Origin of the sequence: Leptospira biflexa serovar Patoc strain 'Patoc 1 (Paris)' (assembly GCF_000017685.1) — a bacterium.
GTDB classification, from domain to species: domain Bacteria; phylum Spirochaetota; class Leptospiria; order Leptospirales; family Leptospiraceae; genus Leptospira_A; species Leptospira_A biflexa.
Window position 1 is genome coordinate 230,687 of the sequence record NC_010843.1, and the last position, 46,969, is coordinate 277,655.

The window sequence follows — 46,969 nt, forward strand, 5'->3', positions numbered from 1 at the left end:
TTTTTTTTTCTACTACAAGAACCAAATTGAGAAAGAACTCAAGGGAAAAACATGAAAAATATTTTGGTAATTGAGGACGATCCGGACATCGGGAACCTAATCCGGAAATCTCTCGATTCAGCTCACTACACCACCTCCGTTTTTGAAAATGGCGAAGATGGATTGAAATTTTATAAGTCCAATCATCCTGATTTGGTGATCCTAGACCTATCTCTTCCAGACATTGACGGAATGGAAATTTGCAGAAGCATTCGGAAATCGGACGAAAGTACACCGATTTTTATTTTATCAGCGCGAACTGAAGAAATTGATCGGATCATGGGACTCGAGTTAGGTGCTGATGATTATATCACCAAACCATTTTCTGTTCGTGAACTCAAAACACGAGTGGATGTCTTCTTTCGTAGATGGGATAAAAAAATTGGAATCAAACCCAATGTGGGCCAAGCAGGCGAAATCATCCGTGGTGCCTTAAAAATTGATTCCATTCGTCGTCGTGTCACCTTAAACGAAAACATCATCAACATCTCCCGAAAAGAATTCGACATTTTACAACTGCTCGCGGGTTCTCCAGGAAAAGTTTTTTCTCGTGAAATGATTTTGGAATCTGTTTGGGGTGTGGAATGGGATGGGTTTGAAAGGATGATCGACAGCCATATCAAACGAATTCGTTCCAAACTGGAAAAAAATTCAGCACAACCAGAATGGATTGAAACCATTTGGGGCATTGGGTATCGTTTCACTGATAATTTTGAAAACATAGTCGTACCAGACTAACGAACGTTATGGAAGAAGTGAAAAAAAGTAAGTCCCTCATCGACGAAATTAAGTTGTATGAGAAAAAAGCCAAGGAAATTGAACAGAGAGCCAAGGAGAAGTATATGGAACAAGTAAGTGACATCAAACAAAAGTTAGGGAAAGCAAGTGAAGAAGCATCCATCCGTGCAAAGGAAGTGATCGACAATGTGGGAAGTTACGTAAAAGAAAACCCACAAAAAGCAGCTGTGATCGGATTTGGTGTCGGACTTGGTCTTGGACTGGCTCTCGGCTTAATTTTTAAGAAGAAATAATTGGACGAAAGACACACAAAACAACGCAAAAAAGGTGGCTTAAAAACCGCCTTCGAAGATTTGATCGCCAAACTCGTGTCTTATGCAGAAGTCATGGTGATTTATCTGCAAAAGAACATACAGTTTTATATTCAAAACTTTGTTCGAAAGAGTGTATGGGTTTTTACAGCTCTCACTCTTATTTTCCTAGGACTTATGTACACTTCGTACGGCATTTTCTTAAGTATCCAAAAATTTATCGCCGCTGGCGACCCCATCCTTGCGAGTTTCGGAACAGGAATTGGATTTTTATTTTTCGCCATCCTCTTTTTATCATTTGTGTTCCGTAAGTAACGAATATGGTATTCAATCCCTTCCAAGACCACAATCGTTACCTAGACAAAGATCCAAAGGACATGAGCCTCTCAGAACTTCGGATGTTACTCAAAATCAAACGTATGGACTTACAGCTCGGATGGAATGAATTCGAAGGCAAAATCAAATTTTGGCAACGAGTGTTTCGTTCCCTACGGGAATCAGGAATCTTAGACAAAGCCAAAGATGGGATCCAAAGTTATTTGCAAAAAGACTCTCCAAAAGAATAAGGATTTCCCTTTCCAAAACCGATCCTAATAAAAACGGAAAAGGACGTGCGATGGCATCGGAAGAAATTTTAGTATTTACCACAATTAGCGACCGCGACATGGCAGAAGAACATATCTCTGAAATGTTAGAACAAGGCATCATCATTTCCGGCACCATCTTCCCTGAAGTGGAACTCGTTTACTTATGGGAAGGCAAAATCACGGTTGATACCGAAAACAAAATACTCCTAAAAACGACCGCCGACAAGTATGATGCCATCGAAACCTATATCCAAAAACGCCATCCCTACATTGCACCGGAAATCATCCGAATGGATGTGAGTTTTGGTAGCCCCGCCTACAAAGCGTTTGTTGCCGACAAAATCAAAAAAAATTCGTAAAAAATAGCCAAACGATTTGATTCCTCTCATTCAAATCTAAAGTTGGGCGCCTCGAAAGGTCTTTAGACCAAACATAGATTCATAACACCGATCGGGTAACTTCGGGGTGCGCATTCGCTCCCGTCCTAGTCGGCGCTCGCCTCCTAGGACCAAGCCCTCCGTTCCCCTGGCGCAGACAAAAAATGTGTTGCCAAATGACTACGTAAATTCTATTAGTCAAATGGCTACACATCATGGATTTACGACGAGATGTATTTCAGGCAATTGCAGACCCCACAAGGCGGGCCATCCTCCTCCTTTTGGCCACCCAGTCCATGACAGCAGGTGCCATTGCTTCCCAATTTGATTCCAAACGTCCTACCATTTCCAAACACCTACTCATCTTAACAGAATGTGAACTGTTACATCGGGAACCCATTGGACGTGAGATGTATTACCACCTAAACCCAAACAAAATGAAAGAAATTGCAAACTTCATTGCTCCTTTCCAAAAACTTTGGGACGACCGCTTCAACAATCTCGAATCCGTGATGAAAGATTATAAACGAAAGGCATAGAAGGATTAAAGAAAACTCCAATCGAACACAGAAATCGTTAAAATATGATCCAAAAGGAATTTAAAATGGAACTCAAAACAAAAGTGATCGCAGAAGACGGCAAACAAGAGTTAACCATCGAACGTGAATTTGATTTACCTGTCGCACTCGTGTACCAAGCGCACACAGAACCGGAACTCATTGAACAATGGATGGGAAACAAAGTCCTACAATTTGAAAAACGAAACCATGGCAGTTACCTTTTTGAAACCAAATCCCCAGAAGGAGTGGTTCTCTTTCGAGCGAATGGAGTGTTACTCAATCTTGTGGAAAACCAAAGTTTTGTGCGCACCTTTGAGATGGAAAACACAGGTTTTGCAATCCAACTTGAATTTTTTAGCTTTGAATCAATATCCAAAGAGAAATCCAAACTGAAGATGCATATCATCTATCAGTCCGTGGTACAAAGAGACCAAATTTTGAAAATGCCTTTTGCCCAAGGGATCAATATGGCTCACAACCGATTGGAAACAATCGCAAAACAGTCTATGGAATAAATATAAACATTTGTTAAATGATATGAAGCAAAAGCTTAAAAAAACGAATCCCAAAACTGCTGATTCTTTTTTCAATGAGGCAAAATCCTGGAAAAAAGAATTCCAAGTCCTGCGATCCATTGCTCTCGAGAGCAATTTCCAAGAAGAAATCAAATGGGGGCAACCATGTTATACATTCAATGGCCAAAATGTATTTTTATTACATGGATTCAAAGAATACTGTGCCATTCTATTTTTTAAGGGAGCTTTGCTAAGTGATCCTAAAAACATTCTCATCCAACAAACTAAAAACGTACAGTCCGCTAGACAAATCCGATTCCAATCCACTTCAGAAATTACAAAATTAAAATCCACGATCAAAGCCTTTATTAAAGAAGCGATCCAAGTGGAAAAGATTGGGAAAAAAGTTATCATGAAGAAAACTTCTGAGTTTGAAATCCCAGAAGAGTTTTTACGAAAACTGGAACAAAATCCAAAATTACAGACCGCTTTTTCAGAGTTAACTCCTGGAAGGCAAAGAGGATACCTACTCTACTTTTCTTCTGCCAAACGAAAAGAGACAAGGGAAGAACGTATCACAAAACAAATCCCCAATATCTTAATTGGGAAAGGTTTAAACGATTAAAAGAATTTTATATGATCATATTTTTGTATTGATATCGGTTGGGATACACAAATCAAAAAATCGAAGTTAGATACATACATTTAGGAGAATAATATGTCAGAGAAAACAAAAAAAATACTCTATTGGTTCTTTACCTTGTGGTTGTCCCTCGGTATGGTATCAACAGCCATTGTCCAACTCATCAAACTTCCAGAAGAAGTGAAAAAAATAAACCAATTGGGTTACCCTACTTACTTTCTTACGATGTTAGGTGTTTGGAAACTCTTGGGAGTGGTTGCAGTTCTCGTTCCAAAATTTGGATTACTCAAAGAATGGGCGTATGCAGGTTTTTTCTTTGCCATGTCAGGGGCGGCCATCTCACACATCAGTTTTGGTCATCCCATCATGGAAATATTACCATCTGTCTTACTCTTAAGCCTAACAGTGATTTCCTGGTATTTGCGCCCAGAGAACCGAAAAACGAAGGGATAAGAACCAAACCATCGTTTGCCATTGCCAAGGGAAACGATGGACTTCCATGGATCAGTTCCCAGATGCCAATTGCGAACATACAAGGGAATGGTTGTTGAGTGGCATCTGAATCTATACCGATTCCGAGATTGACTAAGAAATCAATCATAAAGTCTAGAACGATGATTGTATCTTAAGCCGACGTGATTTGAGAATTTTTTCGATTCTCTTGAAATTCCTTGAACCAGTGCCAACATCCATAAAAAGCGATGAGAAGGAAGACCCCATATTCAATGGTCACAAACGGAATCTGTTTGAGTGAGTAGAGAACGATACAAACTACATCCACAAGTACCCACAAAAACCAAGATTCCAATTTCCTTTGGGCAAGTAAAAAATTGGCAATGATGCTTGCCACTGTTGTGAATGCATCCCAGTACAAATAGTCTGCTGGTTTTAAAAATACCTCAGGAAACCAAATTGGTAATTGTTTTGTGAAGGACCCAAGCCCAAAGGTTCCAAACACAATCAGTCCAACGAGGATTAAATTTTTTTCTTTGCCAAGAGATACAATTTTGGTAAAGGCTCCCGTACGTTTTCTCCAAATGATCCAACCATAAATGCTCGATCCAAAAAAATAGATTTGTAATAACATATCAGAATACAATTGGATTTGGAAAAACAAAAAGAAAAAACAAATCGAGTTAAAGATTCCAATGGGCCAAGTGAGAATATGATTCCTGGAAGCCAAATACACACAGATTAGGCCCGATGTGGTTCCTAAAAACTCGAGTAAAGAAAGCGGATACCCAAACAATGGAAAGATTGTATATTCTAACGAAAGGTATTGTTTCAAAAGAAGGAAATCTGTCATCAATCTCTAGTCTCTAAATTTAATTTTCATCAATCGATTCCAAACTGTCGAAATGGTTTTAAACTTGACTTCGAAATTTATAAATTTTGTGAATCGGGGTAACATCTCTAGTGTACGCCTTTCAATCGATCCGAAAAAAATCTTCTTTAAACCCTTTTTCCCCAAGCCATTTGCTTTGCAAAAGATTGTATCCTACGATTTCGAAGTCTCTTGAAATCCATTTCCTATACTTTTTTTTGGTTCTGGAAAAGGCGTAAGGATCCACAAAAGACATTTCCTTTTTCATTACCGCATAATCTTCGTTTGTTGGCACTGTAAAATATAAATAATTACAATACTTTGCCATCTTTTCTAATACAGAAGGGATTTGGGCATCGGGTAAGTACTGGATGACGGAATTACAAATCCCAAGTTCCACAGGAGCTTTTTCCAATTTCGGTAAAACAAAAGTTTCAAGAGATTCATGGTAAATGTGAAATTTGTCGGAACGTTTGACCCAATCTTTTTTTTTCAAATCATCGAAGGCTTCGTTTGAGGCATCCACTGCGTATACTTTTACTGGCGAAAAGACCTTCACCATTTCACGAAGTAAAATCCCCTTTCCAAATCCAAAATCGGCAATTTGATACACGGGGATTTCCATGAGTTGAAAAAGTGATTTTAAATACTCTGCATGTTGTTTGGCATTGTAGGAACCATCGACATCGAGTCCATTCCCATAAATTTCAGACCAATATTCTTTTCCAAACTCTTTGCCGTTTTTACCAAAACCAACTTGTTTTTGTTTCAAAAAACCTTTCATTAAAATTGAACTCCCAAACTTTGGAGTTCTCGAATCATCTCTTTGATGTACTTTGGCTCTTTAGTCAATTGGTCTACTTCTTTTTGGTAGGCTTTTGTCACCATTTGGTTGTCTAACTTCACTCGTTTTAAATACACATCCAAAGTCTCTTTTGTGATTTTACTCGAAGGGAAATCTGCCATCAGTGGATGAGTAAAAAATCGTTGTTTGATCGAATCTTCTAATTCTCTAATTTTAGATTTAATGATCCCTACAAATCGTTTGATTGATGTGTCATGGAAGGAAACATTCGTTTGTTGGTTCGGGATCAGTTCATCCACTTGTAATTTGATCTCTAATATTTCTGCAATGTTTAGATTGTCTCTGGCTCCAGAGAGTTTTGTCATGAGTTTGGCTTTTTTTTCACGCAAAACTGGATCTTGTTCTTTGTCAGGATGGATGAGTTTTGCCAAATTTTTAAATAATGAATTGATATCTGTACTTAACAATCGTTCTGCTTCCAATTGTTTTTTTTCTTTCTCCATTTGTGCTTTTGATTTTGATTTCTCTTTGAATCCTGATTGGGATTTTCTAAAATATTCAGATCTATATTCTTCATATTTTTCGCGGAAATCTCTATATTTCTCTTCGTGAACTTCCCTTTCCTCATCTGAATCAAATTGTGTACGATTAAAATCATCCAAATCGATATCGACACCAAATGTTTGTTTGATTCTCGATTCCATTTGATTCTTATAACGGATCCGTTCCATCTTTTCAAATTTGGTTTCTAACTGGTCACGAAAGGGAGAGTAAAACTCCGAATCTTCTGCCAATGCATCATTACACATATCCAGTAAATACCTGCGTAAAAATTCCCTTTGCATCTTTCCAAACGATAATTTTTCTTCGAGAAGTATGGAACACATCAGTTCAAATCGTTCGCGTTCCAACTGTTTTTGTTTGTTTAATTCCGGTAAAACGACATTTAAGTATGTATCATTGACCAATTGGAAGAGTGGCTCGATTTCTTTTGTTCGTTCAATGGTTTCTTTGTGTTTGCGAAGGGCATCGTTGAATTCTTTTTGTGCCTTGGTTTGGTTGGAAGATTCACCGGACCAAATCAGCGTTTCCTCGTTCATTTGTGAAGGAACATCTGTATTTGTTTTTTTGGCTTTGGTTACTTTCCGAAGTTTTGGTTTTGGAGTTGGCATGGAGAAACTGGACTTGCCAGATAAAACATCTGGCAAGTGCTTTCGAAAATTTTGGTTCTTACGCTTTCATCAAGTTCAAGGCAGCACCTGCTTTGAACCATTCGATTTGTTGTGCATTGTAAGTATGGTTCACTTGGATCTCATCTTTTTTCCCATCTTTATGATTGAGAACAAGAGTGAGAGCTTTTCCTTCTTGAAAACTTGTGAGGCCATTGATGTCGATCAAATCATCTTCTTGGATTTTATCGTAGTCATCTTTGTTGGCAAATGTTAACGCAAGCATCCCTTGTTTTTTGAGGTTTGTTTCGTGGATACGAGCGAAAGACTTCACAAGTACGGCACGCACTCCCAAATGCCTTGGTTCCATAGCGGCGTGTTCTCTAGAAGAACCTTCCCCATAGTTTTCATCCCCAACCACAATCGATCCAATGCCTTGTGCTTTGTAGGCTCTTTGGGTTTGTGGCACGGGTTCATAATTCCCAGTGATTTGGTTTTTAACTTCATTGGTTTTGCCATTGAAAAAGTTGGTCGCACCAATGAGTAGGTTATTGGAGATATTGTCCAAGTGGCCACGGAATTTTAACCAAGGACCCGCCATCGAGATATGGTCTGTTGTACATTTCCCTTTTGCCTTGATGAGAAGTTTGAGGCCTTTTAGGTCCGTTCCTTCCCAGGCTTTGAATGGAGCAAGGAGTTGCAGTCTTGTGGAACTTGGATCCACAATCACTTGTACACCTGATCCATCTGCCGCAGGAGCAACATAACCCGCATCTTCTACCGCAAAACCTTTATTAGGAAGTTCTTCCCCAGTAGGTGGGTCGAGTTTTACCTTTTCCCCTTTTTCGTTGGTGAGAGTGTCTGTGAGAGGATTGAATCCTAAATCTCCTGCAATGGCAAGTGCCGTTGTGATCTCTGGAGAAGCAACAAACGCGTATGTGTTTGGGTTTCCGTCTTGTCGTGCTTGGAAGTTACGATTGAAAGAGTGAACAATCGTGTTCTTTTCCTTTTTATCGGCACCCACACGAGACCACATCCCAATACAAGGCCCGCAAGCATTCGAGAATACTTTAGCGCCAATTTGGTGGAAGGTGTCAATGAATCCGTCACGTTCGATCGTATAACGAACAAGTTCCGATCCTGGTGTGATCGTAAATTCTGCTTTGGTTTTCAGGCCTTTAGCAGAGACTTGTTTGGCAAGAGATGCCGCACGTGAGATGTCTTCATAAGATGAGTTTGTGCAAGATCCAATGAGGCCCACTTCTACTTTTGTTGGCCAACCATTCTTTGCCGCTTCTTCTTTCATCTTAGAAATCGGAGTGGCTAAGTCTGGTGTGAACGGTCCATTTACGTATGGTTCAAGAGTGTCTAAATCAATTTCAATCACTTGGTCAAAGTACTTGGATGGATCTGCATATACTTCTGGGTCAGCAGTTAAGTGAGCTTTGTATTTGTTGGCAAGGTCTGCCACATCACTTCTGTTTGTCGAACGTAGATAACGTTCCATGGAAGCATCGTATCCAAATGTGGATGTTGTGGCACCAATTTCAGCACCCATATTACAAATTGTACCTTTTCCTGTACAAGAAAGGGCTTCGGCACCTGGACCAAAGTATTCTACAATCGCACCCGTTCCCCCTTTGACAGTGAGGATCCCTGCGACTTTCAAAATGACGTCTTTTGCAGATGTCCAGCCATTGAGTTTTCCTGTGAGTTTGACACCGATGGCTTTTGGCCATTTGAGTTCCCAAGGGAGACCCGCCATCACATCACAAGCGTCAGCTCCACCCACACCAATGGCCACCATTCCGAGTCCACCAGCGTTGACAGTGTGTGAGTCCGTTCCAATCATCATCCCACCAGGGAATGCATAGTTTTCTAGGACCACTTGGTGGATGATCCCAGCCCCTGGTTTCCAGAATCCGATTCCGTATTTATTTGAGACGGAAGATAAAAAATCATAAACTTCTTTGTTTTCAGTGACTGCGATGCCAAGGTCTTTCCCTGATTCTTCTTTTGCTGTGATCAAGTGGTCACAGTGAACGGTGGAAGGCACAGCTACTTTTTTTCTGCCTGCTTGCATGAACTGCAATAGTGCCATTTGGGCCGTTGCATCTTGCATGGCCACTCGGTCTGGCGCAAAGTCAACATAGTCAGCACCACGTCCAAAACTTTTGGATGGGTTTCCGTCCCATAGGTGGTTGTATAAAATCTTTTCTGTGAGAGTGAGGGGTCGACCCACAATCTTCCTGGCTTGTGCGATGGCCGCTTCCATTTTGGAATAACGAGCCGCGATCATTTCTATATCAAATGCCATCTGAACCTCTTATACCTATCAGACCGTAGGAAAAAAGGGAATCAATCGAAAATTAAACTACAGAACTTAAAATCAGTAAAATTGGTTCTTTTGTTGAAGTGGGCAGGAAATCAACCGTCAATACGGACATACACTTCATCGGCTTTTAGGATGAGCCCCGTTTTGATTTCGATGAGTCTTGTATTGACAAAAACACCGTCTTGGTAAGGGGTCACAATCCCTGTGATGATGACTCCTACTTTTAGAACCTCACCTATTTTACGCAAGGTGGCAGTGTCTGTTGGTGAATCCAAACTCAGACCCGCTTCCTTTAAAACCTTTTGGTTGGCCAGTCGATCTAAGATGAGGAATCGATCCTTTTTGACAAGTTCCGTGGTAAGTTTTTCGGCAAGGATTTCGCCGTATGGACTTTTTTTCCCTTCATTGTCTAAAAAGGTCAAAACAACAAGTCTTTCGGGTTGGAAATAAAACCCCTTCTCTGATAAAGAAATCGCCAATTGTTCTAAGGGAGGGACTGTTGGTTTTTTGGGTTTGGATTCTCTTTCTTCTCCCAAGTAACAAGCGCTAAAGACACCCAAAACAAGTGCAAGAATGAATCCTTTAAAATGCAAGTTCCATCCCAAGTGATGTAACATATTCATAAAACGATTTTCCATTGAATGTATTCCCTACCATATATCCACCTGGAACTCCATATAAAACCCCGTCTTTATAAAATTGATTTTGGAAGTTAAGAAAAAATGTAGTTTTTTGATTTCCTGGAGGTTTGCCACGGAAGGAAGCAGAAAAGGTCTCAGGAGACCGACCGTTTTGGTCTCTTACCCGAAGTAAGGGATCATTAAAAACGTTAAAAATTTGGTTCCCTAAGTACAGGGAATAGTTCTTGGAAGAACCTAAAAAGAAAATCAATCCAAGGGAGGCAATATCCTGCGCAGGGACAAATCCAATTTGCCCATTCGAAGCACTTGGCCTTTGGTTCACATAATTGTATTTTACATTCAATTGGATTTGATCACTACCGAAAAAAAAAGAAAACTTACCACCTTCTGCTCCATAGGAAGCAACAGGATTTTCTGTTTTAATATTATAAATGGAGGTTTGCACTTTTAAAAAAGGAGAAGCAGAAAAATTACCTTGGTATTCATAAAGTAATTTTGGATCGTATAACGTCCGCTTGTTTGCCTCTATTTGGCGAAAGATCATATTCGCAGAAGGATGATTGGAAGTTGTCAAAATAGATTGTGATAAAGCAGGTTCTCCACTCAGTTTTGCATCCAATACAGAAAAATTGGCTGGAGAAACATCGGATTCAAATCTCAAAAAAGAGTAAGAAAAATTACTACGTTTAATCCCTCGTTTCGAAGGGGAATTGTCCCCCACTAGTGAAAAAAAAACAAAGGCATCCTTAGGTGTTTCTGAAAATTCAGAACGTTTTGAACGTTCAATCGCATGATTCGCTTCAATGGAAAAATTTAAAGTTTTTTTTTCAGCTAACTGAGGTTTTGCTGTCATTTCTAATTTTTTGACTTGGTTTTCTTGGATGGGTGCCAATGCCACCACAGCAAGAAGACCGAATCCAGAAATCAGTGATACAAAAACAGATGCTTGTGGGGAGTTCATAAAGAAACTGTAGAAACATATTTCCTAATCTAAAACACATGTAAACCTATTTTTAAAATAAGAACATAGAATCACCATAGGAATAAAAACGAAACTGGTTCTGTAATGCATACTGATACGCATTCATCACGAGTCGACTATTGGCAAAGGCACTCACAAGTAATAACAAACTCGATTTTGGTAAATGGAAGTTTGTGATCAGTCCATGTACGGATTCAATATTGTCCCCTGGCGACAAAAATATGTCAGTTTGACCCAGGCCTACCTTAAATTTCTGTTGTTGAGAATCAAATACAGTTTCAAGCACTCGGAGCGAAGTCGTTCCGACAGCAATGATCCTACGTCCTTCTTTTTTTGCAGAGTTCAATTGGCTTGCAGACTCATCGGTGATTTCATACCTTTCTTTATGTAGGGTTTTAGTCTGCCATTGTTCGGTGGTTAAGGGACGAAATGTCCCATAACCAACTTGTAAGTTGACTGGTACAAATTGAATCCCAAGCTGGATGAGTTCTAATTTTAACGAATCCGTAAAATGTAGTCCCGCAGTGGGTGCTGCGACGGAACCTGATTTTTTGGCAAAGATGGTTTGGTAACGGAATTTATCATCTTCGATCGCCTTTCGTTTTAAGTAAGGAGGGATGGGGATGGTTCCAAAAACTTCAAAGTCTAAATCCGTAATCGTGCGTTCTGATCTGAGAAGGGATAGTTCGTTGTCCTTGCTTTCATACACAAAAGGGAATTCTTTAAACCCCACTGGCCATAAATTTTCACCTAATCTCAGTTTGGCCCTATTTTTCAATATACAAGACCAGATGTTTGCATTGTCTTCTAAAGTATCTAAAAAAATCGCTTCATGAATCCGCCCGGATTCCACTTGTAAGTACACCCTACGATAGGATACTTTGGTTTCGTTATAAACAAGAACATCACCAGGCTTTAACCAGTTGCGTATGTCCCGAAAAAAAGGTGCTTCCTTAAATGTCTCATTGGCTCTGTCAACGAGGAGTAGTCTCGATTCATCTCTGTTTTTCGCGGGAAAACGAGCAATTTGTTCTTCTGGTAAATGAAAATCAAATTCGTTTAAAAAATCCATCTTGGGATCACCTTAGGAAAACCTTGTCAATTAACCAGAAATATTGGGAATGGTAGGAGAACTATGTGGAAATTTTTAGAGCCGATAGAAAGACATGGGAAATGGATCCTTGCTGTTCTTTTTTTATTCCTTTTGGTTACCTCTGTCACACGTGCCCACCAAAAATCTGATTTTTTGGACTATTACCATGCCAGTGAACGTTGGTCCACAGGGGAAAATTTATACAGATTCGATGTTGCTTTTGAACTCCAATCCAAAATCAAATCTGCTGAGGATTTATTCCTTCCAGAAAACCTACCCCTTCTCCTTTCCCTACAAAATGAAACAGCGACTTATATTTACCCTCCATTGTTCTCATTTTTACTCATACCCATCACATTTTTATCGGAAAATAATGCCGCCTTATTGTTTGAACTCATCAGTTGGATTTCTTTACTTGCGATCTTTTATCTACTCTTCCAAAACAAAGAACTCAATTTAGAAAAACAAAAGTACAAATACATATTGTTAATCACAACGATGGTAATTAATTTTCGATTCATCGAAAGCCATATCCAAAATAACCAAGTAGGAATTTTTCTCATCTTACTTGTGTTAGCATCTATTTTGATTAAAAATGATTTTGTGGGTGGAATTTTGTTAGCTCTTGCAGTTTGCATCAAAATCACACCTCTTGTTTTTCTTTTCGCCTTCGTTTATGAAAAAAAGTTTAGTAGAATCGTTTGGTTTTTTGTGGGACTTTTTCTTTGGAATGCACTCCCACTCACATACAATTGGGAATACACAATCCAAATGTCCAATGAATGGATTTCGCAAATTTTAGGGAACGCTCTGAACAATCCACTTTTACGGTCTTGGAAAAACAACCAATCGCTCCCCTCTACACTCGCAAAGTATTTTGTTTCAGGTGCTGACTTTATCAACCAACCGACATATGGATTACCATTTTTTAATGTATCTCTTTTTACTTTAAAAATCGTTCAAATTATATTCGTTTTGGCATTTGGGATACCACTGCTTCTTTTATGGCGCAAACCGAACCAAAAATGGTCGATCATCTCTTTATTATTTTTAATTTCTGCACTTTTTAGTGGGATCAGTTGGATCCATAGTTTTATCATTTGTTTGGTTCCAGTTTATTTCATATTAAACAAAGTGATTTCAGAAACAAAAATGACTCGATCCGCTTATGTTTTACTTTTCATTTTAAGTTTGCCCATTCTCAGTCATCGTACCTTTATCGGCCAAAAGTTAGAATCCTTTCTTTCAATGTATTCCATTCTCTTTTATTCTACAAGTTTGTTGTATTTTTATATCGTTAGGTTTGCACTTCATGAAAACAATCATCGGAATTGATGTCAGACCACTTGCGTATGGAATCACTGGGAACTCTCGTTATCTTGCGGAAGTTCTGAAAGTTATTTTACCAAAACACAAAGACAAAAAATTTTATTTTTTAAGTAACAAACCAATTCACCCAGTATTCAATGATTTACTTCTGCCAAACGTACATTTGGTGGTAGAATCAAAACCAATCCCTGGACCAATCTATTTAAATTTGATTTTACCAAAAAGACTCAAACAAAACAAAATCGAAGTTTTTTGGGGTACCATTCAAATGTTACCGTTTTTTAAACTACCAATCCCCAGTTACGTGAACTATCACGATCTCAATTTTATATCTGCCCCAGAAACCATGGCAAAATGGAATTATTGGCAACACAAATTATTATCACCAGTTACATTGAAAAATGCAGACAAAATCTTTTGTTTATCCAAAAATACAAAAGAAGAAATCATCCAGTTTCGACCAAATTTCAAAAACAAATGTATCGTTGTATACCCAGGTGTTTCTAAAACAAAAACAAATTTGTCTAAGGTAAAAATCAAATTTCCAAAAGATTTTTTCCTAACAGTAGGAACCCTAGAACCAAGAAAAAATATCAACCGATTGGTAGATGCTTTTTTACATTTTAAAGCAGATCATCCTAAAGACAAACATTCCCTTCTCATCATGGGGAGAAAAGGTTGGGGCGAAGAAGGAGAAATTCTGTATCAAAAGTTAAACGATCCAAAGACCCAAACTTTCGGAATTCAATTCATCGATACACCTGACGAAAACACATTGGCGCTTGCATTCCAATCATGTAAGGCATTCTTTTTTCCATCTTTACACGAAGGGTTTGGTTTGCCATTGCTTGAAGCAATGCTCGAGGGCAAAAGATGTGTTGCATCCGACATCCCAGTATTCAAAGAAATTTTATCTGATCAATGTGATGTTTTCGTAGCACCAAAAGATACGGAATCATGGACCAAAGCCTTTCAGACATTATCAGGACCCAAAAAAGAAAGAGTGCCAAAATTCCCAACTAAATTGTGGACCTGGCAAGAAACCGCGAAAAAGATAGAAGAGGTACTATTTATATGAAAACCATTGATCGTTTGCTCTCAAAGTGGAAAGAATACAAATCTAAAAAAGAAACTGCCTATTTTGGAACGTCTCTTTATGATGAGTTGCATTCAAATCCACTCCCCTCACTTGTTTTAATCATTGGGGCGACTTCATTCTTTTATCTTAGTTTACCGTATATTCACTTACTAGGGAATTTTTTCTTTTGGTTTGTGGGTGTATTGGAAATTACCAAAGTTCTAAAAATCCCTTTTTTGGATGAACTTCGTTATTACCATTACCTTTCCGCTTTTGTTTATTTTTATATTTCCATTTCCCTACTAATCGATGTTAGCCAACTGTTATCAAAATGGAATATTCGCACTGTATTTGTAAAAAATGAACTTTGGCAAATCAAACACTCATGGCTTGGGAAAAAACTCAATCAACATTCTTTGGAAGCAGAAGGACTCTCCCTTTCTTATGAGCATGGTGGGCTTAGCGATTATATTGGCCTCAATCGTTTGGTTTGGGAAAAAGATGGAAAAATACTAATTGTTTCTCCTTATTTTTTTCCAAATAGAAAAAACAAAACCATCGTCAATCGAATGTTAAAACGATAAGAAGGTAGACTTTTTTTGAAAAAACTTTTCATCTTCCTTCTTCTTTTAGGTTTATTTTTATTCCATCTTAGGTATCTATCACGTGCCTTTGATTGGGATTCTTGTGTTTATGCACTGAACATACAAAAAGATCGAATTGAATCTGCTTTTTTTAACCCTCATCATCTTGGATTTGAATCTTCAGGACTATTGTATTGGAAAATGGTTCGTACTTTCTATCAAACCACAGATATTATGTTTTTTCTGCGTTTGCGTATATTGAGTTTTTCACTTTTCTTTTTGGGACTTTTTATTTGGATCTACTACAAACTTTATAAAGATTTTGTCTTAGCCGTTGTACTTGCTCTCGTCATCCAAGTAAGCCAAGCATTTTGGTTTTATAGCTTACACAATGACACACCACTCATTCATTCCTGTCTTATGGCATTGTTGTTTTTGCTAACCATTTATTATCTGCGAAAGGGTCTGAATGCAAAACAGCTGGCCATCTTGTGGTTCATCCAACTTTTTTCGATTTATTTCCATCAGTCGAATGTGATACATTTTGGAATGGTACCAATGGCAATATTTTTATCGCCAAATCGAAGTTTAGGTACAAAACTTAGAGTCATATTCGTCTATTTGGCTTGCTTAGGACTTGTCACGATCTTTTCTTATTTGTTCGTTGGATTTGTGATCCTAAAAAGAGGCCTTGGACCTATCGACGAAAAACATTTTTCATTCTGGATGTTTTTGTATGCGGCCATCAATCGTTGGGGAACAAGCCTTGGTGAAGAAAAAAATTACGTATTGTACTTTTATCGAGGCATTGGTGATGCTTTTTTAGTCTTTCAAAATGTAATCCCCAAATTTCGAGTGAACCTTTTTGATTTCCAAAACCCAAAACACCTACCATATAATTTAAATCTTTTGTTCTGGATTTTTAGTTTATGTTTAGGAATTTTGAATTTTCGTACCATGTGGGCAAAATACAAACAAGAAATATTGGTTCTGACATTTTGGTTGGTACCGTCCATCGTCTTCTATACATGGTGGGAAGGTTATTTTTTTGAATTCTGGGTTGGGACAACCATTGGACTTTGGATTCTCAATTCCTTTATCCTCAACTCATACCGAAACGATTTACTTCCAAAGTTTTCAAACTCAATCTTACATACAACTTATACCTTAGTTTTTATCTTTTATTTCCTTACCAATTTTACATTTTCCACTCTACCTAGATCGATAGGTCCCAAATTCGGTTATACTGAGGGAATCCAAGGCCCCGTTGAAAAATTAGCAGAAGAAACAATCTACAGATAGGACACGCAAGATGTTATTTAACTCATTTGAATTTTTAGCCTTCTTTTTTATCACAATCATCATTGGAAATCTTTTAAAGAATCGATGGCAAAGATTGTTCTTTTTACTCGCCAGTTATTATTTTTACATGGCTTGGCAACCATCATCAATCTCATGTTCGGCGATGGCAGATAGTGGTCTCAAATTCTTTACAGATAGAATGTATTGTGATCTCAAAATCAATCCATATGTTTTGATTCTGTTGTTTTCAACGATTATAGATTATTTCGCAGCTCGCTTAATTGAAGCAAAACAAGATGGTGATTCACAAAGAGGTTGGTTACTTGTTTTATCACTCGTTGTGAATCTTGGAACATTGGGGTTTTTTAAATACACCGATTTTTTGCTCGGACTCATTAACGATATCCATCTTCTTGGATCCTTTCAATTTGAAAAACAAAACATTATTTTACCAGTTGGGATTTCCTTTTATACATTTCAATCGATGAGTTATACAATCGACGTATATAATCGTAAAATAGAAGCTCGTAAGTCCTTTTTAGACTTTTCTTTGTATGTGGCTTTCTTCCCTCAATTGGTTGCGGGTCCTATTGTTCGTGCAGAAACTTTTTTTCGAGATCTTGATTACAGATTAAGTGTTCATAAAGAACATATTGAAGCAGCGTTTGCCTTAATATTAATTGGTTTCACAAGAAAAATTGTCTTTGCTGACAACTTAGCAAAAGTAGTCGATTCTACATTTGCCAATTACCAAAATCTAAATTCGATCGAAATCTGGACTGGAACACTTGCCTTCGGATGGCAAATTTATTTCGATTTTGCCGGTTATACCGATATCGCAATTGGTGTTGCTCGTTTATTTGGATTCCAATTCAATCCAAACTTTAATTTTCCAATGTCCTGTAAAAATATCTCAGACCATTGGTCGCGTTGGCATATTTCTTTTTCTACATGGATACGAGATTATATCTACATTCCGTTAGGTGGTTCCCGAGTCAGTGTAATCATGTATATTAGAAATATCATGATCACTTGGTTATTTGCAGGTTTATGGCATGGAGCTGCCTACCATTATGTTGGTTGGGGAATTTGGCAAGGGACGATGTTACTGACACACAAATTTTATGGGGATACATCCGTTTCAAAATTCTTTAACCAAAAAGGTGGAAAAACTTACGATATCTTCTCCCGGATACTTACAATGTTTTGTCTCGCGTTTGGGTTTATCATGTTCCGCGCGGAAACTATGGAAAAAGCAATCCCTATGATGAAAGCACTTGTCTTCCTCAATGATTCTGGCGCACCCATCACACGTTGGATGAATTACCGCTTTGGAATTTTACTCGTAATTTGTTTTACGGCAAGTTATATTTTTTCCAAAAGACAAATCCCTACTCTACTCACTGGTAGTTGGATGAAATATTCCATTTTCGTCATCGTGAACATTCTTTTATTATTATTATTCGGGGTAACAGAAAGTCAGAACTTCCTCTACTTTCAATTTTAATTATGAGCATTACTAAAGAAACTATCCAATTTTTGAAAGATAAGAAGATCGTAACTGTCTTCGTTTTCCTACTTATCTTTGAACTCGTTCTACAATTGGGTTTTTATAAACCATATTTAAAAAAGAATTCCTATGCATCTAACATCAATCGGGTCACCGAACATGTGATCTCCAAAAAGGACATTCTCGAACCAGATATTCTGATTGTTGGGACTTCCGTTGCATTCGAAGGAATTAGTATTCGTATCCTTAATGAAAACTTAAAGAAGTTAGGTCTAAAATCTCAATCGATTGCTGTCCGTGGATCAGAATTAGTTGTCCAACATAGGATATTGGAAGAATACTTAGACCAATTCCCGAATGTGAAAATCATCCTTCACGTGATGGAGCCAGGGATGCCTTGGGTTGATCGTAGTTATGTTGTGGATCCAACACTTGCTATGTTGTCTGAGCTTGGGAACTTCAAAGCAATTCCCACTGTATTAGATTTTGAATATAATTTGGAATTTTCAAACTACTTGTATCTCATTTTTAAATCTGTGGCTTATCGCAAAGATATGTCTGATTTAGTGATTAATTTGAACGAACGATTAAAAGCAATTTCTAGAAAAAATAAAAGCCCAAATCAAAATCCATGGGATTATGAAAATGATCATCCGGAATCCATCGATGAATACAATTTAACAAACGTTGAAGACTGTATGAATCGTTTGGCATTACATCTACCAATTGAAATCCCAAAAGGTTCCAACCCTGATCATAGAAGGATGTTATTTGAAACATGTGGGATCGCAAGCATCGTCCCAAAAGATTCAGATGCAACCGATGATACAAAACGTTACTTTCGACGGTTAACCAAAATGTATGATATCATTGGAAATCGAAAGATCCATATTATCAATGTTTTTGCACCTTATTCGGATGTCATTCGGAAGGTGAATAATGAAGGCAGAATGAAAGTATGGAGAGATGGGTTAACAGAAGCCTTAAAAAACCACCAAACGTTAGATGAATTAGACCTACAAGATTCTTTAGGCGACAAAAACGGGAAATACTGTTTTGATTTAATCCATTTAAACCAACAAGGTATGGTTGAATTTTCAAACATACTTTCCAAAGAATTGGAGAAAAAACTTGGAAAAAAATGAAATCACCCTGGGTCAATTACAAAATGAAGTCAACGATTGGATCCAAACAATTGGGGTTCGTTATTTTTCAGAATTAACTAATTTAGCCATCCTTATGGAAGAAGTGGGCGAATTATCAAGGTTGATGGCAAGAAAATATGGAGACCAATCATTCAAATCGGGGGAATCAGCCGATCAAATCCCAAACGAAATCGGCGATATTTTATTTGTATTAACTTGCCTTGCCAATCAAATGGGAATCTCTCTACAAGATGCGATCTTAACAACAATTCAAAAGAACACAAAACGTGACTTACATCGTCACAAAAACAATCCAAAACTTTAGTTTTTGGTTTCAGCTGTCAAGATAGGGACTCCTGCTTCTTTTCGAATTGCATTCCAATACGCAGACAAATGGGCAGGATGAGAATTCATATCGGAAATACAATATTCAAATTTTTCTTTGAAGGTATTATCTTTTTCTAAATAAATTAAATATTCTTCGTAATCATCTAACATCGATTGAAAAAATTTCTTCTGACCATCAAAATCATAATCTTCTCTAAAGAACATATATGCATGTGCTAAATCATGCAACAAATGTTCAAAAGCATCTCTTTTGCCTTCAACCAGAGTTCCCATTAAAGCGTGATCCCAACTAATCGTTGCATAACGGATTCCTTTACTTTGTGATTCTAACATTTCCAATGAACTTGGATTAAAATCGATCAGTTGAATATTCCATTCGCCGATATGCCATTTCCAAAGTGCATATCGAACTGTGTCCGGCATTCCATAAAATCGCACTACTTCTAAAAATTCTTTTGAAGAATTTCGGTTTGGTAGTTTTTGCCCCATTCTTAGGAATGGGTGTCTTTTCACTCTTTTTTCTAAATATAACAATACGAGTTGGTAGGTTACTTCACTTCCCGTTAATATGCCATTTTCCCAATTTGATTTGATTTGAGATAATTGGCTACGGATTGCTATTGCTTCATCAAGAAGCATCGATTCTGGGATACAAATTTTTTTAAATGATCCATAGATACGTCCCGATTCATGTGGCATATTACTCGGTTAATCCATAATAATCTGTTCCATGATGGAATAATCCGCCAGATTCACCACCTAAGAAAAAAAATGTTCCATCTGAAAATTTAACGCCACTGTGTTTTGATAAACTAATTCTCGACATTCCCATTTCATAAAAACTATTACTTTTTCCGTAGTCCAATTTTTCAATTGTACGGCTCGGCTCACTTGTGTTATAACGATAGGCACCACCGTAGAACAAAACTCCACCATCGGGTAATTCAAGTGCCATACTCCACTCCCTTCGGTATAAAGAATTGGCAATGGTAAGAACTCGATTTTTGGAGATATCAAACAACATCGTGGCATTGCTCAAATTCGATAACTGAGCGCCATAAATCAAAACGTTCCCGTCTGTTAGTTTCAAACATTTTAATGCCCCTACTGCGATAGGCAAACTAGGCCCCCAACTAAAAGTTTCCGTTGCAGGATCATAAAACTCAGTTGTATCCTTAGGGGCAAAAATTCCATCAGTCCCACCAACAATGAAAACTCTACCATCATCTAATACGACAGAACAAGAGAAGGAACGAGGAGACATCATTCGATTTGTAATTTCAGTGAATGTTTCAGTTGCAGGATCATAAATTTCTGCGGAATTCAAAGTTGTGAAGTACATACCAGGCAAAACTGGAGTGAAATCTTTTATCCCGCCGATTACCATTACTTTGCCATTCGGCAATTTGACTATATCATGCATGTGACGCGTCTGTACCATCGATCCTGTTTGCAAAAAGGAAGTGGTCTCGGTGTCAAAAAGATAACTTTCGTTCAAAGAGTTCGCACTAGAAAATTTAATCCCACCGGTGATCAGCAACTTTTTGCCATCCAACATCACACCTCGTTCTCCTCGATGAATTTCAGGTAAACTTGGATTGGTAAGAATAAAACTATTGGTTCCTCTTCTTAAGATTTCAGCGCTAGAATTATATCCATAAATTGCAATGACATCACCATTCTCATTTTGAAATGCTTCAAATTCTGCACGACCTTGGTTTAAAGTTGGGCCCGGCACCAATCCAATCAATCGAACAGTAATGGAATTTGTCACATCATTCAATGCTTTGTCTTTTGCATTGGGAAATGATATCGTGACAGATCCTGGTCCATTGGAATCAAAATTTGTCTCGAAATAAACACGAAAATTGGTATCGCTTATCTTTTGAATGGATCGCACGACAATCATAGAAGCTAACGATCCACTAAGCAAAGGTTGTCCAAAACTTTTGAGTGGTTCTGAACTTTCAAAATCCCAATACCTGGAAGTAAAAAAAGTATAGTCAGTGATTGGCAGATAATTTGTTAAACTCACTGCAGGCAATTGAGTATCAATGACGATGGGATATGTTTCTTGGGTAAGAGTTTCACCAAATCCAGAGACAACACTCTTTAAATTAATTTCATAACTGCCATCGTTCATCAAGGGGTCAAATTGGATTAATATTTGATCATTTCCAATTTTTGCGAAACTAACATTGGTAAATGTGGATTCATTCAACTCAGATAAAAAATCAGTATCTATCTTCGCTAATTCGCGATTGCATTGTAATAGTATCTGATTAATATTCCCAAACGACTTCGTATTTGATCTCTCATTACACTCAAATTGGCCACCAGTTACGACTGAACTTAACAAAATGCCAGTCAATGATTTTGGATCAAAAACATTTTTAAATTCAGATTGGACCATACATCCAACGAATAAAAATACAAAGGATAAATTTAGTTTATTCAAAACTATATTCCTCCGTATTAGCAAGGATACTTCCAATCCTTCCACCGAGAATCATTCCACCACCGGTAGAAGGATATCCAATATCACATCCATCCCACCTCGCATTCAGTGATCTGCTTGTGAGATAAAATCGATTGTCCGTCTCAGACCATGACTCAGTATCCAGAATCGAATCAAAGGTATTCCCATTGACAGTTCGGTATTCTAATCCTCCAGCAATTACAATTTGATCTTTACCATAAGGGAATACGAAGGAAGTACCCCATTCCCTTCCAAACAATAAATTTTTGTGATCACGAATTGTATCGGTGAATGGATTATAGATTTGTGCCCTTAGGATCGGTTGGTTATCATTAAAACGAGAACTGATCCCTCCTAATATAAGAATCTCTCCATTGCTCAAAGCATGCGTAAAATGATTGAATCTTTTAATCACCTTTGCCGTTGATGTAGATAACGTTTTTGTGGCGATGTCATAAATTTCTATTGAATCTATTGCTCTCGCATAATAATCGCTGGAAGCAGGTCCTGTTATATCAGATCTTTCACCACCTGTGATGACCACCTTCCCAGCGCTAGACGACAAAACCTGAGCATGTTTCCCCCGTGAATCAACCAAATTTCCAATCGTTTCCACAGTCATGGAAGCTGGATTTGGTGTTACATGGATTAACTCTACCATCGCTATTGATTGGAACGGAGAAAAAGGAGTGAGCCCTCCCACAACCAATACATCACCATTTGGTAGAACTGTCATTTTATGCAATTGTCTTGGTGTGGTGAGACTCGGACCTTCTGCCCAAGTATTGGTGACTGGGTCATACACTTCAATCGAGCTTAAACTTTCGTTTGACGCTTCCCAAACTTTTGCTCCAAACCCGCCTGACACTAACAGACGTCCATCTAAAAGTTTTACGATGGCGGACTCTTGCCTTCTGTAAATCATATCTGGCCCAATCGAAAACTCTTTTGTGATAGAATTATAAAATTCCGTACTACTTAATGTCCCGTTACCATTGATCACAACACCTGATTTTGCTCTACCACCAAGAACTATTTTTCTACCATCATCAAGCTCCATACCCATACATGATCTCCGAGCTATATTCATGTTTGGACCACTTTTAAAAGCGAATACTTGAACTGGAAGTATGATGTTGCCTTGAGAGTTCAAAGCTTTGTCCATTACTCCATTGAAGCGTATACTTAGAATACCACCGTTTGCATTGGGATTTCCAGCAAATAATAATCGTATATTTCTTGCCGAGACAATGATGTCTGATACAACCAAACTATTTTTTGCATTGCCAGAGAGTTCCACTTGAGACAGATTTCCATCCCAAACAATCTCCTCATTAGATTCAATGTCCAAAAACCCTGACTGTAATTCTGAAATATCAATTCCATTTCCTGTTTTTAACTGTAATAAGGGTGGGTTTGCATCAATTTCAAATTCAAAGTATTCAGGATTCACCAATAGGGATTCACTTAAATAATAATCTTTTAGATTCATGGTGAACTTTCCACTTGTCACCGATGGAGCCATCCTGACTTCGTATAAAAATTTGCTTCTAGGAATGATTTGTGAAATCGGGTTCGATCCTGAATTTGTAACAGGTAATCTCAATCCATTGGAATTTGAAGTAAAATCATGATTTGTGGATACATATATAATTCCCCCAGGTTGTACACGATTAGAGGAAAACTCCATTTTTACAACCGAATCGGCACCTAACAAAAATAAACCAATATTTGCGGCAGATGAAGGATCCATTGGATTGGTTCCATTTGAAATTTTGCAGGAAACAAAAAAAATGGCGAAAATTAAGAACTTAATCTTTCCCATAAACTTCAACCCTTGTATCCAATGATGCAGAATCTCCAAAGATAACAATCCCTTTGGTAGTTAGGTGAGAAGAATGTTCCGATCTCGGCACCATCATCGTATCTACTATATAATTTTTACGTTCATAGTGATCATATAATTCCAACATTCCGGATTTATAATATGTATCAATGCCGCCGGTAAAAAACACCTGTTCATCAGAAAATCTGACAATTGCACTGCCATTTTTGAATCGTGTCGTAAATCCAAGACTTGTTGTGGTTGTTAAATTCTCGCTCCAGGATTCAATCGCCTTTGACCCTGTCCCCTCTCGAATCATTCCTCCCAAAAAAACACGATCTTGATTTGGCATTTTAAAATGCGATACATTTGATCTAGATGTTGCAAACGTTACAGGCAAGGAATTTAGAGCAAAAGTATTTGTATCCATCGCATAAATCGTGTTCGAAAACATTGCATATAAATCTAAGCGATCCCTTCCACCATAAAACAATATTCGTGAATTCAATTGGTCATATTCAACAGAATGAAACGCCATCCCATGAGGGAAGTTTGAAGATCCAGCTAAAATCGTGGAATTATTACCACTCATCGAAACATATTCATGATCATCGGTCACAGCAGAAGGATCAGTGCCAACCTGGGATTGTCCTCCAGAAACCAGAAGGTCTCCTTGGTTCAAACAAACCATCGTATGACCATAACGTCTTCTCTGCATAATAAACGGTAGTTCGACAACGGTTTCATTCACAGGATCAATCAAATAAATTTTATCCGAGATTTGCGAATTGGCAGTGACATTCCCCAATACTGATTTCCCACCAGAAACCAAAACCTTACCATCATTCTGAACACAAACAGCCATCCCCATTAAACTTTGGTTCAGTGATGGTAATATTTTTGATATACCAGTTTCTGGATTCCAAATTTCGATTGTCGCAACTGTTGCACCAGAAGGATTCACTCCTCCTGCAAGTAAGATGCGACCATCAGTTAACATCGTAGAGGTAATGTATCCTTTCGCCTCCGAAATTGATCCAAAGTATCTAGGATATGGAAATCGAAATTCTAATTGTTTTCCCAAAAATGAATATTCAGTCAATGTTTCAGGTTTTGTAATCGAGATAATAAGTGGATCTCTCCACTCCGATCGAGATGAAACGGAAAATAAAACTCGTAGTTTAAAGTCTGAAAGTGGAAACACATCTCGTAAAATGAGATCGTTCTGGTATGGATCAGAAATTTTAAAATCCCCTTTCGTAAAATAGGCCGCTACAGGGGCACTCAAATCCAAATCTAAATATTCTGTTTTAACAATTGTCGGATAATCATTTTGTTTGTATCTCGTTGTGATTTGTAAGTCATCACCAAAGCCTAATCCCAATAAAACGACAGCCGATCCTCCAAACATTGAGGTAGGATCGAATACATTTTGATTGGGTGCTTTCACCTGACAATGCAAAACCAATACTATTGATAGGAGACTAAAACCTAAGCGCATAACCCATTTTTCCGACTCGATTGATTCCCATAAACCCTTGGTTTTCCATATCGAATTCGAGGAAAACACTCGACTTTTCTTTAGGATTAGGGCCTAACAAATAAAAATCAAACACATTTGCAGACCATATGAGTACCAAAGCAGTCAATGCTTGTGAGAGATTTGCCCTTGAAGTTTCCATTTGCTGACGGTATGGTTCAATTAAAAAATAATTCAATAAAATCGTCTCAGAGACTCTAGGGTTAGGAGGAATCCCTATCGCAGATTCATAGGCTTGTTTGTCAGAGCGGAACTCATTGTATTGGTAACCTGCATACAAAACACCTAAGGCAAAGATTGACATGTAAATTTTACCTTTGTCTTCTTGCCCCCGCGCATATTGGCCCCAACCTGGAATTAAAAATGAACGAAAGGCATAGGTTGGATTGTATGGATTGAATAAAGGCGCGTCAGCTAGTGACGTATCAGGATTGACTGCGAATGTTAGAATTGTATCTTCAGCTTTTTCCGCGTATTCTTTGGTGTAAGGTTTTTGTAATTTCTGATTTTCTTTGGTCCAAACCTTCATAGATTGGATCACATAACCAGATAACTCAGAATAAGTCACTTCACCATTAAAGTTCGAATCAGCCCTACCTTCCAATCCATAAATCAAATATTTTGTAAAGATTCCATATCCAGATTTGGGATCTTCAAAGCTCGAATAACCGACCTTAGTTGAATAAAAAACGGAAACTATTTCCGAATCTTTGAAATTTACATTCTCTAAATATTTTCTTCCGATTTCGCCTTTCCCATCTTCTGGGTTACGGCATGCATCGATAAAAAAAACAACTCGTTTCAAATTGAATTTACGTGTCATTTCTAGAAGTTGTTCTACTGCAATTCCTGTTTCAAATGGTTTCTCTGGATTTGCGTCCTCAGGAAGAAGGTACACCTTATCATTATAATCTACGACTCCATGGCCCGAAAAATAAAAAACAAATAGGTCATCTGGATTTGTCTCTTCCAAAACCGATTCCAGCTGTGTTAAAATATTATATTTCGTAGGGGTCGAATTGACTGACCCTTCTTGTACCAAGGTTTGGATGCGATTGTATGAACCATAACTAAATAGAATTTTTGTCATACCAAGAGCATCATTTTTAGCCGTTTTTAAATTCGCTAGGGACAAATCCTTATATTCGCTTACACCAACAACAAACCCAAATCGTTTAGGACCAGGATCAGCCTTTAAAAAAGGTGGGATGGCTATCAATAAGAATATTAGAATTTTTGACTTCATGGATATGAATTAGTCTGAAGCAAGCTCCTTTGCTTGATTTTCCAAACTTGAAGTATGATCACCCATTTTTCGAGCATTAATCACTACCTTCTGATTGATTTCTTCCATTTGGTGAACAACAGCGACCATTTGTTCTTTGTCTTTATCTAATATTTTAGATTCTTGGTCCAAAACTTTTGAAATGGATTCAATCAGGTCAAGTGATTCTAATACTTCTTTATTGATGTCTTTTTGGGAATTGATTTTGGATGTGGCTGTTTTAATCACTTCACTTAATAGCTCATATTTAGTTTGTAATGACTCCGTTTGGTTCAGTGCAACAGATGCAAGCTCAGTTCCTTCCAAGATATATCGATTGGACGTAGTGATGATTTTTTTGATCTTTGTCGCATTTTCATTGGAATTTTCTGCAAGTTTTGCTACTTCCTGAGCAACAACAGCAAATCCCCTTCCATGTTCCCCTGCTCTTGCGGCTTCAATGGAGGCATTTAAAGCAAGTAAATTGGTTCGATCTGCAATTTCTGCCATGATATCATTCACTTCGCTCACTTCTTTTTGTGAGACATTGACGGAACGTAATCTTTCTTCTAAATTACTCACAGTTTGGGAAAGTACACTACTTCGATCTTGGAAATCACTCATATTGGAATTGAGATCCTCAACAACCTTTCCAATCTCTGTTATGCTAAGTTTTAAGGTATCAGATTTATGATTCAATAATGTGATTTGGTTATGTTGTTTTCCAATATTGTCCACCGACGTTTGAATACTTTCAGAAAATGAGGATACAAATTCAGTCAAATCTTGAATTGAGGCATCTTGTGATTCAATTTGTTGGTTAAAATCGTTGGTTAAATCTCGTATGTTTTTTAGAGTATTAAATAATTCAGACCCAATTCGTTTTAAATCTTGGTTGAGTTCGTTAGCATTTTCTCTTTCTTCTACTGCCAGTTTATGTTTTTCATCTGACTCATTTTTAATTTCATTTAATAAATTGAGTACAGTGGAAGTTAGATAACCAAAACAAATTAAAAATAAGACTTTAAAAACTTCATTTGAGATTGCAACGGTTCCCTTCTCACTTTGTAATCCTTCGGCTTCTTTGAACGAAACACCTTGTCCATATCCTATGAACAGAATCAAGAGAAGACAAAATGCAGAATAATATGTGCTTATGAGTAAGGTTCTTTTAGAAAATAAAAATGCAGAATACACGACATAAAAATAATACAATACATATAACGTAGGTGATTTGATTAGATCTGCCGCAACTGTACTGCCTCCCATAAGACCAGATGCAGTGACTACAAATAAAACTGTGATATCAAGTAGGATGAACATTTTCGGGAAAAACGCATTCAATTTACCGACTTTGAATAAATATGCCTGCAAACCGCCGTAAAGAAACATACAAGTGATTCCCACTAAGTAACTTGAAGTTTGAAGTGTAGTGGACGTTTTGAACGAACCTAAGGTCGCGATGATATAAAATCCAGCGAGTAAAAATCTCACTCGGTTCACATACACAGGTCCCAATTCTAACCAATTTTTTTTGTTTTGTATTGATTCTAACGCTTTTTCCGACATAGGTTGATCCTCCGAAAAACTGAGTGATTGGGAAGTGATTTTCTTTTTTTAAAGGATGGAAAAAGAAACTCACTTGACAAATTTTAGTTTGATATTAAACTATTTGATATGGAAGCAACAAACCCAAACAAATCCACGGTTCAAAAAAAATTCTACCCAGCAAACGAACGCGGGCATGTCAATTTTGGTTGGTTGGACAGCCACCACTCCTTCAGTTTTGGCCATTGGTACCACCCTGAAAAAACCAATTTTGGTGCACTGCGTGTATTGAACGACGATATTGTAGAGCCAAGTATGGGATTTGGAACACACCCCCACCAGAATATGGAAATCGTCTCCATCCCACTCTTTGGGGAACTGGCACATAAAGATAGTACAGGTACGAATGGCATCATCAAAACAGGAGATGTTCAAATTATGTCTGCTGGATCGGGGATCCAGCATTCGGAGTTCAATCATAGCTCAGACAAAAAAGTCAATTTTTTACAGATCTGGATACTCCCCAAAGTGGCCAATATCCAACCTAGGTATGACCAAAAAACCTTTCACGAAGCGGGGCGATTGAACCGGTTCCAAACCGTTGTCTCTCCGATCGATGAGGAAGCCGTTTGGATCAACCAAGATGCTTATTTTTCGTTAGCAACATTGGAACCAGGCAATACACTTTCTTACAAAGTGCATGCGCCAAACCAAGGAATTTATGCCTTCCTCATCCAAGGAAAATTGGAAGTAGCGGGCACCACTTTGGAGCGTAGGGATGCAGTTGGTCTTTGGGGGATTGATGAATATCAATTTGAAGCTGCTGTGAAATCAGATTTTCTTGTGATAGAAATTCCTATGAAGTGAAAGATTCCATTGAGTAGAAGGATCGGCGGGGAAAGTGGTGTTTCCCATGCGAAAACCACTGAGAACCATTGGTCCTTCTGTTCTAAAAAATCCTGATTCAGATACCTTTCCATCAAAATCAATTTTACACGCAGTGTAAAATTTGCTTTTAGCCCACAAGCCCGGGACCAATTTTACAGTGAGTGTACAACTTTCTCCCCCGTAAGTTTTCCTAAAAAATTCAAATTTCAAATCCTATCAGGTTTCTCAATGTATAATTTCCTCTCATTGAATTTTCCTTTTCCTATAAGGTTTTCCTACATAGTTTATTACTTTAGGTATCAATCTCCTTTTCATACCCGCCCTCCCGATGGCAATGGAAATCCCTTGCATTTGGTTCCAATGTTTTGCGGTGCCACTCAATGCTTTCATCCCCAATTTCCTTTCCCTTTACTTTTGTTGACAATGCCTGAAATTTTACACGAACTGTCATTTGACTTGCATATGACAATTCATTGAAACAGAAAACAGTCCTCTAAAACATGATTCAGTTCGCATCAAAATTGCAATTTTAAGTCGAGCTCGAAAGGTAAAAATCAGATGAAACAAATTTCCTTCCATTCCCCTCTCACCTTGATTGCGTCGTTCTCTTTCCTTCTATTTTTATTGTACTGCCAACTCCCCAAACAAAAACAGGAAACCCTGACCTCATGGCCAGGAGTGGGAAAAACCTACCATTACTCCAAACAAATTACTGAAATCAAAAACCTGTTACGGAGAAATTACATCTTTCCGAAGGATTTGAATTTACCGAGTGCTCACTTAACAGCCGCGATTACCGCGACAGAACGATGGGGCAATCATATCGTCCTTCCAAAATCCTTTTATCATAAATACAAAAGTGCAATCAATGGGAATGTCATCCAAGATGGAAAATTAGCACAGCTTGTGATGATTCAGACTCCCGATTTAGATAACCAAACTATAAACAATGACGAAGTCATATTAGAACTCGAAGAGGAATTTGCCAAACTTTCATTTGACCAAGACCAATTGGAAGAAGTGATGGCAGTGTTGTACAAACAAATAAAAACTCCTTCTTCGGATATCGTTTCCAAACAAGAATGGGAAAAAATCGAAATTGGAGCTTTGGAAGGGTATGTTTCGAAATTGTTCGAATCAACAATCATTCAACAAGAAACATGGGAAGATTCATTCAAACCACAGACGTCTATTTCCATTTCAATCCCAATCAAAGAATCAAAAACAAAAAGGAAGATCATCACTAAATTAAAGAAGACATCTTTTCTAAATAAAATTGGACTTCAAACTGATGACGAAATCCTATCCATCAATGGAAATTCAGTTCGATTTATATCTATACCCACTATAGAACAAATGCTAAAAGGTAAAGTTGGTGAAAGTATCAAAATCACGATACTGAGAAATAAAAACCAAATCCATCATTATGAAATCCCATTGAAAACAAATGGGACAAGTATCACGAATGAAAATAAATCCATTGAAGCGAAAATCCAAACAGGCAAATACAATTTCATTCACATGAAAGTGTTAGGTTTTGTGAAAGGAATTGATTTTGACTCCATCAAACTCATCAAAGAAAATTATACATCATTGATGGAAGAGGCAAAAAGTAAAAAAATCACCATCCATGGTTTCCTTTTAGATCTTCGTGATAATTCAGGTGGGTATTTAGACTTGGTCACTGAATGTATGCGCTTGTTTGTTACCAAGGGTTTACTTTATACAACTCGTGCACCAAACAATGAATATTATGCAACCAATTCAGTTTTGATTGAATTGCCCTTAATTGTCCTTATCAATGAAGATACAGGATCAGGCTCAGAACTCATCGCTGGAGTGGTACGATATCACAATAGAGGAGCAATTTTTGGAACAAAATCATTTGGACATGGACTCGTACATACCTTAAGGTCAGTTCCTGGATCTGCAACTTTACTCATCAAATACCCGACTAGTTTTTTATACCTGCCCAATGGAGAAAAATTCCATAACATCGGTATTTCACCAGACCTTTGGATTTCTGAAGAAGCGAACGAATCTCCAAGGTATTCCAAACCGATCTCAAAATTGAATGAGAATGGGGAGGGAACAAACAATGGCAATCTACCCAATTCTAAGTTAGATCTCCAAAAAATTGGGCAATGGGTCGAAAAAAATGGCTCCGCCAAACAAATCATCCAAACTGAATTGCAGAAAGGACAAACACCAGATTACCAACTCCTCCATTCCTTGGATGCATTTGCAGGGATACTTGCTACACAAAACTAAGTGAGTCGAAACCTTCCTTCACAGGGAACGACAGAGAATCTCTAAAAAAATAGGATCTTTGGATCCTATTACAAGATTTCAAAGTAAATCACTGGAAGAGTGGTGGGACATTTTTTCCATTATACGTATTTTTTTTCGTGTATTTTTATTCACGAATTATTTTTTTGTAAATTATGCCTTTCCGATGCTTTTCGGAATCACATAGGAGAAGAAAAATGAAAGTGATCAAGTTTCTGTCAAGTTTTCTCATCATCACCATTTCATCACAGATGTTTGCTCAGAGTAATAGTGGTGTACCTGCAAAAGAAGCATTGCAACGATTGGTGGAAGGAAATTTAAGATTTGTGCATGGGAAATCCATTCGCCCGAACCAATCCGTTGAACGAATCAAAGAAGTTTCCAAAAAACAAAATCCATTTGCAACGATTGTGGGTTGTTCTGATTCACGAGTTCCCAATGAAATCGTGTTTGACCAAGGCCTTGGGGATTTATTCATCTTACGAACCGCTGGTCAGGTATCCACCTATGCCTCCTGGGGTTCCATTGAATTCTCCGTCGCAGTGCTTGGAGTCAATCTCATCGTTGTACTTGGCCATTCGAGTTGTGGTGCCGTGGGAGCTGCTTGTAAAGCGGATGAAGTTCCGGGACACATCATCGCTCTCACCAATGCCATCAAACCCGCCGCAGAAAAGGTCAAACACATGGATGGTGATTTTTTAGATAATGCTGTCAAAGCAAATGTCGCCTTACAAGTGGTTTCACTTCGCAAACTCGATCCAATCATTTCTAAATATTATAACAAAGGCCAATTACAAATCGTAGGCGCGGTATATGATTTAGAGACAGGAAAGGTAAATTTTTTGTCCGAAGACTACATTACTTCGATCACAAAATAGGAAATACAAATGGAAATTCTACACGCATTAGTTGCAAACTTACAAACACCGATGTTCCTTGCATTTTTACTCGGGATCATCGCAACCGTCATAAAAAGTGATCTCAAATTCCCAGATGGAATGTATACAGGACTCACAATTTACCTACTCTTTGCCATAGGACTCAAAGGTGGAGTTAAATTGAATCAAACCACCCTAATAGAGTTCTACAAACCAGCCTTGGCGGCACTCCTCCTTTGTGTGACAATCCCACTCATTGCCTATGGGCTCTTAACCAAATTTGGGAAATATGATAAAGCAAATGCTGCGGCACTTGCCGCACACTATGGTTCCGTGTCAGCAGTAACATTCAGCGAGGCCCTAGCGTTTCTTGATTCTCTTCATATCAGCTATGAAGGATTTATGCCAAGTTTACTTGCCATCATGGAAGTCCCTGCCATCCTCGTGGCATTACTCCTCATCAAAATGAATCCTAAAGACGAATCGGAAAAATCTTCCTGGGGGAAAATATTACATGAACTCTTTACAGGAAAAGGAACCTTGTTATTATTAGGTGGTCTCATCATTGGTATGATCTCTGGTAAAAAAGGACACGAACAATTTGCACCACTCTTCGAAACACCTTTTCGTGGTATGTTGATTTTATTCCTTTTAGAAGTGGGAATTGTAACAGGTAGAAGGCTCAACGACCTAAAAAAAGCAGGTGTCTTTTTATTTGGCTTCGGAATCCTATTCCCGATTTTCTCTGCAATGTTTGGATTGTATTTAGGCAAGTGTATTGGGTTATCGATGGGTGGAGCGATGGTACTTGGAACACTCAGTGCCAGTGCATCCTACATCGCAGCTCCTGCTGCTGTTAGGATTGCCATTCCAGAGGCAAGCCCCGCCATTTACCTCACGGCATCCCTTGCCATCACCTTTCCGTTCAATTTATCCATCGGATTACCACTTTATCTCACTATTTCTAAATATTTATTCGGAGCTTGATCATGAAATTAGAAAAGGCAAAACTCATCACCATCATCGCTGATGAAGCACTACAAGACCGGTTGGTTGCCGAATTAAAATCGGCCAATGTCAAAGGTTACACCATCAGTGAGGCCAAAGGAGAAGGCATCAATCATTCCCACCTCTCTTCCTGGGAAGGCAAAAACATCCGTTTAGAATCGTTAGTGTCTGAAGGAAAAGCATTAAAGATATTTCAAATCATTTCAGAAAAGTATTTAGAGAAGTATCCAATGGTGATCTTTATGAATGATGTGGATGTGATTCGAAAGGAAAGATTCAACTAAAACAGATTCAAAATGTATGTCCAATGTCTAAATAAAACAATTGGTCTTCTCTTGAATATGCATAGTCCATTAGGATTACGGTTGCTTGGTCCCAAATGAGCCGTAATCCTAATCCGCGTGAATGTTTATAATCTAAAGCATTCACTTGTTTGAGTTTATCCCAGACGCGACCGACATCATAAAATGGCACGATACTCAATTGGAAAAATTGATCCCACAATGAAAAACTGCCAACTCGATAACGGAATTCAATATTATAAAATCCAATCACGGGACCAAAAAATCGTTCCTGTCGATACCCACGAAGAGTGTTCTGTCCACCTAACGCACCAAAGGGGCCATCAATTGAAAACAAATACCGGTATTCAAAAAATGGGACATTCCCTTCCACCTTGGTGAGTGCCACACGTTGTGCGATGACAAACTCTTCAAAAAGTTTTGGGAATGGCTGGTAAAAATTTTTAATTTGAGCAAAATGCCTTAAATAATTAAAATCGGAACCGATGGTTCTTTCGGCTTTGTTAACATTGTATTCAATAAGCCAACCGCGGTCGGGGTCTGGTTCATAGTCCCTTGTATCGTAGGCTATCCCTGCTCGCACATAATTCAGGTTTCCACCATTGATTCCAATGATTTTTCCAGAGTTTGCATCTTCCGTTAGTTTCGAGGAATCTTCAATGGCTGGTACTTTGCCACTGGTAAGCGGATCTTTTGCTTCCGTTGACTTACCATCATACCGCCTAACAATATTTCTAGAAAACTCCACTCCTCCCCAAACACGAAATACTTGAAAGATTGTTTTATCGGCTGCGAATTGACCATACGAAGTTTCAAATTGGTAATCATGATAATGTTGTGTGGATGTGAATTCGCGACCTGGCCCACGGTTTTTACTATAGGAGTTTGCGTTTTCAAAATCTGAAAAATTTGCATTCCTAACAATCCGACTGCCATCGGCATTTCGATCTCTATAATACAATGGTTGTAGGCTTTCTGTACCAACTCCAAAGTATTGGTTGTACAAGCTCGCGTCATGACCTACATAAGCACGTAAGCGATAAGCAGTATCTAAAAAGTATGGTGCGTCCCAGGCTAAATAATTGTTTTGAGTCCCTCGATTGGTCCGGTAGATCCCAACATTGAACATATGTTCGTATGGAGTGTACTTAAAAGAGGAATCAGACTTTGTACCGTTATAAAAAATATTTGCTAGAACACCGAGGCCAGAACCATTGACAGCATCATTGCCAAAGAGAGGTAAACCGGTTGCATACCAACCTTCTCTTTTATTGGCCAGTTCTTTCTCGTCTAATTTTTTAAATTCACCGAGCCACTCTGGTACATCAGATTTCCTTTCTTCCGCAAGTAATGGAGATACGACGATCGTTGATACCAATAACCAATGGACAACTCTCCCAAACGACATGGGTTTTATTTGACTTCGCGGACTTGAATGGTTTCGACCCTTTCCTCACCAGCAATGATGTCAGATAAAATGACTACCTTTTCACCCATTTGTAAATAGCCATTATTGACTAAAGTTTGGATGGCAAGTTTGATCGTTTTTTCTGGATCGGAAGAAAAATCGACACGGTAAGGTATCACTCCCCGAGTCAACCAAAGCTTCCGTCTAACAGAAGTCATATTTGTAAAAGCATGTACAATTGGATAACGAGGGTGAAAGGATGCCAAATTATTGGCAGTGATTCCTCGTCTTGTGATGGCGATAATGGCATGTGCTTGCATCGAATCTGCGAGATTTGCCGCAGACCTTGCCATTTCTTCCTTTTGGTCTTTTGGTTTTCTTTGTGCCGCAAGACCTAAGTTAATCGACATTTCCATTCGGCGCGCAATTTTATCTAACATTTCCACACATCGAACAGGATATTTCCCCATCGCCGTTTCACCAGATAACATAATCGCATCTGCTTCTTCATACACGGCATTGGCAACATCTGTTACTTCTGCCCTTGTAGGAGATGGATTGTGGATCATAGATTCCAGTAAGTGAGTGGCAACGATCACTCGTTTGCCTTCTTCTTGGCAACGTTTGATGATACGTCTTTGGACAATGGGGAGTTCTTCAATCTCGATCTCGACACCCAAATCACCACGTGCCACCATAATCCCATCCGATTCTCGAATGATGGCATCCAAGTTTTTAAGACCTTCTTGGTCTTCAATCTTTGCAATGATTTGTGCATGGTGATTTTTTTCATCGATGATTCCGCGAAGTTGGATCACGTCTTCTTGAGAACGAACGAAAGACAATGCCACAAAATCAATATCCTCTTCCAAACCAAAGATTATGTCTTTGAGGTCTTTAGGTGTGATTGAAGGTAAGTTAACTCGTATCCCTGGCAAATTGATATGTTTTCTAGAACCAAGTTTACCACCATCTAACACAGTACAAACGAGTTCGTTTTCACGGATCTCTTGCACGGCGAGGTTGATAAGACCATTGTCTACTGTTACTTTATCACCAACTTTTAAATCTTTTACGATATCACGGTAATTCACAAATACACTTTGGGCTTCTGCTTCCATTCCTGGAATGATATGAAACGTAAACGTTTCACCCACTTTTAAGTGTAAATCGTTTTGCACATCCCCTGTCCGAATCTCGGGACCTTGTGTATCCAGTAAGATGGAGATTGGGTGTTTGTGTAATTCATCTTTGTTTAATGATTTGATGATGCGAATGATTTTTCTATGAAACTCATGATCACCATGACTCATATTGATCCTCGCGATATTCATCCCGGCCAAAGCTAGGCTTCGGATCATATCTTTTGAAGCAGTCGCAGGCCCAATGGTGCAAACGATCTTTGTTTTTCTGGCTCTTAATTGTTCTATTGCTGGCATAATTTTATGGTTTTAGTTTGGGTAAGATTCGGTTTAAAAAATCTAACTGCGATTCTGCAATGTCGAATTTTTCTTGGTTCGGGAATTTGTCGTTACGTTGGCGTTCACTCTCAGCGGAAACTTTATCAAAAAGTTTTTTACCATGCCGTTTCAAATACCCAGTTGAAACAAGTATGGGCCAAGGGAACTTTTCTCTTTGGTTTCGGATTGGAAAACTATAGATTTCCTTTCCTCCAAATTTTTTAAGGAAAAAAATCAAATTTTCTTCGGTAAACTTTCCATTGAGTTTGGATAAAACATACTCGCGATCTGGATACACTCCAAACTCCCAAGCTTCATCCAAAATGCGAATGATCGCTTCAATGGATTCTTTCCATTTTTTTTCTTCTTCAGGACTGCCTTGGCGAACTGGTTCGGAGCTTTCATCGTCATCTGAGGATTGGTTTGTTTGCGTCGATTGAGTATGACCTTGTTTTGATTTACGTTCGGCGTCTTTTTCTGCTTCTTCTCTTTCTTTCAGTCTTGCTTTGACCAATTTTTCTTTTTCTTGGGAGATTTTTTTTACTTTTTGGCTCGCCAAATCTCTTGTGAGTTGTTGCTGCAATCGTGCTTTGATGGGAGGTATTTCAAATTTATGGACAGTCATACTACCCATGATCATTCTCCACAACCGAGTGAAAAATGGCAAAAATTGAAACAAACTTTGTGCTTCGATTTCTTCCAGGAGACGTTTGGGACTTTCATCATTTAAGTGGAGCATAACATTCATTTGGTTCAGAACTCGAATTTCTAAGTCAGAATGTTTGATTTGGAAGGTACGTTTCGCCGATTCGATTGCTTGCGGGATACATGCTTTATGCAAAATAAATTCATTATAAACCCGTTTGTCTGCGTATTCGGTATACAATACTTCCGGTTGCGAAAGTAACATAGCCCGAAACTCATCCGTGAGCGGTTCTCCACTCACACGAAGCAGGTTTACCTCAACAATGCGACCTGCTTCCGCTAGAAATGCCATAAGGTCTTCAATATGTTGTTTGCGTTTTTGTTTTTCTTCTCTTTCTTTATCTTTTTCTATGATTTCATTTAACACCAAACACTCTTCCATAAGTGTTTTTTGGTCACCATAGGATTCATTCATGTATCCTTTGATTTCTGTTAAAATATTTTTTGGTGAATTCCAAGAGTCTTCTGTTACTTCGCCCATCACACCTAAGTTTTTTAAGGCAGGGTAAATCGTATTCTTTGCATAATCCACATAGGCATCATAACGATCTGCAATTTCCGAAGGTCTGTTGTATAAAAACACACTTTTGTTCGCAGGCCTAGAAGCCGAATCATTCCGAAAGAAAAATAAAATTTTGTCATCTACCAATTGTTTGAGGATTGGTTTGAGATGGATGACAATGGTTGCATCCTTTTGCACTTTGGTTTTGTCATACGGACATTGGAACAAATTACCAATTTCAGTGGATGCATAGGTATCAAAAAGTCGATTGGCATCCACTGCGGCCTTGATGACCTTTCGCATTTTTTCCTTTCCCACATACTTTCTTTTTTCGTTAAACCAACCTTTGATGGCAGAAGTCGAAAGTTCATTGAGTCCAAGTGCATACCGGAATGCAGTACCAGCATCCGAAGTGGTTGGTCTTGCAAAGACAGTATTGTGTTTGATGAATGTTCTCGGATTTTCTGGATCCCCTGGTTCATTGGGGTGGAATTCCAATACATTTAGTTTTTTGATGATGGCAGGATTTTGTTTGTAACTCAGATCGATCACATAGTTTTCTGTGCGATCCCGATCAATGGAACTATCCCTTTCAATCTGTTCCACATTGGGCAGGACTCGATTTTGTAAAAACTTGTCAGTCCATTCAAAGATAACGAGTAATACCTTATAAATCCCTTTATAAGAAAAATCTCCTCGAGAATCCATTGCCTGCACCTTTTGGAGACAGGCAGTGTAGTCCATGACTTTTAATTCTGGGAGATTTGGATCTAACATGTGGCTTGCGGGTCCTTACTTAAAATATCCTTTTTTATACAATAACTCGGCATTCAAAATGGCGGCACCCGCAGCACCTCGAATCGTGTTATGCGAAAGAACAACCCACTTCCAGTCCAAGATCGAATCTTCTCGTAACCTTCCCACAACAGTTGTCATACCCCTTCCCGTGTCTAAATCGAGACGTGGTTGGGGGCGGTCGTTTTCTTCGCGGTAAAGGATAGCGGGGTTTGGTGCAAACGGCAATCCCAATTTCTGAGGTTCTCCTTGAAAATCAGCCCAAACCTTTAAAATCTCTTCTTTTTTTGGTTTTTTCTCGAAAGCAACAGAAACACAAACCGTATGACCGTCAAACACGGGCACTCGGTTGCAATGGGCAGAAATTTTAAAGTCCGCCGATTTGATGATTCCACCTTCTACTGTTCCTAAACATTTTTGTGGTTCGACTTCTGCTTTGTCTTCCTCGCCACCAATGTATGGCACTACGTTTCCAAGGATATCCATCGTTGGAACTCCAGGGTAACCGGCCCCTGAGATCGCTTGCATCGAAAATAGCATCACTGATTTTAAACCGAAGGCATCCATCAATGGTTTTAAGGAAATCGTCACACCCATAATGGTACAATTGGAGTTTGTGATGATTTTTCCTTTTGTCTTTTGTGCTGAGAGGACATCCAAATGATGTGCATTCACTTCTGCAGAAAGGATCGGAACATTTGGATCCATTCTGTGGTTTTTGGAATTGGATAAAACAATGACACCAGCTTCTGCGTAAGCAGTTTCCACTTCCCCTGCAATGGATGCATCAAGGCCGCTAAACACAAGTTGCACGCCCTTCGTTACATTTGGATCTGGTAAAGATATGATAATGTCTTTTGCATAAGAAGGAATGTCAGAAGAAATCTTCCAACGAGACTTCATCACCTCACCATAGGTTTGGCCTGCGCTTTTTTCAGAAGCTGCTAAATGAGTCACCGTAAAATAAGGGTGATTCTCCAAAAGTTGAATGAATCTTTGACCGACGGAACCTGTTGCACCCAGGACTCCAACTTTGATTTTTTCCATAATTTTCCTTATCTAATGTAAGGATTGAAAAACATGTTATTTCGGAAAGAGATTTCCAATTCTTTCCGCATAAATCGGATTCATTTGTTCCATTCCCACATAAGTGAAGTGATGGAAATCGGAAAAACCCTGCATGGGTAACACATCGTGGATGTCCCAAAAATGAACCGAGCCAGATTCCATGGACTGGAGGTAACGCAAGTGGTCTTTGTACCATTCCGAATCTTCATACCAACGAAGGGAGATTGGGTTTTCTGGGTTATTGATGAGTAAAAATGGTACATTCCGATTTCGGAAATGGTCTGCAATTTTTTGGATGTATCGAAAATGAAAAAAAGGCCGAAACTTTTCGTTTCGAATTCGTTCTTTGGCAAGTTTTAATGCGACTAAATAACCAATCCCCGGACGTTTGTCCAAACCCTCTAACAAACGATAGTAAAAATATCGAGTGTACGTCTCGTCATCCATTCCATTGTATCGAAAGTCTTCCGTCCTTGGTTCCCGAATGTATTGGACACCTGATCTTGGTTCCTCCAATCCAAAAGTTTGTTCGAGACGAACTCCCATGGGATCCCAATGGTAATCGAGATAAGCTCCACTTGCTTCATGGGCATACCAAACTCGTTCCAATGTGGCTGTGATTTTGTTTCTTTCCCGAAAGAAGTCGACATCCAAATGAATCTGGGTCCAACGCGCTTGGCTTAAATTCACTACTTGATTATGATTACCATTCGAAAATACGAGCTGGCAATTGGAACCCGCTAGCAAAAAGGGAGTCACCTCAATCCAAAACCCTTTTTCTTCCATTTTTTTGGTTGGGAAAAAACTAAACTGTTTTCCAGTCCACCCAAGACCATTCACACTTTCTGGAATGGAAACTCCCATATAAGAATGGTAACTTGTATTCCTTCCGAATCGGTGTTGGATTAAATTTTGAAGGTTTTGTTCATAAATGTCTTTGTACCGGTAAAAGGAAAAACTGGAAGATACGAGATACCGAGACCATGTTTCGAAGTCCATTTTGGAACCCACTTCCAGTAAGGTTTCTTTTGGAAACACCCATAGTGACTGGGGTGCTTCACCAAAGGTCAATGCATCTTGAATCACTAATCCTTCGTCTACTGAATCATTTCTCCCCTCAGGGAACAAAACATAAGTTCGGTGGAGTCGGTAATCAATGAAGTTTACCGGATAAACTACTAAATCAGGTTTAAGTGGCTCCAACCAATCAAGAAGAAGGTAAACATACAAGGGACTATTCCCTGCATACGCTAAATAAAAAACATCCGCATCCAGTGCATATTTTTCCTTTAATGTTTTTTCTAGTGAAGACGCATCGATCGAATAATAAGCAACAGAACTTCCGACAATGATGATTCTTTTTTTGGATTTAGGAAGAGAGCGGATCCTTTCGTATTCGTATAAAAAATTAAAGAAGTGATTGGTATTCCAAGGAGACTCATTTGGCAAATGGAACTGGAGTTTCTGGAATACGAAAAAATCGATTCCAAACAAAAAAACCAAAAAACAAATGAGGAAAAAAAGCCGTTTTTTCATTCAATTCCCTAAAAGACAAAGTAAACAAAAGGTTTACTCTCAGCAGAATATAATACAATCAAAACCAAACTCAAAACAGCTACGAAGGCGAAAAAAGCCAATTTTCCTAAGGAATTTTGATATTCCTTAAATCTTTTTAACAGCTGTTTGTTTTCTTTAAAAATTTTATTTCCTAAAAAATGACCAAAACTTAGCAATATAAAACAATACACAAACTTCATTTCCAATCGATACGGGAGGAAAAAACCCTCTTTTTTCGCAAAAAGGCCCTGTAGGTAACACAGAGAATCTTCTAAATTGGCACTTCGAAAGAAAATCCAAAGGAGACTCACAGATAAAAACGTTAAAACGACCTTCAATGGTTTCAAGGAGGAGGCTTGCGGAATCAAACTTCGTTTCCCAAACCACCGCTCCATCACAAGGAGACTTCCATGCCCGAGACCCCAAAAAACAAAATTCCAAGAAGCACCATGCCACAACCCACCAATTGCCATGACGAGGATCAAATTCCGATAGGTGAAAAGGGATCCCATACGATTGCCACCGAGAGGGATATAGAGATATTTTTTCAGCCATTGTGATAGGGAAATATGCCAACGAGTCCAAAATTCGGAAAACCCAGAGGAAAGGTATGGCATTCGAAAATTTTCAGGCAATCGAAATCCGAAGAGAAGTGCCGCGCCTTGGGCAATGTCGGTATATCCAGAAAAGTCACAATAGATCTGCAAGGAATACGAAAACATCCCAAGCCAAAGGGAACGAGAGGACATCTCTAAGGGATGGGCAAAGACTAAATCAGAAACCTCTGCCAAATGGTCTGCTAACACCATTTTTTTGAAGAACCCGAGTAGGATGAGAAAGGTGGCAAAAAGAATGGGAATCCGAGAAAAATCCAAAGGCCGTCGGATTTGAGGTAAAAAGGATTTCGCCGTGACAATCGGGCCTGCCACAAGTTGCGGAAAGAAGGACAAAAACAAAAGGTAGGAGGAAAACCGTTTTTCTGGCTGTAGTTCCCCTTGATACACATCGACTACGTAGGAGATTGACTGGAATGTATAGAAGGAAATCCCAACAGGCAGTAGCCATTGGCTCCAGAATTGGGCATTCCCAAGGGCAATCCCCGATATAATTGACCAATTTTCAGCAATAAATTGCCCATACTTAAAGAAAAGCAAAATCCCGAGACTGTTCCCAAGAGATAAAAAGAGCCAATAACGACGATTCCGGTTGGTTCCCGAAGCAAAAACCTTCCTTGCGACAAAAAAATCCACAATCGCAATCCAGATGAGTAGTATTAAGTAATAATAATTCCAAAAACCATAAAATATTAGACTAATTATGATCAAATAAACGACTAAACACAATCTCTTCTCAGGGAATTTGTATTCATTTTCTTGCCTATTTTTAGGCATTGAAATTCGCAAGATGTGCCAGGGGAGTAAACTGATTGCGAAAAAAAGGCCAAATAGTGCCGAATTAAATAGCATTTAATTGCTTATTATTGAGCATTATACATTGTACTTGCACTTTACCCCGCAATTGGGACAGGTACAGGTGACTTCTGCTTTGACCCTACGTCCCTGCGCGCCTTCAACTTTCCCCACTGCCACAAATTCAAACTGAACTCCCTCGGGAACAAAATGGCCTGAGCCATATTTTGCAGTCCCTTCGATCACATTCGAGCAGGCGTGGCATTTCACCCTGAGCCGTATTGTTTCCGCCATATACCAGGAAAAGATGAGAAAGGAGGAGGCACTGGCAATCAATATTCCAAATTATGCCAATTTTACAGGGGGATGAGAAAGGGATACACATGACATATTGGCATATAAATAGATGGGTTTTGGCAGTAAAGTAGGCGGAAAAAACGCTGGCCGAACCCTGTGGGTGGCACAGGGAAAAGGCGGTTTTTGCGCCAATTTTTAGCCATAAACGCCGAAATTTCGGCGAATTTTACCAGGCTCTCCTTTTTGATGTGGTTTACTCGGGATCATTTCTCTGACTTCGATCCATTCCCTACGTTTCGGAGCTAGGAAACCAAAGGGAATATCCCTGGATTCGTTTCACACTCTGGCTACGAAGCGACCTGTGGATCCGTAGAGATTCCATTCTCAGATATGCCCGAAAACCGGCAGACGATAAGTCCTTTCTCCAAGTGACATCTCTTCCCTTCTCCCTCGAATGAGAACAGACGGTGAGTTCCAATGAGGCAAGAGCACTGCCGATCCCTCGTCACTTCCTTTTGGGGCCCTATCTGCCGAAAGGTGAGTGCCCAATCAGAGACACTGTTGGCTCCAAACGCCCAAAAACAAACAATGGTTGCCGAGATTTGGTCAACCAGGAAGGGCCGGGGTTTTGTGGCTGCCTCCTCTCTGGCAGATAAAAAACAGGGAATCCAAACGGGATAATTGCCTAATGTTGGGCATTTTTCTTGAACCTGAGATTTTAGTTCCTTTGTTCCTTCCCATCGATTCCCGGAATGGTCCCAAAACCTAAATTTTCTTGGTATTTTTGCCTAATTTTGGGCAAAAATACACCTTGGTCCGAAGGTTGGTGAAATGAGACTTTTTTGAAGATTCTCTCCTGTAGGGAGCACAGGAAAGTTTTGCAAACGATGGTGGTGGTAGATTCTGACGGGCGGGAATCCGAAGTGTTTGGCGGCTACGACTTCGACTTTGAGGATTTTGTTTTTTTTACAGAGACTTCAGACTTTGTGAGGGATGCGCTTGATTTTTTAGACTTTGCGCCATTGGCAGGTGCCTGTTTTGTTTTGGTCTTCTTTGCACTTCGAACCCCTGGTTTTGTTCCAATTGAGTTCTCATCGTTTCCGAGGATGTCGGCAGGGATACGGCCATTTCGTTTGACCATGTAGATAAAATGTCGGACGTATTGGGTATAAGGTTCGTGAATGGATTTAGGCTCGAAGTTCTTTGGATCTTGTAAGAGTTGGTTGACGAGAGCCACAGGGAGGTCGTCTTTACTTGTTGCCATGAGGATTTCCAAACGCTTACAAATTTCTGAGTCATTGACCTCGGTGGAAAGTTTGCGCATAGCGTTGAGGAATTTTTGGAAGGCAACTCGCTTCGGTTGAGACATATCCCCAGAAAAACAACAAGTCCTGAGTTGGCAATCGATTTTACGCTATGATCCTCATGTTCTCTCTCGTTTGTTCCCCTTCCAAATGCAACAGGTATTGTCAAATCCATTGCCTCACTGCCCTCAGCACCAAGCAAGATCTGGCCACAATCTGACCCAATAAAATGAGAAATGGTTTTGATCCCAGCGTTGGAACTAAAACCGATGGTTTGTTCATTCTCTAAGTTTTGTGATTGGAATGCATACTTTGAATCTTCTTCTACAACCACTTCACTGATCCTTCCATGTTGGAGTTCAATGGCAGGCACGAGTGGATCATTCAAAAGGACGACAGGAGTGTCCCATCCATTGGCAAACAGATCCCCTTGAGAAAATAAAAACATTGCCAGGGCGCAGAAACACATTGCGAGTTTTTGCAATTTTTGTGCCAATTTTTCTGTCATTCCCTGAAAAAACATATGATTATCCATAGTTTTCCCCGAAATTGCAAAAAAATAAAGCTTTTTTTCCCTAATTTGGCTTATTTTTTAATGATACCAGCACGCACTCGGAGCTTCCATTCCCAGAGTACAATCTCATGTTCCAAATCTTTTGCAGAGTCCTGTTCCTTTGCTAGTAAGGCATAAATCATATGAGAGATGTCTTTTGAAAACCCAGCATCCAATTCCTTCTCAAAAGCTTCCACCTGGAACTCCAAAATCAAAACTGCCAAACGAAAGGCTTCGTTCATCGCGATGAGCTGAGGTTTGACTGTATCGAGTTCTGGTTTTTTGTATTCATTTTTGATCATCACATCTAAAAAAGTGCGGATGAACATCACGTCGTCAGAGGACAAATGGAAGTCGAGTAAGAGTTGTTTGACTTTGTCCAACTCCATCGCGCGAAGATGGATCCTCGCTAAAAAAACTGGGTTCTCACTATATGTATTTAGGTTCTGGTTTTTGGCAACATCGGTAGCGCGAACCTTGTCATAGTCCACCACACCTTTGTCCTTCGATTCTTCCGTTTTGGGAGATTGGGACTCAGCCGAAGTATTGATCCTTTTTTTGATCACAAGGATGTTCATACTTGGGTATCTGATTTTAAAAGAAACCATGTCTGACCTAGGGATCTCTTCATCCACAACCAAAAATTGTGCCTGTTCTCCCCTTTCCCAAGCTGCCATCAAATCTTCTTTGTTTTTGTAATGGTAAATGACGACAGGAAGGACATCACTTTGACTGCCTGTTCCTAAATAGATGGTTTTGATTTCGTTCGAAAAACCGTGTTGGTAAGGGATGACCATTTTCCCCGCTTTTACATTCACGAAGGAGAGTTCTCCCAAATGGAAATGTGAAACATCAAAATCATCCCCAAAAAATCCTACCCGGGGAACATTCACAACGATGGAATTATTTTTCGCACCCTTAGGAACTTCGGGGCCAGATTCGGCAAAAACGACGTAGGTGAGTTTGGAAAGCCGGACTTTTACGAGAAAACCTGCAGGGGTTTTCCGCTCTTCGTATACAGTGTCATCCATCTTTACATCAAACCAAGTTGTTTCATTTTATATTGGAGGGAGCCCCTCGAGATTCCCAGTGCCTTTGCCATTCGGATTTGATTTCCAGAAAATATCCGCATGGCCAAAAGAATCTTCTGCCTTTCTAAGGCTTCTATCCCTCGCCGCAAGTCTAAATCTTCCGCATCCGGAATCTCAAGATCCATCCTACTCCGGCCTACTTCCAAATCAGAAGCATCCACAATTTGGGAACGACAAGTCAAAATTCCCGATAGGATGGTATTACGTAATTCGACGAAATTTTCGTTATAAACCTTACCAAGAAGTGCTTTTTCTCCGCCCTCACTCAAAAGAAGGCCAGACCGGTTTTGTTGGAGGCAAAGCTCTAGAAAGATAGATTGGATGATCCGGGCAAAAAAAGGTTTTGGTAAAAAACTAAGGGAAGGCAAATATACCGAATTATTCCGAAGGATTTGTTGGAATTCAGGGAGGATTTCCCCGCCAATTTCCGCAGGCCCAAGCAGGAATAAAGAACCTTCAAATCCAGACTTGGACCACCAGTCAGAAAGGATTTGCTGTTGGCCGAGCGAGAATGTTTGGACATTCGTAAACACCAAACTTCCAGAACGGGACTCTTTGCCCCACTCGGTGAGGGCTTTTTCAAACTTACCAAAATGGTCAGGGACTGACTCCACAACAAGGATGGGAGCTTCTGGGTGGATGGAATGGTGGATCCACTTTGCTAACGTTTTTTTCCCAGACCCTGGTGCCCCAAAGATCGAAACTATTTTTTTGGATTCAAAATGTTCAATGGCAGAGCTTAAGTTTGGAATTTCCTCTCTAAAAAATCGATAGGAAGTATCTGCTTCAGATGTTTGCCGCGCAAAGCTTGGAGCCAATGTTTTGCCCCACTCTTTGCCTATTTTTTCTGCAAATAAAGATAGAAGTGCGATGGTTGCAAAAGAGTTTGCCTCTTCTGATTCCACCAAAAGAAACCCGATGCTCTCCTCGGAGACAATCCGAATGGACAAGGCATCTGTCGTTTTCCCAAAGAGTGGGAACTCTTTTCCTGAAAAGGAAACTGGCATTTTTGAGGACATTAATTTGTCCCATTCTGCAGATCCTCTGTTCAAAAAAGAATAATAGAATCCATCTTCTCCATACCCGAAACTAGCAGATTCATAGAAGGAATCTTCATCTTCCGCTTTTAGGACAACCACTCCACAAAATAATCCGAACTCGGTACACAACTCTGCCCACAAAGCAGGGAGGACTGTTTCCATCCATTCTTTGCCTGTTTGAGTGGATGCAAACAAGGAGGCCGTATGAAGAGGCATGCTATGAAACTGTTTAAATTTAATCACTTTGTCAAGTACGTACCAGTTTGAATGTCGGATGTCCGACCAAAAGAGACGAGATAGTTTTTGCTAATTTTTCGTATGTCGGATGTCCGACAATGTAGGTA

Annotated in this window: 45 protein-coding genes; 21 read left to right on the forward strand and 24 right to left on the reverse strand. The window is 39.0% G+C overall.

From position 1 onward, the window contains the following. Positions 1 to 51 precede the first annotated feature (51 nt). The 9 genes from LEPBI_RS18215 to LEPBI_RS18255 all read left to right on the forward strand — a co-directional run bounded on the left by LEPBI_RS18215 (position 52) and on the right by LEPBI_RS18255 (position 4,223). A complete protein-coding gene (locus tag LEPBI_RS18215) occupies positions 52 to 777 on the forward strand; it encodes a response regulator transcription factor (protein WP_012476707.1) in 726 nt (241 codons plus the stop codon). A gap of 8 nt (positions 778 to 785) precedes the next feature. After that, on the forward strand, positions 786 to 1,070 hold the full coding sequence (locus LEPBI_RS18220) for a DUF883 family protein (protein ID WP_041770226.1): 285 nt from the start codon (positions 786 to 788) through the stop codon (positions 1,068 to 1,070). Continuing rightward, positions 1,071 to 1,403, forward strand: a complete 333-nt coding sequence (locus tag LEPBI_RS18225) for an LBF_4227 family protein (RefSeq protein WP_012476709.1) — start codon at positions 1,071 to 1,073, stop codon at positions 1,401 to 1,403. Positions 1,404 to 1,408: 5 nt separating this feature from the next. Then, complete coding sequence (locus tag LEPBI_RS18230) at positions 1,409 to 1,654, forward strand: hypothetical protein (protein ID WP_012476855.1); 246 nt, start codon at positions 1,409 to 1,411, stop codon at positions 1,652 to 1,654. A 50-nt stretch (positions 1,655 to 1,704) separates the two neighbouring features. After that, on the forward strand, positions 1,705 to 2,034 hold the full coding sequence (gene cutA, locus LEPBI_RS18235; protein ID WP_012476711.1) for a divalent-cation tolerance protein CutA: 330 nt from the start codon (positions 1,705 to 1,707) through the stop codon (positions 2,032 to 2,034). 233 nt (positions 2,035 to 2,267) lie between these two features. Further along, complete coding sequence (locus LEPBI_RS18240) at positions 2,268 to 2,591, forward strand: ArsR/SmtB family transcription factor (RefSeq protein ID WP_012476712.1); 324 nt, start codon at positions 2,268 to 2,270, stop codon at positions 2,589 to 2,591. Positions 2,592 to 2,656: 65 nt separating this feature from the next. Beyond that, positions 2,657 to 3,127: an SRPBCC family protein gene (locus LEPBI_RS18245; RefSeq protein WP_041770259.1), complete on the forward strand. Its 471-nt coding sequence runs from the start codon at positions 2,657 to 2,659 to the stop codon at positions 3,125 to 3,127. Between the two features lie 22 nt (positions 3,128 to 3,149). Continuing rightward, positions 3,150 to 3,752 (forward strand): YdeI/OmpD-associated family protein, encoded by a 603-nt coding sequence (locus tag LEPBI_RS18250; RefSeq protein ID WP_041770228.1) that lies wholly within the window; start codon positions 3,150 to 3,152, stop codon positions 3,750 to 3,752. Positions 3,753 to 3,845: 93 nt separating this feature from the next. Next, positions 3,846 to 4,223 carry a DoxX family protein gene (locus LEPBI_RS18255; RefSeq protein ID WP_012476715.1) on the forward strand — a complete coding sequence of 126 codons (378 nt, stop codon included), beginning with the start codon at positions 3,846 to 3,848 and terminating at the stop codon, positions 4,221 to 4,223. 172 nt (positions 4,224 to 4,395) lie between these two features. Here the strand turns inward: LEPBI_RS18255 and pnuC are convergent, their stop codons facing one another. The 7 genes from pnuC to queA all read right to left on the reverse strand — a co-directional run bounded on the left by pnuC (position 4,396) and on the right by queA (position 12,098). After that, positions 4,396 to 5,076, reverse strand: a complete 681-nt coding sequence (gene pnuC, locus LEPBI_RS18260) for a nicotinamide riboside transporter PnuC (protein ID WP_012476856.1) — start codon at positions 5,074 to 5,076, stop codon at positions 4,396 to 4,398. 121 nt (positions 5,077 to 5,197) lie between these two features. Further along, a complete protein-coding gene (locus LEPBI_RS18265; RefSeq protein WP_012476717.1) occupies positions 5,198 to 5,878 on the reverse strand; it encodes a methyltransferase domain-containing protein in 681 nt (226 codons plus the stop codon). Then, positions 5,878 to 7,107, reverse strand: coding sequence for a hypothetical protein (locus LEPBI_RS18270; RefSeq protein ID WP_012476718.1), 1,230 nt, complete (start codon positions 7,105 to 7,107; stop codon positions 5,878 to 5,880). Before LEPBI_RS18270 ends, LEPBI_RS18265 begins: the two co-directional genes overlap by 1 nt. A gap of 22 nt (positions 7,108 to 7,129) precedes the next feature. Next, entirely contained in the window at positions 7,130 to 9,385 is a 2,256-nt protein-coding gene (locus tag LEPBI_RS18275) for an aconitate hydratase (RefSeq protein ID WP_012476719.1), read from the reverse strand. Positions 9,386 to 9,495: 110 nt separating this feature from the next. After that, complete coding sequence (locus LEPBI_RS18280) at positions 9,496 to 10,026, reverse strand: FlgO family outer membrane protein (RefSeq protein ID WP_041770260.1); 531 nt, start codon at positions 10,024 to 10,026, stop codon at positions 9,496 to 9,498. Further along, positions 9,986 to 11,005, reverse strand: a complete 1,020-nt coding sequence (locus tag LEPBI_RS18285) for a hypothetical protein (protein ID WP_012476721.1) — start codon at positions 11,003 to 11,005, stop codon at positions 9,986 to 9,988. The genes LEPBI_RS18280 and LEPBI_RS18285 overlap by 41 nt, the downstream gene beginning before the upstream one ends. Before the next feature lie 52 nt (positions 11,006 to 11,057). Beyond that, positions 11,058 to 12,098: a tRNA preQ1(34) S-adenosylmethionine ribosyltransferase-isomerase QueA gene (gene queA, locus LEPBI_RS18290; protein ID WP_012476722.1), complete on the reverse strand. Its 1,041-nt coding sequence runs from the start codon at positions 12,096 to 12,098 to the stop codon at positions 11,058 to 11,060. A 63-nt stretch (positions 12,099 to 12,161) separates the two neighbouring features. On the opposite strand from queA, the gene LEPBI_RS18295 reads away from it, so the two are divergent. The 7 genes from LEPBI_RS18295 to LEPBI_RS18325 are packed head-to-tail and all read left to right on the forward strand — an operon-like array spanning position 12,162 to position 19,392. Then, entirely contained in the window at positions 12,162 to 13,454 is a 1,293-nt protein-coding gene (locus tag LEPBI_RS18295; RefSeq protein WP_012476723.1) for a glycosyltransferase family 87 protein, read from the forward strand. Beyond that, on the forward strand, positions 13,432 to 14,526 hold the full coding sequence (locus LEPBI_RS18300; protein WP_012476857.1) for a glycosyltransferase family 4 protein: 1,095 nt from the start codon (positions 13,432 to 13,434) through the stop codon (positions 14,524 to 14,526). Before LEPBI_RS18295 ends, LEPBI_RS18300 begins: the two co-directional genes overlap by 23 nt. After that, positions 14,523 to 15,110 (forward strand): LIMLP_18675 family protein, encoded by a 588-nt coding sequence (locus LEPBI_RS18305; RefSeq protein ID WP_012476725.1) that lies wholly within the window; start codon positions 14,523 to 14,525, stop codon positions 15,108 to 15,110. The genes LEPBI_RS18300 and LEPBI_RS18305 overlap by 4 nt, the downstream gene beginning before the upstream one ends. Before the next feature lie 15 nt (positions 15,111 to 15,125). Further along, positions 15,126 to 16,412 carry a hypothetical protein gene (locus LEPBI_RS18310; protein ID WP_012476726.1) on the forward strand — a complete coding sequence of 429 codons (1,287 nt, stop codon included), beginning with the start codon at positions 15,126 to 15,128 and terminating at the stop codon, positions 16,410 to 16,412. A gap of 10 nt (positions 16,413 to 16,422) precedes the next feature. Further along, entirely contained in the window at positions 16,423 to 17,919 is a 1,497-nt protein-coding gene (locus LEPBI_RS18315) for an MBOAT family O-acyltransferase (protein WP_012476727.1), read from the forward strand. A gap of 2 nt (positions 17,920 to 17,921) precedes the next feature. Further along, complete coding sequence (locus LEPBI_RS18320) at positions 17,922 to 19,067, forward strand: hypothetical protein (protein ID WP_012476728.1); 1,146 nt, start codon at positions 17,922 to 17,924, stop codon at positions 19,065 to 19,067. Next, the gene (locus LEPBI_RS18325) at positions 19,054 to 19,392 is read left to right on the forward strand and encodes a nucleotide pyrophosphohydrolase (RefSeq protein ID WP_012476729.1); all 339 of its coding nucleotides are present in this window, start codon (positions 19,054 to 19,056) and stop codon (positions 19,390 to 19,392) included. Before LEPBI_RS18320 ends, LEPBI_RS18325 begins: the two co-directional genes overlap by 14 nt. Here the strand turns inward: LEPBI_RS18325 and LEPBI_RS18330 are convergent. Genes LEPBI_RS18330 through LEPBI_RS18355 form a run of 6 tightly spaced genes read right to left on the reverse strand, consistent with a single transcriptional unit; the run spans position 19,389 to position 28,092 of the window. After that, entirely contained in the window at positions 19,389 to 20,114 is a 726-nt protein-coding gene (locus LEPBI_RS18330) for a hypothetical protein (RefSeq protein WP_012476730.1), read from the reverse strand. The genes LEPBI_RS18325 and LEPBI_RS18330 overlap by 4 nt on opposite strands. 1 nt (position 20,115) lies before the next feature. Next, entirely contained in the window at positions 20,116 to 21,873 is a 1,758-nt protein-coding gene (locus tag LEPBI_RS18335) for a Kelch repeat-containing protein (RefSeq protein ID WP_012476731.1), read from the reverse strand. Beyond that, a complete protein-coding gene (locus LEPBI_RS18340) occupies positions 21,866 to 23,719 on the reverse strand; it encodes a Kelch repeat-containing protein (RefSeq protein ID WP_012476858.1) in 1,854 nt (617 codons plus the stop codon). The genes LEPBI_RS18335 and LEPBI_RS18340 overlap by 8 nt, the downstream gene beginning before the upstream one ends. Next, positions 23,706 to 25,220, reverse strand: coding sequence for a Kelch repeat-containing protein (locus LEPBI_RS18345; protein WP_012476859.1), 1,515 nt, complete (start codon positions 25,218 to 25,220; stop codon positions 23,706 to 23,708). Before LEPBI_RS18345 ends, LEPBI_RS18340 begins: the two co-directional genes overlap by 14 nt. Further along, the gene (locus LEPBI_RS18350) at positions 25,204 to 26,505 is read right to left on the reverse strand and encodes a caspase family protein (RefSeq protein WP_012476734.1); all 1,302 of its coding nucleotides are present in this window, start codon (positions 26,503 to 26,505) and stop codon (positions 25,204 to 25,206) included. The genes LEPBI_RS18345 and LEPBI_RS18350 overlap by 17 nt, the downstream gene beginning before the upstream one ends. A gap of 9 nt (positions 26,506 to 26,514) precedes the next feature. Continuing rightward, positions 26,515 to 28,092 carry a methyl-accepting chemotaxis protein gene (locus tag LEPBI_RS18355; RefSeq protein ID WP_012476735.1) on the reverse strand — a complete coding sequence of 526 codons (1,578 nt, stop codon included), beginning with the start codon at positions 28,090 to 28,092 and terminating at the stop codon, positions 26,515 to 26,517. A gap of 108 nt (positions 28,093 to 28,200) precedes the next feature. Between LEPBI_RS18355 and LEPBI_RS18360 the strand changes: the two genes are divergently transcribed. Continuing rightward, positions 28,201 to 28,938 carry a pirin family protein gene (locus tag LEPBI_RS18360; protein ID WP_012476736.1) on the forward strand — a complete coding sequence of 246 codons (738 nt, stop codon included), beginning with the start codon at positions 28,201 to 28,203 and terminating at the stop codon, positions 28,936 to 28,938. Between the two features lie 313 nt (positions 28,939 to 29,251). On the opposite strand, the gene LEPBI_RS19170 is transcribed toward LEPBI_RS18360, so the two are convergent. Continuing rightward, positions 29,252 to 29,410: a hypothetical protein gene (locus LEPBI_RS19170; RefSeq protein ID WP_167530808.1), complete on the reverse strand. Its 159-nt coding sequence runs from the start codon at positions 29,408 to 29,410 to the stop codon at positions 29,252 to 29,254. Positions 29,411 to 29,517: 107 nt separating this feature from the next. Here LEPBI_RS19170 and LEPBI_RS18365 point away from each other — a divergent pair, with 107 nt between their 5' ends. From LEPBI_RS18365 to LEPBI_RS18380, 4 genes are all read left to right on the forward strand, one after another. Continuing rightward, positions 29,518 to 31,230, forward strand: coding sequence for a S41 family peptidase (locus tag LEPBI_RS18365; RefSeq protein WP_012476738.1), 1,713 nt, complete (start codon positions 29,518 to 29,520; stop codon positions 31,228 to 31,230). A 215-nt stretch (positions 31,231 to 31,445) separates the two neighbouring features. Continuing rightward, positions 31,446 to 32,126, forward strand: coding sequence for a carbonic anhydrase (locus LEPBI_RS18370; protein ID WP_012476739.1), 681 nt, complete (start codon positions 31,446 to 31,448; stop codon positions 32,124 to 32,126). Positions 32,127 to 32,135: 9 nt separating this feature from the next. Further along, positions 32,136 to 33,113 carry a sodium-dependent bicarbonate transport family permease gene (locus LEPBI_RS18375; protein WP_012476740.1) on the forward strand — a complete coding sequence of 326 codons (978 nt, stop codon included), beginning with the start codon at positions 32,136 to 32,138 and terminating at the stop codon, positions 33,111 to 33,113. Positions 33,114 to 33,115: 2 nt separating this feature from the next. Beyond that, positions 33,116 to 33,418, forward strand: a complete 303-nt coding sequence (locus tag LEPBI_RS18380) for a P-II family nitrogen regulator (RefSeq protein ID WP_041770232.1) — start codon at positions 33,116 to 33,118, stop codon at positions 33,416 to 33,418. Positions 33,419 to 33,425: 7 nt separating this feature from the next. Here the strand turns inward: LEPBI_RS18380 and omp85 are convergent, their stop codons facing one another. The 10 genes from omp85 to LEPBI_RS18425 form a co-directional block, all read right to left on the reverse strand. Further along, complete coding sequence (gene omp85, locus LEPBI_RS18385) at positions 33,426 to 34,844, reverse strand: Omp85 family outer membrane protein (RefSeq protein ID WP_012476742.1); 1,419 nt, start codon at positions 34,842 to 34,844, stop codon at positions 33,426 to 33,428. A gap of 5 nt (positions 34,845 to 34,849) precedes the next feature. Beyond that, on the reverse strand, positions 34,850 to 36,283 hold the full coding sequence (gene pyk / locus LEPBI_RS18390; RefSeq protein ID WP_012476743.1) for a pyruvate kinase: 1,434 nt from the start codon (positions 36,281 to 36,283) through the stop codon (positions 34,850 to 34,852). 4 nt (positions 36,284 to 36,287) lie between these two features. Further along, positions 36,288 to 38,288, reverse strand: coding sequence for a hypothetical protein (locus LEPBI_RS18395; RefSeq protein ID WP_012476744.1), 2,001 nt, complete (start codon positions 38,286 to 38,288; stop codon positions 36,288 to 36,290). Between the two features lie 15 nt (positions 38,289 to 38,303). Then, entirely contained in the window at positions 38,304 to 39,353 is a 1,050-nt protein-coding gene (asd, locus tag LEPBI_RS18400) for an aspartate-semialdehyde dehydrogenase (protein ID WP_012476745.1), read from the reverse strand. A gap of 36 nt (positions 39,354 to 39,389) precedes the next feature. Then, a complete protein-coding gene (locus LEPBI_RS18405; RefSeq protein WP_012476746.1) occupies positions 39,390 to 40,910 on the reverse strand; it encodes a hypothetical protein in 1,521 nt (506 codons plus the stop codon). Positions 40,911 to 40,918: 8 nt separating this feature from the next. Continuing rightward, complete coding sequence (locus tag LEPBI_RS18410) at positions 40,919 to 42,322, reverse strand: MBOAT family O-acyltransferase (RefSeq protein WP_338033443.1); 1,404 nt, start codon at positions 42,320 to 42,322, stop codon at positions 40,919 to 40,921. Positions 42,323 to 42,418: 96 nt separating this feature from the next. After that, on the reverse strand, positions 42,419 to 42,634 hold the full coding sequence (locus LEPBI_RS19005; protein ID WP_081431686.1) for a hypothetical protein: 216 nt from the start codon (positions 42,632 to 42,634) through the stop codon (positions 42,419 to 42,421). Between the two features lie 937 nt (positions 42,635 to 43,571). Further along, positions 43,572 to 44,006, reverse strand: a complete 435-nt coding sequence (locus tag LEPBI_RS19010) for a phosphatidylinositol phospholipase (protein WP_012476748.1) — start codon at positions 44,004 to 44,006, stop codon at positions 43,572 to 43,574. 520 nt (positions 44,007 to 44,526) lie between these two features. Beyond that, the gene (locus LEPBI_RS18420; protein ID WP_012476750.1) at positions 44,527 to 45,525 is read right to left on the reverse strand and encodes a hypothetical protein; all 999 of its coding nucleotides are present in this window, start codon (positions 45,523 to 45,525) and stop codon (positions 44,527 to 44,529) included. Positions 45,526 to 45,527: 2 nt separating this feature from the next. Then, on the reverse strand, positions 45,528 to 46,841 hold the full coding sequence (locus LEPBI_RS18425; protein WP_041770235.1) for a helix-turn-helix domain-containing protein: 1,314 nt from the start codon (positions 46,839 to 46,841) through the stop codon (positions 45,528 to 45,530). Between the last annotated feature and the right edge of the window lie 128 nt (positions 46,842 to 46,969).

Excerpts from the sequence above, each read along its gene's own strand:
- LEPBI_RS18215 (WP_012476707.1), top strand. The coding sequence starts at position 52 with ATGAAAAATATTTTGGTAATTGAGGACGATCCGGACATCGGGAACCTA.
- LEPBI_RS18220 (WP_041770226.1), top strand. The coding sequence starts at position 786 with ATGGAAGAAGTGAAAAAAAGTAAGTCCCTCATCGACGAAATTAAGTTG.
- LEPBI_RS18230 (WP_012476855.1), top strand. The coding sequence starts at position 1,409 with ATGGTATTCAATCCCTTCCAAGACCACAATCGTTACCTAGACAAAGAT.
- cutA (WP_012476711.1), top strand. The coding sequence starts at position 1,705 with ATGGCATCGGAAGAAATTTTAGTATTTACCACAATTAGCGACCGCGAC.
- LEPBI_RS18240 (WP_012476712.1), top strand. The coding sequence starts at position 2,268 with ATGGATTTACGACGAGATGTATTTCAGGCAATTGCAGACCCCACAAGG.
- LEPBI_RS18245 (WP_041770259.1), top strand. The coding sequence starts at position 2,657 with ATGGAACTCAAAACAAAAGTGATCGCAGAAGACGGCAAACAAGAGTTA.
- LEPBI_RS18250 (WP_041770228.1), top strand. The coding sequence starts at position 3,150 with ATGAAGCAAAAGCTTAAAAAAACGAATCCCAAAACTGCTGATTCTTTT.
- LEPBI_RS18255 (WP_012476715.1), top strand. The coding sequence starts at position 3,846 with ATGTCAGAGAAAACAAAAAAAATACTCTATTGGTTCTTTACCTTGTGG.
- pnuC (WP_012476856.1), bottom strand. The coding sequence starts at position 5,076 with ATGACAGATTTCCTTCTTTTGAAACAATACCTTTCGTTAGAATATACA.
- LEPBI_RS18265 (WP_012476717.1), bottom strand. The coding sequence starts at position 5,878 with ATGAAAGGTTTTTTGAAACAAAAACAAGTTGGTTTTGGTAAAAACGGC.
- LEPBI_RS18275 (WP_012476719.1), bottom strand. The coding sequence starts at position 9,385 with ATGGCATTTGATATAGAAATGATCGCGGCTCGTTATTCCAAAATGGAA.
- LEPBI_RS18280 (WP_041770260.1), bottom strand. The coding sequence starts at position 10,026 with ATGAATATGTTACATCACTTGGGATGGAACTTGCATTTTAAAGGATTC.
- LEPBI_RS18285 (WP_012476721.1), bottom strand. The coding sequence starts at position 11,005 with ATGAACTCCCCACAAGCATCTGTTTTTGTATCACTGATTTCTGGATTC.
- queA (WP_012476722.1), bottom strand. The coding sequence starts at position 12,098 with ATGGATTTTTTAAACGAATTTGATTTTCATTTACCAGAAGAACAAATT.
- LEPBI_RS18295 (WP_012476723.1), top strand. The coding sequence starts at position 12,162 with ATGTGGAAATTTTTAGAGCCGATAGAAAGACATGGGAAATGGATCCTT.
- LEPBI_RS18300 (WP_012476857.1), top strand. The coding sequence starts at position 13,432 with ATGAAAACAATCATCGGAATTGATGTCAGACCACTTGCGTATGGAATC.
- LEPBI_RS18305 (WP_012476725.1), top strand. The coding sequence starts at position 14,523 with ATGAAAACCATTGATCGTTTGCTCTCAAAGTGGAAAGAATACAAATCT.
- LEPBI_RS18315 (WP_012476727.1), top strand. The coding sequence starts at position 16,423 with ATGTTATTTAACTCATTTGAATTTTTAGCCTTCTTTTTTATCACAATC.
- LEPBI_RS18320 (WP_012476728.1), top strand. The coding sequence starts at position 17,922 with ATGAGCATTACTAAAGAAACTATCCAATTTTTGAAAGATAAGAAGATC.
- LEPBI_RS18330 (WP_012476730.1), bottom strand. The coding sequence starts at position 20,114 with ATGCCACATGAATCGGGACGTATCTATGGATCATTTAAAAAAATTTGT.
- LEPBI_RS18340 (WP_012476858.1), bottom strand. The coding sequence starts at position 23,719 with ATGGGAAAGATTAAGTTCTTAATTTTCGCCATTTTTTTTGTTTCCTGC.
- LEPBI_RS18345 (WP_012476859.1), bottom strand. The coding sequence starts at position 25,220 with ATGCGCTTAGGTTTTAGTCTCCTATCAATAGTATTGGTTTTGCATTGT.
- LEPBI_RS18350 (WP_012476734.1), bottom strand. The coding sequence starts at position 26,505 with ATGAAGTCAAAAATTCTAATATTCTTATTGATAGCCATCCCACCTTTT.
- LEPBI_RS18355 (WP_012476735.1), bottom strand. The coding sequence starts at position 28,092 with ATGTCGGAAAAAGCGTTAGAATCAATACAAAACAAAAAAAATTGGTTA.
- LEPBI_RS18360 (WP_012476736.1), top strand. The coding sequence starts at position 28,201 with ATGGAAGCAACAAACCCAAACAAATCCACGGTTCAAAAAAAATTCTAC.
- LEPBI_RS19170 (WP_167530808.1), bottom strand. The coding sequence starts at position 29,410 with ATGACAGTTCGTGTAAAATTTCAGGCATTGTCAACAAAAGTAAAGGGA.
- LEPBI_RS18365 (WP_012476738.1), top strand. The coding sequence starts at position 29,518 with ATGAAACAAATTTCCTTCCATTCCCCTCTCACCTTGATTGCGTCGTTC.
- LEPBI_RS18370 (WP_012476739.1), top strand. The coding sequence starts at position 31,446 with ATGAAAGTGATCAAGTTTCTGTCAAGTTTTCTCATCATCACCATTTCA.
- LEPBI_RS18375 (WP_012476740.1), top strand. The coding sequence starts at position 32,136 with ATGGAAATTCTACACGCATTAGTTGCAAACTTACAAACACCGATGTTC.
- LEPBI_RS18380 (WP_041770232.1), top strand. The coding sequence starts at position 33,116 with ATGAAATTAGAAAAGGCAAAACTCATCACCATCATCGCTGATGAAGCA.
- omp85 (WP_012476742.1), bottom strand. The coding sequence starts at position 34,844 with ATGTCGTTTGGGAGAGTTGTCCATTGGTTATTGGTATCAACGATCGTC.
- pyk (WP_012476743.1), bottom strand. The coding sequence starts at position 36,283 with ATGCCAGCAATAGAACAATTAAGAGCCAGAAAAACAAAGATCGTTTGC.
- LEPBI_RS18395 (WP_012476744.1), bottom strand. The coding sequence starts at position 38,288 with ATGTTAGATCCAAATCTCCCAGAATTAAAAGTCATGGACTACACTGCC.
- asd (WP_012476745.1), bottom strand. The coding sequence starts at position 39,353 with ATGGAAAAAATCAAAGTTGGAGTCCTGGGTGCAACAGGTTCCGTCGGT.
- LEPBI_RS18405 (WP_012476746.1), bottom strand. The coding sequence starts at position 40,910 with ATGAAAAAACGGCTTTTTTTCCTCATTTGTTTTTTGGTTTTTTTGTTT.
- LEPBI_RS18410 (WP_338033443.1), bottom strand. The coding sequence starts at position 42,322 with ATGCCTAAAAATAGGCAAGAAAATGAATACAAATTCCCTGAGAAGAGA.
- LEPBI_RS19005 (WP_081431686.1), bottom strand. The coding sequence starts at position 42,634 with ATGGCGGAAACAATACGGCTCAGGGTGAAATGCCACGCCTGCTCGAAT.
- LEPBI_RS19010 (WP_012476748.1), bottom strand. The coding sequence starts at position 44,006 with ATGTCTCAACCGAAGCGAGTTGCCTTCCAAAAATTCCTCAACGCTATG.
- LEPBI_RS18420 (WP_012476750.1), bottom strand. The coding sequence starts at position 45,525 with ATGGATGACACTGTATACGAAGAGCGGAAAACCCCTGCAGGTTTTCTC.
- LEPBI_RS18425 (WP_041770235.1), bottom strand. The coding sequence starts at position 46,841 with ATGCCTCTTCATACGGCCTCCTTGTTTGCATCCACTCAAACAGGCAAA.